Origin of the sequence: Pseudomonas oryzihabitans, from assembly GCF_032027545.1 — a bacterium.
Taxonomy (GTDB): domain Bacteria; phylum Pseudomonadota; class Gammaproteobacteria; order Pseudomonadales; family Pseudomonadaceae; genus Chryseomonas; species Chryseomonas oryzihabitans_F.
In genome coordinates this window covers 459449-517119 of sequence record NZ_JAVSJB010000001.1, presented here as the reverse complement: position 1 = coordinate 517119, position 57671 = coordinate 459449, and the positions used below count along the sequence as shown (strand labels likewise).

Here is a 57671-nt window from a genome sequence, read left to right as displayed (position 1 = left end):
GCGATCCGCTGGATTTCGTGGCCGCGCCCGAGCATGCGCTAGCGAACCAGGAGCAGGTGACCCTGGCTGACGTGGCGCGGCATCCGGCGGTATTTCCCGGCGGCAATACCTTCACTCGGCTGATCGTGCATGGGCTATTCGATGCCCAGGGGCTGACGCCCAACATCGCCATGAGTACCAACTACCTGGAGACCATCAAGATGCTGGTGTCCATCGGACTGGCCTGGAGCGTGCTGCCGCGTACCCTGCTGGATGATCAGGTACGCCGGCTGCCGCTGCCGGGTATCCAGCTGGAGCGGCGACTGGGGTACATCCTGCATACGGAACGCACCCATTCGAATGCGGCGCAGGCGTTCATGGGGTTGTTGGATGAAGTGGAGCGGGAGTAGCGGGTTCGGGGTATGCCTGTTGATTAGGCATGCGTTTCCGGCATTGGTAATCGCGGCCATGGGCCGCTCCTACAGTTTAGCCCGAGCTGTAGGAGCGGCCCATGGCCGCGATACAAGGGTGACCTATGCAGTAGCCTCAGCCCTTCTTGAGCTTCTTCAGGCGCTTTTTCGACTTGTCGATGACTTCCTTGCGCTCGCGGTCCTTCAGCTCCTTCCATCCCTTGATCTCTGAGCGTTTGCGGCCACATCCCTGGCAGACGTCGTCCTTGATCTTGCACTGGCTGATGCAGGGACTTTCGACCTTACCCACGGCAACCTCGGAAATGAAAAAGGCCCTGCAGTATAACGACTGCAGGGCCTTGGCCAGTGCCATCCGGCTGGAGGGCGGGCTATGGGGGCTATTTAAAAGACTGCTTGAACCTTCAGGCCTCCCACCACGGCATTGTCGACCTCACGCACGCCACCCGGGTTCTTGATGTACTGCAGGTTGGGACGCAGGGTCAGCCAGTTGGTGACGTGGACCCCGTAGTAGAGCTCGGCGTCGTACTCGTTGTGCTGCAGCGGGGTGTAGGCAGGATCGTCGTAGTCCGTGGCACCGGCGGCCTGGTTGAGGGCGCGCTGGTTGTCGCGGAAGTCGCTGTTGGTGCTGATGCGAGCGACGCCGAAGCCGATGTCATCCTTGGGCCGGCCGTCGAAGGGACCCTTGTACACCACGCCGGCCTGGACGTAGTTGCTGACCTTGTTGACGTCCTTGGCATGGGCGGTGAAGTTGGCGAACACCGACAGGCCGCGGCTCGGGTCGTCGTTGTGGGCGGTCACCTGCTGGCGTGCCACGACCCAGTAGCCGTGCTTGCTGGAATGCTCCTTGTAATCCAGGCCGGTGAGGGCCGCAGCGTTGCCGTTGACGTCCTCGTAGACGTCGTCGGCCTTGGCGGTGCTGTAGTAGTAGCCGACGCGGTATTCGCCCGGCAGGCCATTGACCTTGGGCGACCAGACCATCTCCACCGGCAGGACCGCACCCTTGGTGCCGCTGCCATTGAGCTTGAAGCCGTTGCCGGTTTCCAGCAGCGAGGGATTCTGCTCGTAGGCACCGACCTGGACGAACAGTTCGGGGGTCAGGGCGTACTTGACGCGCAGGGCCCACTGGCTGACCGGCCAGTTGTACCAGACGCCTTCCCAGTTACCGACCTGGGAGCCGCAGAACGCCAGGTTCTGGAAGTCGCACTCGAAGGAGTTGAAGTCCTCGCCTTCGCCGAAGCGACCGGCCTTGATGTCCAGGCGGCCGTCGAAGAAGCCCTTGGACAGCCACAGCTGGGTCAGACGCCAGGTCTGGCCACGGCCGTAGACTTCCTGCACCGAGGAGTAGCCGCCGACGCGCGGATCGGTGATGCGATCATCGGTCAGGTTGCGGCCGTCACGGGAGGTGATGGCGACCTTGAACACCGAGTTCTCCCAACCGGCGATCTTGTTCATGTCGCCCCAGAGGCCGAACATGTACTGGGAACTCCAGCGGCCGGTGCGGTCGTCGTCATAACCGCCGCGCAGGTTGGTGGCACCCTCGCCCACGTATTCGAGCTTGATGTCCCAGCCCTTGTCACGCAGGTCCTTGCGCACGCCGCCCCAGTCGCCGGTCATGGTGTTGCCCAGCGGCTGGAAGGCGGCCTCGGTGTTATTGACGCCGCTGAAGTTGCCACCCGGATTGGCCTGGGGTGCGGCCTGGACGGTACCGGCTACCGCGAGGGCGAGCGCGGAGACCAGGGGCAGTGCGATACCCCGACGATTCTTGTGGTTCTGACTGTTCATTACTGAGATCCCTTTTTATTGAAGTGATGGCACCCAGGGCCCGAAACCCGCGTCTCTATTACTTAGAAGTTGCTCACGATCTGCCGCGCGTCGGCCAAACTGCGTTGAAAAGGCCTTGTTTGGCTCCAGCTCGCGAGATCGTGGACAGCTTCTTACGGCAGGACGTTGAGGACTTCGTAACAGGCACCCATGGTGTGGTAGTCGACCTTGCCGGCCGGACTCTTGTCGTCGGAGTATTTCTGGTTCCGACGGTCGAGCAGACGCCACCAGGCGCCGTGCTCGTGATCGATGAAATGTTCCCAGCTGTAGCGCCAGAGCGCCTCGTAATGCTCCCAGTAGCGGGGCTCGCCGCTGCGCTCGGCCAGCAGCGCCGCCGCGGCCAGGGCCTCGGCCTGGACCCAGAAGTACTTGTCCGGATCGCAGGGCGAGCCGTCCGGGGCGAAGCCGTAGTAGAGGCCGCCGCGCTCGGCGTCCCAGCTCAGCCGCCAGGAGACGTCGAACAGCGCCTGGGCGCGCGGCAGCAGCCAGGGCTGGGGACGGTGGCGTTCGAGGATCAGCAGCAGCTTGGCCCATTCGACCTGGTGCCCCGGTTGGAAACCCCAGGGGCGGAACAGGTTGGCCGGATCGTCGCGGTTGTAGTCCCAGTCGATGGACCAGTCGCTGTGGTAGTGCTCCCAGATCAGGCCGCCGGGGACCTGGTCGGCCACGCCACGCTGCCCGAGGGTCAACTCAGCCTGGCGTTGGGTCATGTTGCGCGCCAGGATCTCGGCACGATCCAGGTAGCGCACCTCGCCGCTGGCTTCGAAGGCGGCCAGCAGGGCTTCGCAGGCGTGCATGTTGGCGTTCTGGCCGCGATAGGGCGAGACGGTCTGCCAGTCGGCGCTGATCTCGTCGACGTAGAGGCCATCGGCTTCGCGCCAGAAGCGGGTCTCCAGGGATTCCCAGGCTTCACTGAGCCAGCCGCGGGCTTCCTGGATGCCGGCCTGCAGACCATGGGCATAGGCCAGCACCACGAAGGCCAGGCCGTAGCAGTGGTTGGTGCCATCCACCACGGTGTCGCCGTCGAGCAGCCAGGCATAGCCGCCGTTGGCCTGGCGATGCCGCTCGCGCAAATATCTCAGGCCGTGGCGGGTCGCCTCCAGATAGGCCGGGTCACCGAAGTGCCGATAGGCCATGGCGAAATCGAAGACGAAGCGGGTACTGGAAACCAGGTGGCGGGTCTGGCGATCGTAGATCGTCCCGTCGTCCTTGAAGAAATGATAGAAGCCGCCCTGCGGATCGACACAACGCGGGTGGTAGAACGCCAGGGTGTGGCGTACGTGCTCCAGCAGGGTCTCGCGACGACGAAAATCGGGGAAGTCCATCGGGTTTCCTTGGCGACTATTGTTGTTGTAGGGAAAGCGTCTAGCAGGGGCTCAGCTGCAGCAAGGCCTCCACGTCGGCCCGGGTCGGGGCGTAGGCACCGGCATGGCGGCAAGAGACCGAGGCACTGGCCGCGGCGAATCTGAGCCGCTGCTGCATATCGCTCAGGCCCAGCAGGCCGGAGGCCAGCCAGCCGGCCATGCAGGCGTCACCCGCGCCAACGGTATCGGCCACGTCCACGGCGATGGCGGCCTGCTGCCACTCACCCTCGGGAGTGTAGAGCACCAGGCCGTGCTCGCCACGGGTGAAGAGGATGCGCGCCTGGGGATTGAGGGTGCGCAGTTCGTCCAGCGCCGCGCGCTCGTCGAGGCCGGGATAGATCTGGCGGATGTCTTCGTCGGACAGCTTGATGTCGTCGGCCAGGCGCACCAGCTCGGGAAAGGTCTGCTGGCGATAGCGCTCGTCCATCAGGTTGCGCCAGTTGGGATCGTAGCTCAGCCGCTTGCCAGCGGCCTTGGCCTGGCGCGCGAGCTCCAGCAGGGTGTCGGCCAGCGGATAGCGGGCCAGGCTGATGCAGCTGAAATGACAGACCTCGGCGGCCTCCAGCCAGCCATCCGGCAGCAGCGCCGGATCGAATTGCAGATCGGCTTCGCCGGCGAAGAAATAGCGCGGCGGACGGCTCGACGGCACGATGGCCACCAGCGGGTCGGCGGCGACCCGCTGCAGGAAGCGGCAGTCCAGACCTGCGGTTTCCGACTGCCAGGCGATCTCGTCGCCCAGGCCGTCCTGGCTGATGGCACCGCCAAAGGCACTTTCCACCCCGAGACGGGCCAGGCCGCGTGCGACGTTCCAGGGCGCACCGCCGGGATAGCCGCGCCATTCGCCAGGATTACCCTGGACGATGTCGGTAAGAGCTTCGCCAAAGACCACGACGCGGGGTAGTGCCATTGTTGTTCTCCTGTCTGTCACGGCAGCCGGGAGTCGATCCCGAGCCTTGGTAAGGCCGCGACCCGACGTCAGGCGCGGCGGCGGGCGGACCTTACCATTGCTGTAACGTTTCAGCCATGAGCACCCATCAAGAAAGTCGACGACCGCTCGCGGGGTCGAACAGCACCGCCCGTCGCGGATCTATGCGCCAGAGCACCTGGTCGCCGGCCCGCGGTGCCTCGCCCGGTGCTACCCGGCAGCAGACCTTGGTGCCGTTCCACTCGGCATAGAGCAGGGTATCCGGCCCGGTCGGTTCGACCACCTGGACGCGGGTGAGGATGCCCGGCACGGCGTTGTCCGCCGGATGCGCGGACTGAATCTGCTCCGGGCGCACCCCAAGGATAGCCTCTCGCCCGACCAGTGCCGGATCCAGTTCCGGTAGTTCGACCTGGCTGTCGCCGGTATCGCCGGTGACGCGGGCCACCACCCTGCCCTCGCGCGCTTCCAGGCGTACCGGTACGAAGTTCATTGGCGGCGAGCCGATGAAGCTGGCGACGAAGAGATTGGCCGGGTCGTTGTAGATCTCCTCCGGGGTACCGAATTGCTGCACCTCGCCGTCCTTCATCACCGCGACCCGGTCGCCCAGGGTCATGGCCTCGATCTGGTCGTGGGTGACGTAGACGGTAGTGGTCTGCAGCCGCTGGTGCATCAGCTTGATCTCGGTGCGCATCTCCACCCGCAGCTTGGCATCGAGGTTGGAGAGCGGCTCGTCGAACAGGTAGAGCTTGGGCCGCCGCGCCAGGGCACGACCCATGGCCACGCGCTGCTGCTGGCCGCCAGAGAGCTGTGCCGGCTTGCGCTCGAGCAGGTGCTCGATCTGCAGCAGCTTGGCAACCCGCGCCACCTCGGCGTCGATCTGCTCCCTGGGGGTCTTGCGGATCTTCAGGCCGAAGGCGATGTTCTCGCGCACGGTCATGGTCGGGTACAGAGCGTAGGACTGGAACACCATGGCGATGTCCCGATCCTTGGGCTCGACCTGGGTGACGTCCTCGCCATCCAGGCAGATGGCGCCGCTGCTGATGTCTTCCAGGCCGGCGATGGCGTTCATCAGGGTGGACTTGCCGCAGCCGGAGGGCCCGACCAGGATGAGGAACTGGCCGGCGTCGATGCGGATGTCGATGCCCTTGAGGGCTTCCTGGGCGGCGTTGCCATAGGTCTTGCGTACGCTTTTGAGTTCGAGAGCTGCCATGGTGGCCTTCCTTATCCTTTGACCACGCCCGAGGTCAGGCCCCGGACGAAATACTTACCCGCGAAGATGTAGACCAGCAGCGTCGGCAGCGCGGCGATCATGGCGGCGGCCATGTCGACGTTGTATTCCTTGGCGCCGGTGCTGGTGTTGACCAGGTTGTTCAGGGCCACGGTGATGGGCTGCGACGAGCCGCTGGCGAACACCACGCCGAACAGGAAGTCGTTCCATACCTGGGTGAACTGCCAGATCAGGCTGACCATCACGATCGGCGTGGACAGCGGCAGCAGGATCTTGAAGAAGATGGTGAAGAAGCCCGCCCCGTCCAGCCGCGCCGCCTTGATGAGGGCATCGGGGATGCCCACGTAATAGTTGCGGAAGAACAGCGTGGTGAAGGCCAGGCCGTAGATCACGTGCACCAGCACCAGGCCGGTGGTGGTGTTGGCCAGGCCCAGCTGGCCGAGGGTGAAGGACATCGGCAGCAGGATCACCTGGAAGGGAATGAAGCAGCCGAACAGCAGCAGGCTGAACAGCAGATTCGAACCGCGGAACTGCCACTTCGACAGGGCATAGCCGTTGAGCGCACCGATGAAGGTGGAGATGAGCACCGCCGGGACGGTGATCATGAAGGAGTTCCAGAAGTAGCTGTGGACCGCGTCCCAGGCCTTGAGCCAGCCGATCACCGTCCAGTCCAGGGGCAGGCTGAGCAGGTTGCCGGTACGGACGTCGTCCGGGGTCTTGAAGCTGGTCAGCAGCATCACCACCAGCGGCACCAGATAGACCGCACAGGCGACGATCAGGGTGGCGTGGATGGCCACGCGATTGACGTTCAGAGCCTTAGCCATTTCGCTTGCTCCGCAATTCCGAGTAGAGGTAGGGCACCAGCACCGCCAGCACCGCGCCGAGCATCAGCACCGCACTGGCCGAACCCAGGCCCATCTGGCCGCGGGTGAAGGTGTGCTGGTACATGAACACCGCCGGCAGGTCCGAGGCGTAGCCGGGGCCACCGGCGGTCATGGCCATCACCAGGTCGAAGCTCTTGATGGCGATGTGGGCGAGGATCATCACCGCGCTGAAGAACACCGGCCGCAAACTCGGCAGGACGATGCGCAGATAGATGGTCGGCAGCCCTGCCCCGTCCACCTGGGCGGCTCTCAGGATGGAGGAATCCACGCCACGCAGGCCAGCGAGGAACATGGCCATGACGAAACCCGAGGCCTGCCAGAGGGCGGCGATCAGCAGGCAGTAGATGACCCGGTCGGGGTCCACCAGCCAATCGAAGCGAAAGCCTTCCCAGCCCCAGTCGCGCAGCAGCTTGTCCAGCCCCATACCGGGGTTGAGTAGCCACTTCCAGGCGGTGCCGGTGACGATCATCGACAGCGCCATGGGATAGAGATAGACGGTGCGGATGAAGCCTTCGCGGCGGATGCGCTGGTCCAGCAGGATAGCGAAGAAGACACCGATGGCCAGGCTCAGCAGGATGAACAGGCCACCGAAGATCGCCAGGTTCTTGCAGGCCACCAGCCAGCGATCGTTCTCCAGCAGCCGCGCGTACTGGGCGAAGCCGGCGAAGCTGTAGCTGGGCAGGAAGCGCGAGTTGGTGAAGGAGATCACCGCCGTCCACAGCATGTAGCCATAGAGGCAGACGACCATGGCGATGGCCGTGGGCGCCAGTACCAGCTTGGGCAGCAGGCGCTGCAGCCGGTCCGGACGTCGACTGACGGTCGCGACGGGAAGGGTTTCGGTAAGAGCCATGGGGCGCTCCCAAGGGGTGGTATTATCTTGGCGTCAGGTAGCTGGATGATCGCGGCCATGGGCCGCTCCTACAGGTCGCTCAGGCGCCTGCAGGAGCGGCCGCAGCGGCGGACCGCCATGGTCGCGACTGGCCTTACTTGGCGGCCTGGATGGCGGCAACCAGCTGCTCGGTGGCCTTCTTCGGATCGGCGTTGGCGTCGTTGAAGAAGTTGGTCACCACATCGAAGATGGCGCCCTGCACGTAGCTGGTATTGGCCATGCTGTGGGCCATGCTCGGCTCGGCCTTGCCGTCGGCGTTGGCGGCCTGGAAGTCCTTGGCGGACTGCTGGGCGCAGCTGTCGAACTTGGCGAGGTCGATGTCGTTACGCACCGGAATGGAGCCCTTGTTGAGGTTGAACACCTCCTGGAAGGGCTTGTCGATGACGGTGCGTACCAGGTCGTCCTGGGCCTTCTGGTTGTCCTTGTTCTTGATCTTGAACATGGCCAGGGAGTCGATGTTGTAGATGAAGTCGCCCTGGGTGCCCGGCATCACCACGCATTCGTAATCGACGCCTGGCTTCTTGCCCGCGGCGGCGAATTCGGCCTTGGCCCAGTCGCCCATGATCTGCATGCCGGCCTTGCCCTCGATGACCATGGCGGTGGCCAGGTTCCAGTCGCGGCCGGCGGCGTTGGGATCGACGTAGCCCTTGATGCGCTTGAAGGTCTTGAATACCTCGACCATCTTGTCGCTGCGGATGGTGTCGGCATCGGTCTGCACGAAGACCTTGTCGTAGCCTTCCGGGCCCATGATGGCCATGACCAGGGATTCGAAGATGGTGCCGTCCTGCCAGTTCTGCCCGCCATGGGCCAGGGGCACGACACCGGCGGCCTTCAGCTTGTCGGCGGCCTCGAAGAACTCGTCCAGGGTGGTGGGGACCTTGGCGCCGGCCTTCTTGAACACGGCGGGGTTGATCCACAGCCAGTTGATGCGGTGGATACCGGCGGGGACCGCGACGTATTCGCCGTCGTGCTGCATGGTCTGGGCCACGCGCTTGGGCAGGATGCTGTCCCAGTTGCCCTGCTTGGCGATGTCGCTGATGTCGGCCAAAAAGCCCATGCCGGCCCATTCCTGGATGTCGGGGCCTTTCAGCTGGGCGGCGGACGGCGGATTGCCGGAGACGGCGCGGGTCTTGAGCACGGTCATGGCGGCTTCGCCGGCACCACCGGCCACGGCGAAGTCCTTCCAGGTATCGCCCTGCTTCTGCATCAGCTGCTTCAAGACGTCGACAGCGCGAGCCTCGCCGCCGGAGGTCCACCAGTGCAGCACCTCGACCTCACCGGCATGGGCGGTCAGGGGGGCGGCGATAGCGGCGCAGGAAAGAGAAACGGCGAGAGCGAGACGATTCAACGCATTCATGGGGGGTCGTTCCTTGTTGTTTTTTTATTGGAGCTGGGCCGAGTCTAGTCAGACGAATGCGGCCGTGGGTAACGAAGGGAAAGAGATTTGTCACGGACTGGTGACATAGCGCTGGCGCGATACCTAGCTGCGCGGCAGGGTCAGGGTGACCCGCAGCCCGCCTTCGCGACGATTGCGCAGCTCTACCTCGCCGCCATGGGCGTGGGCCAGGTTACGGGCGATGCCCAGGCCCAGGCCGTAGCCCTGGCGGTGGGTGGCCAGGCGTACGTGGGGCTGGAAGACCTGCTCCAGCTCCTGCTCAGGTACGCCAGGCCCTTCGTCGTCCACGTGCAACACCAGGGTGTGGCCGTCGTCGTCCACCTGCAGGTGGGCGCGATGGCCGTACTTGAGGGCGTTGTCCAGCAGGTTGCCGATGCAACGCTTGAGCGCCAGCGGCTTGCCCAGCAGGCTGCCGCGGACCTCGCCGGTTAGGGTCACCCGTGGCGGGTGCTCCTGAGTGAAGGGTTCCACCAGTTGCTCGAGCAGCGCCTGCAGATCGACCGGCTCCAGATTCTCGTGGATGTCAGTGTCCTTGACACACTGCAGGGCGCCCTTGACCAGCAGGTCCAGCTCGTCGAGATCGCGCACCAGCTTGGCCTGCATCACCTCGTCGTCCACCAGCTCGGCGCGCAGGCGCAGCCGGGTGATGGGGGTGCGCAGGTCGTGGGAGATAGCGCTGAACAGCTGGGCACGCTCGTCCAGGTAGCGGGCGATGCGTTCACGCATGGCGTTGAAGGCGCGGGTGACCTCGCGGATCTCCTGGGCGCCCTCCTCGCGCAGCGGCGGCGTATGCACCTCCAGCGACAGCTCGCGCGCGGCGCGCGACAGCCGCTTGAGCGGGCGACTCTGCCAGCGGATCAGCAGACCGATGAACAGCAGCAGGAAGGCGCTGCTGAAGACCATGAACAGCAGCTGCTGCAAGGGCAGCCAGGACTCGTCCAGGCTGTAGTAAGGCGCCGGCATCAGGGTCGCCAGGTACACCCATTCCCCTTCGCCGATGCGGATCTGGGTCACCAGCACCGGCGGCTCCAGCGGTTCCAGACTCAGGGCATAGTGCGCCCAGGAGCGCGGCAGTTCGTCGAGTGCCACGGCGCCGTTGAACAGGCGCAGTTGCTGCGGGCCGATGAATTCCACATACATGGGCATGGTGGCGCCCAGGCGTTCGCGCAGCACCGTCTCGACCTCCTGGAGCACCGCACGGCGGCCGGGGGTGTCTGGCAGTGCCTGCATGGTCAGCGGCTTTTCGTTGAGCGAGACGAAGAAGCGCGTGCCGCCCATGTTGCGCAGCTGTTCCAGCACCAGCGGCCGATAGGCCGGCGGCAGCAGGCTGAAATAGCGCACGCTGGCGGCAATGGAGTAACCCAGGCTGCGGGCCGCCGTCTGCAGACCCTGGTTGCGATCGCTGCGCAGGGACGCGGACCAGAACAGCGCCGAGGCACCCTGGGCCAGCAATACAGCCAGCAGGGTCAGCAGCAGCATCCGCGCCAGCAGGGAACGCGGTACCAGCCGTGCGAGCGGACCGCTACACCGCATCGGCGACCAGTCCGCTGACCTCGGCGGCGAGCAGGTAACCGGAACCGCGCACGGTGCGGATCAGTCGCGGCGACTTGCCGGTGTCCCTCAAGCGCTGGCGCAGCCGGCTGACCGCCATGTCGACGATGCGCTCCAGGGGCAGCACCTCGCGGCCGCGGGTGGCATTGGCGATGGTGTCGCGGTCGAGGATCTGCTGGGGATGGTCGAGAAACAGCTTGAGCAGGGTGAAATCGGCGCCGGAGAGGATGACTTCCTCGCCGTCGCGGTGGAACAGCCGATGACTGACCGGGTCCAGGCGCCAGTCGTCGAAGGTCAGCAGACCGGTGGCGGCCGGACGTGTCTCGCCGAAGCCGGCACGGCGCAGCAGCGCCTTGATGCGGGCCAGCAGTTCGCGGGGACTGAAGGGTTTGCCCAGGTAGTCGTCAGCGCCCAGCTCCAGGCCGATGACCCGGTCGGCCTCGTCGGAGCTGGCGGTGAGCATGATGATGGGTACCTGGCGGCAACTCGACTGCTCGCGCATCCAGCGGCAGAGCGCGAAGCCGTCTTCGCCGGGCAGCATGACGTCGAGGATCAGCAGGTTGGGGACGAAATCGCCCAGGGCTCGGCGCAGTTCGCGGCCATCGCCGACGGCACGCACCCGATAGCCGGCACGGGTGAGATAGGTGTCGAGAAGCTCGCGGATTTCCCCGTCGTCGTCGACGACCAGGAGGGATTTGCCCAGGGTGGACATGGCGATGTTCGCTCTTGTTGTCGTTCTGGCCAGAGGCCAGCTACCGGTAGTGCCGGCAGCATACCGGGGACGGGCGACCTTGAGTAGTCGCCCGGCTCCAGCGGATCAGACCTGGCGCGCTTCGGCGATGGTCTGGTCCAGGGCGACGCCGGCACCGAACAGGCCCGGATACTCGGCGGTGACCAGCCACGCCGGGATGTCCTTGAGGTAGGCGCTGCTGGTCTTGCCCTTGTCGGCGAAGGCATGGGCGAAGGCCCCGCTCTGGAAGCGCTCGACGAAACGCGGCAGGATGCCCCCGGCGATGTAGACTCCTCCCAGGGCGCCCAGGGTCAGGGCGGCGTTGCCCGCCACCCGCGCCAGCCAGATGAAGAACTGCTCCAGCACGGCATCGGCGTAGGGATCACCCTTGAGCGCCAGCTCGCAGATGTCCGCCGCGCTGTGCAGGGCGGCGGTGCGGCCGTCCAGCTCGCAGCTGGCGTGATAGAGGTTCACCAGGCCACTGCCGGACACCACGCGCTCGGCGGAGACGTGATTACCGAACTGGCGCTTGAGGATCTTCCAGATATCGAATTCACGCTGGGTATTGATCGGCAGATCGACGTGACCGCCTTCGCTCGGCAGCACGATCCAGCGATCCTTGCCGCTCGGTACCAGGCTGGCGAGGCCCAGGCCGGTACCGGGACCGATCACCAGGCGGGGACGAGTCGGCAAGGCGATACCGTCGCGCACCTGGACGCAGTCCGCCGGGTCCAGGCGGGCGATGGCCCAGGCCATGGAGGTGAAGTCGTTGATCAGCAGCAGATGGGTCAAGCCCAGCTCGCGGCAGAAGTGCTCGCGCTTGATCACCCAGTGATTGTTGGTGAAGCGGAAGTCGCCCTCGCCCACCGGACCCGCGCAGGCGAGGCAGACGGCGGTGATGTCGTCCAGCGCCACGCCGGTCTGCGCCAGGTACTTGCGTACCGCGTCTTCCGGGCAAGCGTAATCCGCACAGGCAAAGACCTCGATGGCCTCCAACCGACCATCGCGCCAGAGCGCGAACCGCGCGTTGGTGCCCCCGATGTCTCCGACCAAAGCCAAACTCATTTCAGCGCCTCCAGGCTGGAAGTGAATGCACTGGCACCCGATTCGGCCGTGCTCATGGCGCCGCGCATGAAGGCGAACAACTCACGACCACAACCCACCCCGGTGCCCTGGGGCGCTTCGACCGCCCGGCGCGCCGTCCATTCGTCCGCCGGAACCAGAATCTTCAGTTCACCGGTACGCCCATCGACGCGGATGAGATCGCCGTCACAGACCTTGGCCAGCGGACCGCCATCGACGGCCTCCGGGCAGACGTGGATGGCCGCCGGGACCTTGCCCGAGGCGCCGGACATGCGGCCGTCGGTGACCAGCGCCACCTTGAAACCGCGATCCTGCAGCACGCCCAGGTAGGGGGTGAGCTTGTGCAATTCGGGCATGCCCAGGGCCTTGGGTCCCTGGAAGCGTACCACCGCGACGAAATCGCGCTCCAGCTCGCCGGCCTTGAAGGCCTCGGCCAGCTCGCTCTGGTCGTGGAAGACCCGCGCCGGGGCTTCCACCAGCTGGTGCTTGGGCGCCACGGCGGACACCTTCATCACGCCACGCCCGAGGTTGCCCTGCATGACGCGCAGACCGCCCTCTTCGTTGAACGGCCGGCTGGCCGGGCGCAGGATGTCTTCGTCCAGGCTCTGGGCGCTGCCGGTGCGCCACTCCAGCTTGCCGTCCACCAGGAAGGGTTCCTGCAGGTAGCGCGACAGGCCGTGGCCCATGATGGTGTTGACGTCTTCATGGAGCAGCCCGGCTTCGAGCAGGGTGTGGACCATGAAGTTGACGCCGCCTGCGGCGTGGAAGTGGTTCACGTCGGCCTTGCCGTTGGGATAGACCTGGGCCAGTGTCGGGGTGACCGCCGAGATCTCGGCCATGTCGTCCCAGGTCAGCTGGATGCCGGCGGCCTGGGCGATGGCCGGGATGTGCAGGGTGTGGTTGGTGGAGCCGCCGGTGGCGCTCAGGGCCACCACCGAGTTGACGATGGCCTTCTCGTCGACGATCTCGCCCAGCGGCATGAAGTTGCCACCCTGGCGGGTGATACGGGTCACCTGGCGTGCCGCCTCGCGGGTGAGTTCGTCGCGCAACGGGGTGTAGGGATTGACGAAGGAGGAGCCCGGCAGGTGCAGGCCCATGATCTCCATCACCACCTGGTTGGTATTGGCGGTGCCGTAGAAGGTGCAGGTGCCGGGGCTGTGGTAGGACTTCATCTCCGATTCCAGCAGCTCTTCGCGGGTCGCCTTGCCCTCGGCGAAGGCCTGGCGTACCCGTGCCTTCTCCTTGTTGGAGATGCCCGAGGGCATGGGGCCGCCGGGGACGAAGACCATTGGCAGATGGCCGAAGCGCAGCGCGCCGATCATCAGGCCGGGGATGATCTTGTCGCAGATGCCCAGCAGCAGCGCGGCGTCGAACATGTTGTGGGACAGCGCCACCGCGGTGGACATGGCGATGACTTCGCGACTCGCCAGGCTCAGCTCCATGCCGGCCTCGCCCTGGGTCACGCCATCGCACATGGCCGGCACGCCACCGGCGAACTGACCGACGGAGCCGATCTCGCGCAGGGCCTGCTTGATGATCTCCGGATAGTGCTCGTAGGGCTGGTGAGCCGACAGCATGTCGTTGTAGCTGGAAACGATGGCGACGTTCGCCTGGTCCATCAAACGGAGGCGCTGCTTGTCCGTCGACGAGCCGCATCCGGCGACGCCATGGGCGAAGTTGGCGCATTGCAGTTTGCCGCGTTGCGGACCGTCGCTGGCGGCGGCCCGGATCATGGCGAGGTAACGCTCACGGGTCGGACGACTGCGTTCCACCAACCGCTGTGTGACTTCGAGGACGCGAGGATGCATGGTTTTGATTCTCCACCGGGCTAAATTTGTTGTTATTTAAAACATTCACAGCCAAATTGGCGCTATTATTCCGCTTAGCACGCGTCATGTGTAATGTTTTTTACAACAAAACCCAGCTATCGCGAGGTTTCTCTCAATGAGTATTCGTATTGCCATCAATGGTTTTGGACGCATCGGCCGCAACGTGCTGCGGGCGCTGTATACCGAGGGCTATCGCCAGGACCTGGAGGTCGTCGCGATCAACGACCTGGGCGACGCCGCCATCAATGCGCATCTCCTACAGTATGACAGCGTTCATGACCGCTTCCCTGCCGAGGTGTCCGTCGAGGGCGACAAGCTGGTGGTCAATGGCGATCGCATCGCCGTGACGGCCATCCGCAATCCGGCCGAGCTGCCCTGGAAGGAGTTGAAGATCGACGTGGTGTTCGAGTGCACCGGTCTCTTCACCAGCCGCGATAAGGCCGCCGCCCACCTGGAAGCCGGCGCCGCCAAGGTCATCATCTCCGCGCCCGGCAAGGACGTGGACGCCACCATCGTCTATGGCGTCAACGACGACATCCTGCGTCAGTCGCACCAGATCATCTCCAACGCGTCCTGCACCACCAACTGCCTGGCGCCGGTCGCCCAGGTACTGCAACGCGAGCTGGGCATCGAGAACGGTCTGATGACCACCATCCATGCCTACACCAACGACCAGAACCTGTCGGACGTCTATCACTCCGACCCCTTCCGCGCGCGTTCGGCCACCCAGTCGATGATCCCGACCAAGACCGGTGCCGCCGAAGCCGTAGGCCTGGTACTGCCGGAGCTGCAAGGCAAGTTTAGCGGCATGGCGGTGCGCGTACCGACCATCAACGTGTCGCTGGTCGATTTGACCATCCTGACCGCCAAGGAAACCGACGCCAAGACCCTCAACGCCTTCATGAAGGCGGCGGCCGAAGCTTCGCCAGTACTGGGCTACAACGACAAGCCGCTGGTCTCCATCGACTTCAACCACAACCGCCTGTCGTCGATCTTCGACGCCAATCACACCAAGGTGAGCGGCAAGCTGGTGAAGATCATGGCCTGGTACGACAACGAGTGGGGCTTCTCCAACCGCATGCTCGATACCTGCAAGGCGCTGGTCAACGCGCCGGCCTGAGGTCTCTGGGTCGTGCATAAAAAGCGCCTTCGGGCGCTTTTTTCGTTTTCAGTTGCGGCAAAGGTCGGTCCTGGAACCCTGATCGCGGCCATGGGCCGCTCCTACAAAGGCATCACCTCCTGTAGGAGCGGCCCATGGCCGCGATAGTCCAAGTCAGAGCGGTCGCTATGGCGCACCGGCATGGCCGCGGTACGCCTCTGAGACGTCGAAAACCGTAGCGTGGAAAACGGCGCGGCCTTTTCCACTCGGAAATCCGCCGCGAAGGGCGCCCTCACCCCAACCCTCTCCCAAAGGGAGAGGGGGCTATCCGAGCGAGCGGTCTTCTCCCGGAGTCAGGGGATCACCATGGCCACGATGGAACCCTGGGTTGGATTGAGCGCAGCGAAACCCAACGGGGCCAACTCAAACCTCGTCTTCCTCATCCGCCGCCTGGCGCAGATCGTCGAAGTCGGTCTTGAGGCCGGTCTCCATGGCGTCCAGCTCGGTGAGCAGGGTGCGGAAGCTGGTGCGTTCGGGGATCACCAGCGTGCCCTCCTCTTCCTCCGCGCCCCCTACCTCCAGGGCGGCCAGGCTCAGCTCCGGGTCTTCCAGCACCGAGGCCGGCTCGGGTTCCAGCTGGCGGACCTCGGCCAGGGGCGGCAGTTGGTCGAGGCTGCGCAGGTCGAAGTAATCGAGGAAGGCCTTGGTGGTGGCGAACATGGCCGGGCGGCCCGGGACATCTCGATAGCCGACCACGCGAATCCAGTCGCGCTCCAGCAGCGTCTTGACGATCTGGCTGTTGACCGCCACGCCGCGCACCTCCTCGATCTCGCCGCGGGTAATGGGCTGGCGGTAGGCGATCAGCGCCAAGGTTTCCAGCATGGCGCGGGAATAACGCGGCGGGCGTTCTTCCCAGAGGCGCCCGACCCAGGGGGCGTACTTTTCGCGCACCTGCAGGCGGTAGCCGGAAGCCACCTCCTTGAGTTCGAAGCCGCGCGTGCGACAGGAGCCGCCGAGCACGGCGAGGCCGGCGCGCAGGTGGGCGGGCTCGGGACGCTCGTACTCGTCGAAGAGTTCGGCCAGGCGCTCCAGGGTCAACGGACGGCCCGCGGCGAGCAGGATGGCTTCCAGCAGGGGCGCCAGTTGCTTGGGATCGGTGTAGTTCATGGGCGGCGATGATAAGGCCGCGCGCCGATAGCGCCAAATCGGCGCGGATTGGCCGGATTCGTGGGGTCTTTGGCCTTGTCGCCAGCGCGACCGGGCAGGCATGCTCGATGCCTTGCCAAGGAGAGCCGCCATGCCCTTGATCGCCGCCCTGCTCTATCCCGACGTCATGAGCCTGGACGTCACTGGCCCGCTTCAGGTGTTCGCCTCCGCCAACCTGGAGCGTGAGCGCCAGGGATTGCCGGCCCACTATGAGCTGCGGCTGCTGGGCGCCACCGAGGGGCTGGTGCGCACCTCCGCCGGCATCGGCATCCAGGCGGAGCAGAGCTGGTACGAGCTGGACGTGACGCAGGTGGATACCCTGCTGATTCCGGGTGGCGTAGGCATAGGCGCACTGCGCCAGGATGCCGGCTTGCTGGCCTGGTTACGCGATCTGGAACCGCGGGTCCGACGCCTGGGCTCGGTATGCTCCGGCGCCCTGCTGCTGGCCAGCGCTGGCCTGCTCGATGGCCGCCGTGCCACCACCCACTGGGCCTATGTCGACGAGCTGGCCGCCTTCCCCTCCATCGAGGTGCAGGGCGACCGGCTGCACACCTACGATCCCCAGGGCCGCGATGGCGATCCCCACGTGTTCACCTCGGCCGGCGTCACCGCGGGCATCGACCTGGCGCTGGCCCTGGTGGAAGCCGATCTCGGGCGTCCGCTGGCCCTGGCAGTGGCGCGGCGCCTGGTGATGTTCCTGCGCCGCCCTGGCGGCCAGGCACAGTTCAGCGCCTGCCTCGCGCCCGATCCGGGCCGCACGCCGCGGCTGGCTGCCCTGCTGGACTGGATTCCCGGCCACTTGGGCGAAGACCTGGGGCTGGAGCGCCTGGCCGAACGGGCCCACATGGCGCCCCGTACCCTGTCGCGGCTGTTCAGCCGCGAGGTGGGTATGGGCCCGGGCCGCTACGTCGAGCAGGTGCGCCTGGAGACCGCCCGGGTACTGCTGCAGGACGGCCAGGCATCCATCGCCACGGTCTCGCGCCTGTGCGGCTTCGGTCACCCGGAAAATCTGCGGCGTACCTTTCACAAGCACCTGGCGGTCAGCCCCCAGGATTACGCGGCGCGCTTCGGCGCCTGAGCCAAGGAGAGACGACCATGCTGGAAATGCGCACCGCCTGCGAACACTGCAGCTCGCCCCTGCCGGCCGATAGCGCGCAGGCGATGATCTGCTCCTACGAGTGCACCTTCTGCGCGGACTGCGTGGCGGGTCCCTTGCAGGGACGCTGCCCGAATTGCCGCGGCGAACTGGTGCGCCGGCCGCGACGGTTGGCCAAGGGCGGGAATGATGTCGTGGGGCCAGGCGCGGGATAGGTGCTTTTAGTGTCAACCGACCTGAGAGCCTGTTCAAAGGCTGCTGCGCGTCGGCCAAACGGCGTTAAAAAACCTTCGGAATGCTCATTGGCTCTAGCCCGCAAGACTTTGAACAGGTTCTAGGAGCCAGATCGCGGCCATGGGCCGTTCCTACAGTTACGTAGGAGGCAGGCTGTAGGAGCGGCCCATGGCCGCGATAGGACAGTTACTCCTAAGAGATCAGTCAGCCGTAGCGTGGAAAACGGCGCAGCCTTTTCCACCAGGAACGTCGTTGCAAGGGGCGCCCTCATCCCACCCCTCTTCCAAGGGGAGAGGGGGCTATCCGAGCAGGTGTTCATCTCCATCGGTCCCGACAGGCTCGGCAGCAGCCCCTACCTCCATCCGTAGCAGCGGCCACAGCGATGGACCACCGTGGCCGCGATTGGCCACAGCCAAAGGTGATCCGATGCACTCCAGCGCGACACCCATGGTGGCTAGAGCGGCAGCACGGCCAGCAGCCGCTCGCGCCTCAGTTGCTGCAGGCGGGCGATCAGCTCGCGCGAAGGCGTGCCCGCGCCAGCGGTGAAATGCAGCAGCCGCTGACCGGCGACCGAGCCGAGCCATTCCAGCGCCTGGGTGCCTTCCGGTTCGACCACCAGCAGCAGGCAGTCACTGCCCAGCCGGCTCAGCACGCTCGCGGCCCGGCTGTGCGGGCCACGCGCTGCCCAGTCTTCGTGCAGGGCGGCGGCGTCCTCCAGCGGTAGCACCGGGAGTTCGCTGCAGCTGGGCAGGCCGGCGCGCAAGTCAGCCGCGACGGCGGCGTCCAGGCCGCCGTGCAGGATGACCACCGCCACGGCCGGTCGGGGATCGGCTGGACGTGCCCATTCGTGGAGCGCCATGCTGAACCTCCTCGTGACCGGACGTGACCTGGGCTCAGGCGAAGGCGTTGTGGTAGGCGTTGAGGGCCGGGGCGCCACCGAGGTGGACGTAGAGCACGCGGCTGCCCTTGGCGATCTCGCCGTTGCGGGCCATGGCGATCAGACCGGCCATGGATTTCCCCTCGTAGACCGGATCGGTGAGCATGCCTTCCATCTGTGCGGTGTAGCGGATGGCTTCGACGGTGGGGCCGTCCGGCAAGCCGTAGTCGGGGCCGCAGAAGCGCGGCTCGATGATGACGTCCTCGTCGCGGATGTCCCGCTCCAGGCCGATCAGCTCGGCGGTGTTACGGGCGATCTTGGTGACGGCGGCGCGGGTCATCTCGGCATCGGCGGCGGTGTCCATGCCGATCAGCCGGCGTTCACGGTCCTGGGCACGGAAGCCGACGACCATGCCGCCCTGGGTGGAGCCGGTGCAGGTGGCGGTGACCACGGTGTCGAAGAAGATGCCCTGGTCGCGTTCCTGGGCCGCCAGCTCATCGGCGAAATGGGCATAGCCCAGGCCACCCAGCGGATGGTCCGAAGCCCCGGCGGGAATGGCGTAGGGCTTGCCGCCCTCACGGCGCACCTCGTCCAGGGCCCGCTCCCAGGTAGCCTTCACCGCGGTGGAATAGCCCTCGCCTTCGAGCAGCGTCTGGGCCCCCATCAGGCGGGACAGCAGGATGTTGCCAACCTTGTCGTAGACCGGGTCTTCCCACTTGGTCCACTCCTCCTGGACCAGCCGGCATTTGAGGCCGAGCACGGCGGCGACGGCGGCGACCTGCCGCGTGTGGTTGGACTGGATGTTGCCGATGGAGACCAGGGTGTCGCAGCCCTGCGCCAGGGCATCGGCGGCCAGCCATTCGAGCTTGCGCACCTTGTTGCCGCCATAGGCGAGACCGGACGAGACATCGTCGCGCTTGGCCCAGAGTTCGATGCCGAGATCCTTCGACATACGCTCGAGCTTGTGCAGGGGGGACGGGAAATAACCGAGCTTGACGCGGGGAAAGCGCTTTTCGAGATCCAGGGACATGGCGGCGACTCCAGTGATGAAGGAACGCCGTCCATGCTAGGCAAAGTCGCGGAGAAGGTGCTTTCGAATAGTCGGTACGAAATCTGCTTTTCTTTTCTTGGAAATGGCTAGGTCACACGAACATTCGGGAATTATCCGCCTTAGAAGGAGAATCTTTCGATGAGCGAAACCACGGAACTCACCTCGGTCGAACGCAAGATCCTGAGGGCGCTGCAGCAGGATGGGCGCCTGAGCAATGCCGAGCTGGCGCGCCAGGTTTCCCTGAGTCCGAGCGCCTGCTGGAACCACACCCGCAAGCTGTTCGACAGCGGCGTCATCACCGGCGTCAGGGCCCAGGTGGACCCCAAGGCCGTGCAGCGGGAGACCGCGGTATTGGTAGGGGTGGTGCTGGACCGGTCGACCCCGGAATCCTTCCAGGCCTTCGAGGCGGCGGCCCGGGCCCTGCCCCCGGTGCTCGAGTGCTACCTGGTGGCCGGTGACGTCGACTATTTCATCAAGCTCAGGGTCAAGGACATCGCGGCCTTCAATCGCCTGCACAGCGAGCGGCTGATCGCCCTGCCCGGGGTGCGCCAGGTACGCACCTTTTTCGTGCTGAACGAGATCAAGACAGATGGGTTGTTGCCCATCTGATTTCGGCGGGTGGCGCCTAGGGAGGGACGGATGCCGAGCGGCGCCCGTTCAGGAGCGGTGTCGGTTTCCGAAATTATTGCGAAATTTGGAAATAACTAAATCGGAATCAGCCAATGACAGAAATCGACCCACTGCAGCCGTTGGTGAATGGGTGTTATCAAGTAATATCGGCATGAACGAGCGGTCTGGGTTATGCCCTCGGCTAGAAAACGACCTCCTTACTGCGGACGACTTCATGAAGTTCGGCTCCTTACTTGAAAACCGATTTTCCTCCAACAGCTTCACCTACCTACTATGCTGGCTGGCGGTGCTCTGCTGGACCGCCTCATTGTTTCTTCCGGCCCTTGGCTCCAGCCCTGAAAAACTGTTCAGCGGCAAAGACTTATTGGCTATCGGCTGGATGGCCTTACTCACCGGAAACTTGGCCTGGCTTGCAAACCTATGGTTTCTCTGGGCAGTTGTTAGGGTGCTGCGCCAGCGCTCGGCAAGTTTACTAGCGTTATTGGCGCTGGGGTGCGCGCTTGACACATGGCGGCTCACGCGGTACTGGGTGAACGAAGGCGGCACTACGGCTCAAGTGTATGGGTACGGATGGGGAGCGGTATTGTGGCTACTGTCGATGACGCTATTGCTAGCTGCAAGCGGTGGCGTGCCTGGCAGCTCGAACAAAAGTTCACTGACGTTGCATAGAATCCGTTGGTTTAAGCCGACTGGGTTATTGCTAAGTGCGGCGGTAATTATCTCGACAGGTACGTTGTCAACGCTCCAACATAATAGTAGCAGCAAATTCGAGCAAGAGAGGCTTCGAGGTTACGCGTTCAAGCGCAGCCCAGTATGTAGTGTCGAGGTAGCCGCCGTTCCATCTCCTCTGACAGCGTTTACTGGGCCTCTGGAGCTGGACATAGCAAGCACGCAGCTATACAGCCCTTATCCATTTATCCTCCTAGAAGATATGTTGTTGTGGGGTGTTCCCAGTATCAGGAGCGGTGGACGAGACTTTAGATTACTCTCCATGGGCAAGGAAGTGCTGCTGATGTCGACCCCTGCGCAAGGTGACGCCGCTGCGACCTTGACCATCCGGGAAAATAAGACATCGTTGTTGGCTACGCTGAATGCGCTGGGTGGGCGCCAGGTATTTTCACAACAGTGGACCGAGCAGCCCAATGGGGAGCACTGTCCTGAATTCTCGCCCTTCCCTTTGTCCGGCCGGCAGCCTCGCAAACTTTTGACAGATGCCTTAGGCTTGACACCTGTAGCACTGGGGGAAAAAACCTGGACAGCCGAAAGCACGCAGGGAGTTGTTATCGGCCACCTAGAGACTTCCAGTACCTTCGCTGCTGTGCCGAGCGAAGGTTGTCCGGCCAATACGGGCTGGACTTCCCAATCCAACACTGGATCGATCCCAGAAAGGAACTTAGACGCACCTTTCCAGGTTGCAGAGCGACGTTACTATCTGGACCGCTCTGCCGGCCGGCGTGCCTTGTGCGTAGGGCAGGTCGCTTACCTGTACGACATCCATAGCGCGAATAAGGGGCTGACCGTGCAGCTTCAGCGGCGTGATTTAAAAGATTTTCGGATGATATGGGCAACGTACATCCATATTCCCGCCGACGTATTCGGAGACAAGGGGAGTAACGTAAAAATTAATAGTATTAGTGAGCAGGATGGCGGCATCATTCTAAGCATGGCGCACACACCTACAGGGGAGGCAATGCTGATCAAAGCCAAGGTTTTTTTCGCACCGTGAATTGACCTTCAGCGGATCAACCTATCACTACCCACATCGCTAGCAACAAACATATCTTGTGCGGATGCCGACACCGTAGTCACTAGGATTGTATGGCCGCTTAGGGCCGATAGCAGGCCTTCGAGCTGTTCCCACCTATCAAAGGCCATCCCTAAGTTGTTCACGGAAAATTCCGCAGGCAGTCGCAGCTATTACAACCAGACCCTAGGGCCGTCGCGTGAATTGCCACCAATAGTCGCAGCAACTTCGAAAATCTAAAGCCGCCAATCGTGGTCCTCGCCGGCTAGGAGTCGCTCCTGTTTCGGAAACCGACAAGAGGATCAGGCCTTTACGGCCAGCGCCAGGATGGTCGCCACTAGCGCCTGGGTGCGCGGGACCAGGGTGTCGAGCACGAGGAACTCGGCATCGGTATGCACCTTGCCACCCACCGGGCCCAGGCCACAGAGGGTGGGTACGCCAAGGCTCGCGGTGAAACCGGAATCGGCGCAGCCGCCGGTGAATTCGCCGTCCACGGTGAAACCCAGCGCCTGCGCCTCGCGCTGGTAGAGCGCCAGCAGCTCGGTACTCAGGTGCTCTTCCATGGGCAGGAACAGGCTGGTGGGCACGACGCTGGCGTGGGTCCCCGGTAGCTCTTGCTCGGCGACGATGGCCGCGATGCGCGCCTGCAACTCGGGCCAGTCGGCCAGGGCGACGAAGCGTACGTCCAGTCGCGCGGTGGCGCTGGGGGCGACGGTGTTGCTGGAGGTGCCGCCTTCGATGAGGCCGACGTTGGAGGTGATGCCCCGCTCGTAGTCGGTCAGGGCGTGCAGCTTGACGATCTTGAGCGCCAGGGCCTGGATGGCGCTGGCACCTTCGGCGTGGTTGACCCCGGCGTGGGCGGCGCGACCGCTGACGGTGATGGTCAGACTGGCGCCGCCCTTGCGCGCCTTGACCACGTTGCCGCTGATCCGACCCGGTTCGCAATTGAGCACCGCCCGTGCCTGGCGTGCCGCTGCTTCCAAGTGCGGGCGCGCGGTGCCGGAACCGATTTCCTCGTCGCCGGTGTAGAGCACCCGTACCGGGAAAGGCAACTGACCGGCACGCTGCAGGGCGCGTAGCGCGAAACAGCTCGCCACCAGGCCACCCTTCATGTCGGCGACGCCAGGGCCGAAGGCCATTTTCTCGTCGCGGGTAAAGCCGCGACCGGCCACGGTGCCCGGCGGAAAGACGGTATCGCGGTGGCCGAGCAGCAGTACGGCGGCGCCCTCCGCGGGGCCCACCCGCGCGGCGAGGACATCGCCGAAGTCGGCCACCGGCGTCCGGACGACTGCGATGCCGTCCTCGGCCAGGGACGCCGCCAGCACCGCGCCAACGGCGTCCACGCCAGCCTTGTCGTAGCTATTGGAGTCGGTATCCACCAACCGTTGCAGGAGTAGGATCATGGATTCGCGCTGGGTGGCGAGCCACTGCAGGGCGGCGGTCTTGGCGAGGGTCATCAGCTATGGCTCCAGCGATCGCCCAGGTCCCAGAACAGGCCGGCCATCAGTTGCAGCCCCTGCCGGGCCACCGGGGCCAGGAGGTGCTCGTTGGGCGCGTGCTGGGAGCAGGCGGGATAGGAATGGGGTACCCACAGGGTGGGTAGGTCGAGGATGTCGGCAAAGATGTCGTTGGGCAAGCCGCCGCCGAAGTTGGGCAACAAGGCCGGCTTCTCGCCCAGGGTGCGGGTCAGGGAGGTCATGGCCCAGTCCACCCAGGGATTCTCCGGGTCCAGCCGCGAGGCGTGCAGGATTTCGTCCTTGGCGCGGGTGACGCGCACCGCGGCGAAGCCCTGTTCGGCCAGGTGCGCCTCGATCAGCGGGATGAAGGTGCTGCAATCGCAACCGGCGACGAAGCGGATCTGGCAGTGGGCGCGGGCGCTGGGTGGGATGGCGTTGACCGGGGCCTCGGGGTTGCCGGTGGTGAAGGCCAGCAGCTCGAAGGTGTTCCAGCCATAGACGCGCTCGGCCGGGGTGAGACCCGGCTCGCCCCAGCCCGGATCGATGGCCGGATCGCCCGGCGCGCCACCGACCTCGATGTCGGCCAGGGCCCGCCGCACCGGCATGGGCAATTCGGCGGGCTTCAAGCCCGGCACGCGGATCTGGCCGCGGGCATCCACCAGGCTGGCCAGGGCATGGGCGAGGATGATACCGGGGTTGGCCAGCAGGCCGCCCCAGTTGCCGGAGTGATGGCCCCCCTCGCGCAGGTCCAGGTGCAAATCGAAGTTGAAGGTGCCGCGGGCGCCGAGGAACAGCGTCGGGCGCTGCGCCGACACGCGGGGGCCATCGGAGGCGATGAACAGGTCGGCAGCCAGGGCCTGGCGCTGTTCCTGACAGAAGGTGCGCAGCCCGACCGAGCCGATCTCTTCGCCCATCTCCAGCAGCAGCTTGACGTTGTAGCCCAGGCGGCCACCGCGGGCGGCGATGACCTGTTCCAGCGCGGCCAGGTTGATCAGGTGCTGGCCCTTGTTGTCGGCGGTGCCGCGGCCGTACCAGCGCTCGCCCTCCTCCACCAGGGTCCAGGGTGCCAGGCCCGCGCGCCAGCGTCCGCCGTCACCGCGCACCACGTCGCCATGGCCGTAGCTGAGCAGGGTCGGCAGCCCTGGGTCTTCGATGCGCTCGGCGATCAGCAGCGGCCCCTTGCCAGGCACCGGATTGTCCAGCCGCTGGCTGGTGAAACCGAGGCTGGCGACATAGGGCGCGATGAAGTCGTCCAGGTAGCGCCCCAGTTCGGCGTGGCGCTCCGGCTCCTGGCTTTCGGTGGGCTGGGCGACGGCGGCGGCGAGCCGCGCGCGGAAGGCGCCGCTGTCGAAGTGGGCGGCGGCGAGGTCGAGGGCATGGGTACGGCTGGTCATGGCAGACTCCGGTGGGATTCGAGGAGCATCGGGCGCCACCGCCCGATGCCGGATCAGGCGGGTTCCGGCAGGTGGCAGCGCTTGCTGCCGCCGGGGATGGCTTCGCGTTCGGGATAGCGCTCGGCGCAGGGCGCGAAGCAGCGCGGACAGCGCGGATGGAAGGCGCAGCCGCTGGGCGGATTGATGGGGTTGGGAAAGCTGCCGCCCAGGCCCAGTGCCGGTAGCCCCAACGCGGGATCGGGGGTGAGCACCGCATCCAGCAACGCCCGGGTGTAGGGATGCGCCGGCTGGGCGAACAGCGCCGCTCGCTCGCGCTCCTCGACGATCTTGCCCAGGTACATCACCGCCACCCGGTCGGCCAGGTGCTCCACCACCGCCAGGTTGTGGCTGATGAGCAGGTAGGTCAGGCCGAATTCGCGCTTGAGTTCAAGCAGCAGGTTGAGGATCTGCGCCTGCACCGAGACGTCCAGCGCCGAGGTGGGTTCGTCGCAGATCAGCACGTCCGGGCGCATCACCAGGGCGCGGGCGATGGCCACCCGCTGGCGCTGGCCGCCGCTGAGCTGGCCGGGATGGCTGTCGGCGGCGCGGCGCGGCAAGCCCACCACGTCGAGCATCTCGGCGACCCGCCGGTGCTGCTCGGCGGACGTGCCCAGGCCATGCACCTGCAGGGGCAGGCCGACGATCTGGCGCACCGTCTTGCGTGGATTGAGTGATGAATAGGGATCTTGGAAGATCGGCTGGATATGCCGGGCCATGCGCTTGCGATCCACCCCGCGCAGGTGCTCGCCGCCCACCAGGATGTCACCACTGGTGGGCGCCAGCAGACCCAGCAGCAGCTTGGCCAGGGTGCTCTTGCCGCAGCCCGATTCCCCCACCAAGCCAAGAGTCTCGCCGCGATAGAGTCGCAGGGAGATGCCGTCCACCGCCTTCAAGGTGGCCGGCGGCCGGAACAGGCCGCGCCCCAGGGTGAATTCCCGGCGGATGTCGCACAGCTCCAGGGCGATCTCGCGGCTCATCGCACACCTCCGACCAGCCGCAGGGGTTCGCTACGCACGGCGAAGTGGCAGCGCACCAGGTGCGTCTCCTCCTCCACCAGCGGCACGCGGTCGGCGCAGGCGGCCACCGCCTGGGGGCAGCGATTGCGGAAGGCGCAGCCGTGCTGCTCGCCCACCAGGCTGGGCACCAGGCCGGGGATGGCCCCCAGGGGCTCACCGGGCCGGGTCCGACCGGGTACCGGAATGCACGCCAACAGACCGCGGGTGTAGGGATGCCGCGGTTCGGCGAAGAGTTCGGCGGCGGGTGCCTGCTCGACGATCTGGCCGGCGTACATCACCGCTACCCGGTCGGCGATACGCGCCACCAGCCCCAGGTCGTGGGTGATGAAGACGATGGCCGTGCCGAATTCACGTTGCAGGTCGCGCAGCAAATGCAGGATCTGCGCCTGGATGGTGACGTCCAGCGCGGTGGTGGGTTCGTCGGCGATGATGAGGTCCGGCTCGCAGAGCAGCGCCATGGCGATGACCACGCGCTGGCGCAGGCCGCCGCTGAGTTGGTGGGGATACTGCCGCAGGCGCTCGCCGGCGTTGCTGATGCCGACCTTTTCCAGCATGGCCTCGGCCCGCGTCCAGGCGCTCTTGCGATCCAGCTTGCGGTGGCGGCGCAGTACCTCGGCGAGCTGGTCGCCAATGCTGTAGGCGGGATTGAGGGCGGTCATGGGCTCCTGGAAGATCATCGCCAGGCGATTGCCGCGCAGGTCGCGCATGCCCTTCTCGCCCACGGCCAGCAGGTCGTGTTCGCCCAGGGTCAGCCGCGCCGCCTGGCGTATTGCCTGGCGCGGCAGCAGGTCCATCAGCGCCAAGGAGGTGAGCGACTTGCCGCAACCGGATTCGCCCACCAGGCAGAGCATCTCGCCCCGCTCCACCTGCAGGTCCAGGCCGCGGACGGCGTGCAGGGTATCGTCGCCCAGGGGGATGTCGATGCGCAGGTCGCGTACTTCGAGCAGTGCCATGGTCAGACCTCCAGTCAGTTGCGGCCGTCGGGCGCGGCCAGGTCGCGGATGCCGTCGCCGACCAGGTTGATGGCCAGCACCAGCAGCATCAGGGCAACGCCGGGAATGGCGATCACCCAGGGCGAAAAGAACATGTAGGGCTTGCCTTCGGCGATCATCAGCCCCCAGGACGGCAGCGGCGGCTGCACCCCTACGCCGAGGAAGGACAGGGTCGCTTCCAGCAGGATGGCGTGGGCCATCTCCAGGGTGATCACCACGATCAGCGCGCCCAGCACATTGGGCAGGATCTCGCCGACGACGACTCGCCAGGTGGAGCAGCCCAGGGCCTGGGCCGCGGCGACGTATTCGGCATCGCGTATCTGCTGCACCGCGGCGCGCACCACCACGGCGAAACGATCCCACAGCAGGCAACCGAGCAGGATCACCACCACCTGTAGCGAACCGCCCACCAGCGAGGCGGCGGCCAGGGCCACCATCACCACCGGCAGCGCCAGGCGGGTGGTCACCAGGTAGCTCACCAGGGCGTCGACCTTGCCGCCGTAGTAACCGGCCAGTACCCCGAGCAGGGTGCCGATGGCGCCGGAGATGAGCGCCGCGGCCAGGCCGATGAACAGCGAGATACGGGCGCCATAGAGCAAGCGGGACAGGTAGTCGCGGCCGAGCTTGTCGGTACCCAGTGGATGGGTCCAGGTACCCTTGTCCATCCATACCGGCGGCTTCATCCGCTGCATCACGTCCTGGGCGTAGGGATCGTGGGGAGCCAGCAGCGGCGCGGCCAGGGCGGCCAGTACGATGAGCGCGAGCAGCACGGTGCCCAGGGCGAAGCCGCGGTGGCCGAACCAGCGGCGCAGCTGGCGTGCGAAGGTCGGGCGCGGCGGCAGGTAGTCGTCGAGCACGAAGGGATTGGCAACGGTCATGGAGCCTCCTAGCGCACGCGAATGCGCGGATCGAGCAAGGCGTTGAGCAGATCGGCCAGCAGCGTCAGCACGATGTAGATCAACGCGATCAAGAGGACGATGGCCTGGACCACCGGGAAGTCGTTGCGGGCGATGGCATCCCAGGCCAGCTGGCCGATGCCCTGCAGGGAGAACACCGCCTCGATCACCACCGAGCCACCCAGCATGAAGCCGAACTCCACCGCGGCCAGGGCCACCACCGGGATCAGCGCATTGCGCAGGGCATGCTTGAACAGCACCCGCGCTGGGCTCAGGCCCTTGGCCCGGGCGGTGCGGATGTAGTCGGCGCCGAGCACGTCGAGCATGCCGGCGCGGGTCAGGCGCATCAGCGAAGGGGTGGCGTAGTAGCCCAAGGCGACCGCGGGCAGGATGAAGTGCTGCCAGGTGGTGTTGCCGGATACCGGTAGCCACTTCAGGGTCACCGAGAAGATGACGATCAGCACCAGGGCGAACCAGAAGCTGGGCATGGCCTGGCCGAAGGTCGCCAGGGTCAGCGCCAGCCGGTCGATCCAGGTGTCGCGCTTGACCGCGGCCAGCACCCCCAGCGGGATGGCGATGAGCAGGGCCACCGCCAGGGCGATGGCGCCCAGGGTCAGGGTGATGGGCAGCCGGGTGGCGATGAGGTCGCGTACCGATTCCTGGAAGAAGAACGACTGCCCGAGGTCCAGGCGCAGCAACTGCCCGACCCACTCGACGTATTGCGTCGCCAGGGGCTTGTCGAGTCCATGTTGATGGCGCACCACCTCGATCTGTTCGGCGGTGGCTTCCGGTCCGGCGATGGCGGTGGCCAGGTCGCCGGACAGGTGCAGCAGGAAGAAGCTGATCAGGGAAACGGTGAAGGCCACGGCCAGGGCGATACCCAGGCGGCGCAGGAGATAGGCGGACATGTTCGGCTCCTCGACTTAAGACGCCCCTCGCGAGGGGCGCCGGGACGGGTCAGTTCCAGTGCGCCAGGGCGAAGCGGGGCAGCTCGTCCGGATAGGGCTGAAAGGCCAGGTCCGAGGTGAAGGCGTAGTTAATGGAGTAGTTGAACACCGGCGCCCAGTAGGCCTGCTCGGCGATCCGCTGCAGCGCCTTGCGGTAGTTCTCCTTGCGCACCTCCGGGTCCATGGCGGTATCAGCCACCTTGAGCCAGTCGATCACCTGGGGGTCCTTCGCCACGTCGTCGGCATTGCCCTTGAAGTAGACACCGGTGGCCGCCGAGGCATCGGCGATGGAGAAGGAACCCCAGGCGAGGAAGGCCATGGGCACCTTGCCGGCGCGCTGCTGGTCACGCAGGGCGGCATACTTCAGGTAGCGCAGCTTGGCGTCGATGCCCACTGCACGCAGGTCGCCGATGATGGCCTCGACCACGTCCCGATCGCGGTAGGCGAAGATCTCGGTGCTGAAGCCGTCGGGATAGCCGGCGGCCTTGAGCAGCGCCTTGGCCTTGGTCGGGTCGTAGGCATAGCCCGGCACCGCCTTGGCATCGCAACCGAATTGGCCGGGATAGCAGGCCACCTGCAATGGCTGGCTGCCGCCACCCATGAGCTGGCTGGCGATGGCCTGGCGATTGATGGCGTAGTTGACCGCCTGGCGCACCTGCGCCTTGGCGAAGGGCGAGTCCGGCGAGGAAGCGCCCTGGGCGTCCATGCTGAGGAAGCCGATGCGCATGCTGGCGCCGCTCTCCACGGTCAGGTTGGGGGCCGCCTTGAGCTGTTCGGCCTGGTCCGGCGCCACGCGCCAGACCCAATCGACGCCACCGGTCATGAGTTCGGCCAGGCGCGTCTCGGCATCGGGGATGACGCGGAATTCGATGTGGCCGATGCGCGGCTGTCCCTGGGGGCTGTCCTTGAAGTAGTTGGGATTGCGCTCCAGCTTGACCCCCTGCCCGCTGGTGACCGAGACGATGCGATAGGGACCGGTACCCACCGGCTTCTGTGCGAAGCCCGCCAGGCCCACCTGCTGGAAGTACTTGGCGGGATAGATGGGCAAGGGATTGGCGAGGTATTCCAGGGCCGCGGGAAAGGGCTGCTTGAGGTGCAGGCGCACCCTGTAGTCATCCAGTTTCTCGGCGCTCTTGATCCAGTTGACGTTCTGCTGGGTGACCACCTTGCCCTCGGGCGAGGCGACGTAGTTGAAGGTGAAGACTACGTCGTCGGCGGTGAAGGGATCGCCGTTGTGGAAGGTCACGCCCTTGCGCAGGTCGAAGTCAAGGGTCAGGGGATCGACCTGCTGCCAGTGGGTGGCCAGCATCGGCCGGTACTCGCCGGTCTGGGGGTCGCGGTAGATCAGGGTGTCCCAGGCCAGGTGGGCGAGGATGACGCCTTCACGGGCATCGTTGTGATAGGGGCTGACGTTCTCGGGTTCGGTGTCGGAGGCGTAGACCAGGGTGTCGTTGGCCTTGCCGGCGAAGGCCTGGCCCTGGGCCAGGAAGAGGGAAAACGCGATGCCACAAGCGAAACCTTTGAGTCCCATGCCGTCTGTCTCCGGGGCGGTGGTCGGTCAAAGGCAGGTCCGCGAAGCGCGGGAAAAGGATGACTATTGCTACCTGTTATTGGTCTCTTGACCCGACTCTAGGTCTTGCCATCCCATGCCACAAGCAGAATATTTAGATGCAAGCCATGCCTTTTCGGCAAAGGAGACGCCATGCATTTGCACGGAATCCAGTCCACCGCCCTGCGCTATTTCCTCGAAGTGGTGCGCTGCGGCTCCATCAGCGAAGCCTCCCAGCGGCTCAACGTCGCGGCCAGCGCCGTGAGTCGGCAGATCGCCAAGCTGGAGCGCGAACTGGAGACGCCGCTGCTGGAACGCCGGGCCCGCGGCGTGGTGCCCAGCGCCGCCGGCGAACGCCTGGCCGTGCACGCGCGCAAGGCACAACTGGCCAGCGAGCAGGTGGCCGCCGAGCTGCGCGGCCTGGCCGACCTGCATCGTGGCCAGGTGCGCCTGGCGACCACCGAAGGCTTTTCCCTGGACTTCCTGCCCGAGGTCATCGCCGCCTTTCGCCAGGGCTATGCCGGCATCCACTTTTCCCTGGAGGTCTGCTCCCCCGCCGTGGCGACCCGCCGCGTCCAGGAGGGCGAGGCCGACCTGGGCCTGACCTTCAGCCTCAGGCCCGAGCCGGACATTCGTGTCGAAGCCATTTTGAGTGGCGCCATCGAAGCGGTGATGCACCCCGCCCATCCCCTGGCCAGCCGTCGCGGGCTGCGGCTGGCCGATCTCCAAGGCCATCCCCTGGCGGTCTCCATGCCGGATACCACGGTGCGCCAGCTGTTCGACATCTGCTGCGGCGTCCAGGGCCTGTCCTTCGAGCCGGTGCTGACCAGCAACAACATGCAGGCGCTCTATCGCTTCGCGGCGCTGGGCGGCGGCGTCACCCTGTCCAGCGAACTCAGCCTGCGCAGTCGTCTGCACCAGGGCCAACTGGTGGCCCTGCCGCTGCTGGACGAAGGCATGGCAGCGCGCCGCATCGAATTGCAGAGCATGGCCGGTCGCGAATTGCCGCCGGCGGTGGAAGCCTTTCGCGATGCGCTGGTGGTCGCGCTGGCACCGCCCTCGGTCGAGCAGGACTAGGGCTTGTCTGAAAAGTCGCCGAGCGAAGGTCAGGCAAGGCAAAAATCCGTGAGGAAGCGGATCGGACTCGCGCTCGAGTTTACGAGTGGTAAATGAGCATTCCGATCGGACTGGCGACCCAGCGGATTTTTAACGCAGCATGGCCGAGCGCAGGCACTTTTCAGACAAAGCCTAGGGTCCGAACAGCACCCCGACCAGGGCCCCTCCCGCCAGCAACCACAGTGGATGCCAGCGAGTGAACAGCGAGCCCAGCGCCGCGGCGATCAGCACCAGCACCCACAGCGGCGCCGTGGCTACGCTGCTGCCCACCAGCCAGGCGCTGGCGGCCACCAAGCCCACGGTGACCGGCACCAGGCCGGCCTGCAGATGGCGCCGCCAGGGCCGGTCGGCGAAGCGTTGCCAGAGATGCAGCACGCCGAGGGTCAGCAGCGAGGACGGTACGAACTTGGCCAGCGAGGTGACCAGCAGACCGGGCCAACCGGCCACGTGCCAGCCGATCAGCGGCACGATCATCAGGTTGGGACCGGGCGCCGCCTGGGCCAGGGCGAACAGCGCGGCGAAGTCGGCGGCGCTCATCCAGCCGTGCACCGTCACCACCTGGCGCTGCATCTCCGGGAGCACCGAATTGCCACCGCCGAAGGCCAGCAGCGACAGCTGGGTGAAGATCAGCGCCAGCGCCAGCAGGGTCGCGCTCATAGGCCCTGCCGATAGCTGAGCAGCACGCTGAAGGGCGTGAGCGCCAGCATGGTCCAGAGCAGCGGCAGCTTGAGCAGCGCCAGGGCGACGAAGGCCAGCACGGCCACGCCCAGGGCCAGCCAGCGCCCACGCAGGGGTTGCAGCAGCTTGACCGCCATGGCCACCAGCAGGCCGGCCGCCGCGGCGGCGAGACCGGCGAAGGCGCGGCCCACTACCGGATGATCGTGAAAGCGGTCGTACAGTACGCCCAGCCCTACCACCACCAGCGTCGGGCCGATCAGCAGGCCGGCCGCGGCGGCCAGGGCTCCCCGCCAGCCGGCGAATCTCATGCCCACCGCCACCGAGAGGTTGATGATGTTGCCTCCGGGCAGGAACTGGCAGAGGCCGAGCAGCTCGGTGAATTCCGCCGCCGACAGCCAGCGGCGCTTCTCCACCAGGTAGCGGCGCGCCAGTGGCAACACCCCGCCGAAGGCCGTGATGCCCAGGCCGAAGAAGCCCAGGAACAGGTCGCGGCGGCGGGGACGGATAGTGGCGGGGGGAGCGGTATTCATGGGCGCCTCTCAGCTAGAGCCAGAGCGACAACAATAGCGTACCCGCAAGACCGGTGACGGACACCAGCGTCTGCAGCACCGACCAGACCCACAGGGTCTGCTTGAGCTCCAGGCCGAAGTACTCGCGCACCATCCAGAAGCCGGCGTCGTTGACGTGGCAGAAGAACACCGAGCCGGCGCCGATGGCCAGGGCGATCAGCGAGGCCTGGGGGCCGGCGAGCCCAGCCAACACCGGTGCCAGGATGCCCGCCGTGGTAGTGGTCGCTACCGTCGCCGAACCCGTGGCCTGGCGCAGCGCCACGGCGATCAGCCAGGCGAGCAGGAGGGCAGATGGGCAACCTCGGCCACCTTGGCCACGGTCTAGCTGACCCCGGCGTCCAGCAACGTCTGCTTGAGACCGCCACCGGCGCCGATGGTGAGCAGCAGCGCGGCGCTAGGCGCCAGGCTCTTGCGCAGCACCCCGCCGACCCGCTCGCGCGGCATGCCGCTGGCCCAGCCGAGCGGCACCGTGGCCGCCAGCACGGCAAGGCCCAGTGAGAATGGATAGGAAGGGTGGCAGGCGGGTGACACCGATCAGCGCCACGATGGCCAGGATGGCGGCCAGACAACAGAAGATCAGCCGGGTATCGTGAGCGACCCAGGCAAGGACGGCGGGCTCCACCGAGATTCCTTGTACCTTATTGTTTCAAGCCCACCTTAACTGAAAGCTCCGCAGAGGTACGACAAGAATCGAAGTAAAGCCTCGGTAAACCCTGTCGCTTAGTACACTTAGCGTGCGAACCTCGGCCGTTTCGTACGATCCAAACAGCGGTCGGTCGTGGCCGAATCCCCTTCCCTTTTGCTTGCAGGCGGTTGGCATGAACGAAACCTCTACTCTCTGGCAGCAGACCCTCGCCCAATTCCGCGATGGCACTGGCTCCACCCTGCCGACCCCGGGCAGTGGCGCCGCGGCCACCGTGGCGGCATCCCTGGGCGTCGCCCTGGTCCTCAAGGGCCTCAAGCTCAGCCAACAGCGGCAACCGGTGACCCGGCACGCCGAGCTGATCGCCGTAGGCGAGCGCCTGCAGGAAGCCCTGGGCACCTGCGCCGATGCCGACGTCCAGGCCTTCGCCAACTACCTGGAAGCCGATCGCCAGGCCAGCGGCGCTACCGAAGAGGGCGAGCGACGCCAGCAGGCGCTCAATCTGGCCGCCGCCAACGCCGTGCAGATCCCCATCGCCACCGCCCAACTGTGCCTCGAGGCGCTGGACCTCGCCGTCACCGCCACCCCACTGACCGTGGAGCCCCTGCGCAGCGATACCCTGGCCGGCGGCCGCCTGCTGCACGGCGCCCTGGGCGCCGTGCTCACCACCGTCGATGCCGACCGCAACGGCCTGAAATCCGGCGACGCCCGGGAAGCCGCACGGCAGATGCGCGACAAGCTCCAGCAACAGGCCGACCAGCGCCTCGCCCAGCTGCGCGCCACCCCCGTGCCCCAGGCCATGGGCTGACCAACGGTGCTGGCCCGCCTGGGCTGGGTCCTGCGCGGTCTGCAGCGACGCCTGTGGTTTCGCGCCACCCTGTTCTCGGTCGCCGGAGTAGCGACCGCCCTCCTCGCCCTGCTGCTGCGCGACCACATCCCGGCGACCCTGCCGGCCAAGGTCGGCGCCGATGCCGTCGACAAGATCCTCACCATCATCGCCAGCAGCATGCTGGCGGTGACCACCTTCTCCCTGAGCACCATGGTGACGGCCTACAACGCCGCCGCCAGCGGCGTGACGCCGCGGGCCTATCCGCTGCTGCTGGAAGACAGCACCACCCAGAACGCCCTGGCCACCTTCCTCGGCTCCTTTTTGTTCAGCCTGGTCGGCATCATCGCCCTGAGCACCGGCCTCTATGGCGACAATGGCCGGGTGGTGCTCTTCGCCGTCACCCTGGTGGTGATCCTGCTGATCGTCTTCACCCTGTTGCGCTGGATCGACCACCTTTCCCGTCTCGGCCAACTCGATGCCACCAGCGACAGCATCGAAGCCGCTGCCCAACGCAGCCTGGAACGCTGGCTGGACAACCCGCACCTGGGCGGGGTCGCCATCCCCGTCGACGAACCGCCGCCCGGTAGACCGGTGCAGGCCGACCGGACCGGCTATCTGCAAAGAATCGACATGCCGCTGCTGGCCGCTTGCTGCGGCGAACGGGGCCGTCTGCGCCTGGCGGTGCTGCCCGGCGCGTTCGTCGACCCGGCGCAGCCGCTGGTCTGGGTCGAGGGCCTGCCGCCGGAACAGGACGAGCGCCTGCGCGCCGCTTTCACCCTGGACGGCCGCCGCCTGCACGACCAGGACCCGCGCTTCGGGCTCACGGTGCTGGGCGAGATCGCCACCGGCGCCCTGGTGCCCTCGCGCAGCGACGCGGGCACCGCCATCGCCATCCTCGGCCGCGCGCAGCGGTTGCTGACCCTGCTCACCGAAGTACGCGAGGCGGTCGAACCCCGCTATCCGCGGATCGCGGTGCCGGCGCTGGAACTGGACGACCTCTTCGACGACTTCTTCCTGCCGGTGGGCCGCGACGCCGCCCCCCTGGTGGAGGTGGGCATGCGCCTGCAGAAGGTCCTGGCGCGGTTGGCGGTACAAGGCGATGGACGGATCAAGCGCGAGTGCCTGCGCCACTCCCGGCTGGCACTGGCCCGCGCCGAGGCCGCCCTGGGCCAGGCCGAAGACCGCGCCCTGCTCCAGTCGCTCGCGGCGGACGTCGAACGCCTCTGCGCGCCGGGCCGTGCTGACGTCGCGCCAATGAGCTGAGCCGTCGCCCCCGACCACCGTGGTCCCCGTGCCCCTACTGGCCGACCCGGCTATCATGACGCACCAGATGAATTCCCCTACGGCGACTGATCATGATCGAAGTAACCGAACGCTCCATTGCCGAGTTGCGCGCAGCCCTGGAATCCGGCCAGGTCACTGCGGTGCAGCTGGTCGAAGCCTATCTGACGCGCATCGACGCCTATGACGCGCCCGGTACGGCAACGGCGCTCAACGCCGTGGTGGTACGCAACCCCAACGCCCTGGCCGAAGCAGCCGAGTCCGACCGCCGCCGCGCCCGCGGCGACACCCTGGGCCCGCTGGACGGCATCCCCTACACCGCCAAGGACAGCTATCTGGTCAAGGGCCTCACCGCCGCCTCCGGCAGCCCGGCCTTCAAGGACCTGGTGGCCCAGCGCGACGCCTTCACCATCGAGCGCCTGCGCGCCGCCGGTGCCATCTGCCTGGGCAAGACCAACATGCCGCCCATGGCCAACGGCGGCATGCAGCGGGGTGTCTATGGCCGCGCCGAGAGCCCCTACAACGCCGACTACCTCACTGCCCCCTTCGCCTCCGGCTCCTCCAATGGCGCTGGCACCGCGACCGCCGCCAGCTTCGCCGCCTTCGGCCTGGCCGAGGAAACCTGGTCCAGCGGCCGCGGCCCGGCGTCCAACAACGGACTCTGCGCCTACACCCCCTCGCGCGGCGTGATCTCGGTGCGCGGCAACTGGCCGCTGACGCCGACCATGGACGTGGTGGTGCCCTATGCACGCACCATGGCCGACCTGCTGGAAGTGCTCGACGTGGTGGTGGCGGACGATCCCGACACCTCGGGCGACCTCTGGCGGCTGCAGCCCTGGGTGCCGCTGCCCCAGGCCTCGGCGGTGCGCCCCGCACGCTACCAGGCCTTGGCCGCCGGCCCCAATGCACTGGCCGGCAAGCGCCTCGGCGTGCCGCGCATGTTCATCAACCAGGACCCAGACGCGGGGACCAGCGAGAATCCTGGCATCGGTGGCCCCACCGGCCAGCGCATCCAGACCCGCGACTCGATCATCGCGCTCTGGGAGCAGGCCCGCGCTGCCTTGGAAGCCGCCGGCGCCACGGTGATCGAGGTGGACTTCCCGCTGGTCTCCAACTGCGAAGGCGACCGCCCCGGCGCGCCCACGGTATTCAACCGTGGCATCGTCTCCAAGGAATTCCTCCACGACGAACTCTGGGACCTGTCCGCCTGGGGCTTCGATACCTTCCTGCGCGACAACGACGATCCCCGGCTCAATCGCCTGGCCGATGTCGAAGGCGAACTGATCTTCCCCCACGAGCCCGGCACCCTGCCCAATCGCGAAGGCGACCTTGCTGCCGGCATGGCCGAATACGTGCGCATGGCCGAACGCGGCCTCAAGTCCTGGGAGCAGATCGCCACCCTCCCCGACGGCCTGCGCGGCCTGGAGCTCACCCGCAAGCTCGACCTGGAAGACTGGCTGCAGGCCCTGGGCCTGGACGCCGTACTCTTCCCGACCGTGGCCGACGTGGCGCCCGCGGATGCCGACATCAACCCCGCCTCCGCCGACATCGCCTGGAGCAACGGCGTCTGGGTGGCCAACGGCAACCTGGCCATCCGCCACCTGGGCGTACCCACCGTCACCGTGCCCATGGGCCTGATGGCCGACATCGGCATGCCGGTGGGCCTCACCTTCGCGGGGCGGGCCTATGACGATACGAACCTGCTGCGCCTGGCGGCGGCCTTCGAGGCGACCGGATCGAAGCGGATGGTGCCGCCGCGGACGCCTGGGTTGGTGGGCTGACCAGCCCCTAGTGTGGTGTTTCAGACGTTCGCGCAAGAATTGGCGAGTGACTTTTGCCCGGTTCGGCGCTCCGATCGGGCCAGGCGCCGCGACGAGTCATAGCAGGGCTATGGCGAGGAGTGGCAACGCCGCCCGGGAAGGTCCGCCTCTGCGGCAAAAAGCGCCGCCAACATTGCGTAGATAACGTCTGAAACATCACACTAGGTCGAGGCCGGCGCCCCGCGTCTCGATCGCTCCATCCGGCAGGCCCGCGATTCCGCCGGGCTGTCTGCCCCGGATCGACGTCTGCACCGCCATGCCTGTCCCTCCCGAACCAATCCCAGGCGTCGCTCCTGGCTGCCCTTCCATGCACCCTGGACTGGACGCCCGCGGGCTGCGTCGGGGCCAGCAGCGTTCAGCATCCGTCTTGCACCCAGCCGGAAGATCCGGACCTACCCATGGCGATCCCCTCCTACCCTATTGCCTGATTGGTTTTTTTACCTATACTTGTATATACATGCTTTATCATCCAAACGCTCGCAGGACCTGCCATGACCGACGCCACCCGCCATCGCTCCGTGACCATCCGCGCCCCCCGCGGCACCCAGCTCAACACCCGTAGCTGGTTTACCGAAGCGCCGCTGCGCATGCTGATGAACAACCTGGATCCCGAGGTCGCGGAAAATCCCGAGGAGTTGGTCGTCTACGGGGGTATTGGCCGGGCAGCACGCAACTGGGAGTGCTATGACGCCATCGTCGCCAGCCTCAAGACGCTGGGCGATGACGAGACGCTGCTGGTGCAATCGGGTAAGCCGGTCGGGGTGTTCAAGACCCACAGCAACGCGCCGCGCGTGCTGATCGCCAACTCCAACCTGGTGCCGCACTGGGCCAGTTGGGAGCACTTCAACGAGCTGGATGCCAAGGGCCTGGCCATGTACGGCCAGATGACCGCTGGCAGCTGGATCTACATCGGCAGCCAGGGCATCGTCCAGGGCACCTACGAGACCTTCGTCGAGGCTGGGCGCCAGCACTACGCGGGTAACCTCAAGGGTCGTTGGGTGCTGACCGCCGGCCTGGGCGGCATGGGCGGGGCCCAGCCCCTGGCCGCGACCCTGGCCGGTGCCTGTTCGCTGAACATAGAATGCCAGCAGAGCCGGATCGATTTCCGCCTCAAGACCCGCTACGTCGACGAGCAGGCCAAGGATCTGGACGATGCCCTGGCCCGCCTCGACCGCTACACCCGCGAAGGCCGCGCCATCTCCATCGCGCTGCAGGGCAACGCCGCGGAAATCCTTCCCGAGCTGGTCCGGCGCGGCGTCCGCCCGGACATGGTCACCGACCAGACCAGCGCCCACGACCCGCTCAATGGCTATCTACCGGCCGGCTGGACCTGGGACGCCTATCGCGCACGCGCCCTCACCGAGCCGGCCGCGGTGGTCAAGGCGGCCAAGGCCTCCATGGCGCAGCACGTGCGCGCCATGCTCGACTTCCAGCGCCAGGGTGTGCCCACCTTCGACTACGGCAACAACATCCGCCAGATGGCCAAGGAGGAAGGCGTAAGCGATGCCTTCGCCTTCCCCGGCTTCGTCCCGGCCTATATCCGCCCGCTGTTCTGCCGGGGCATCGGGCCGTTCCGCTGGGCGGCGCTATCCGGTGAGGCCGAGGACATCTATCGCACCGATGCCAAGGTCAAGGAGCTCATCCCCGATGACGCCCACCTGCACAATTGGCTGGACATGGCTCGCGAGCGTATCGCCTTCCAGGGTCTGCCGGCGCGCATCTGCTGGGTCGGTCTGGGCCAGCGTGCCAAACTGGGACTGGCCTTCAACGAGATGGTGCGTAGCGGTGAACTCAAGGCGCCCATCGTCATCGGCCGCGACCACCTGGACTCCGGCTCGGTGGCCAGCCCCAACCGCGAGACCGAGGCGATGCGCGATGGCTCCGACGCTGTCTCCGACTGGCCGCTGCTCAACGCCCTGCTGAACACCGCCAGCGGCGCCACCTGGGTGTCCCTGCATCATGGTGGTGGCGTGGGCATGGGCTTCTCGCAGCACTCGGGCATGGTCATCGTCTGCGATGGCTCCGATGAGGCGGCCGAACGCATTGCCCGGGTGCTGACCAATGACCCGGCCACCGGAGTGATGCGTCACGCCGACGCCGGCTACGAGATCGCCATCGAGTGCGCGCACGAGCAGGGCTTGAACCTGCCGATGATCACCAAGCATCAGGCGTAATGAGTCGCGCGGTGGCGGCCGTGCTGCCGCCACCGGCGCGTTTCCGCGTTCCTGCCTCCCCGGCTGTCCGCGATGGGCGCTGGCAGAGGCCCGTCACCGCGCAGGTCCAGCATGTCAGAGTCCGCTTCCTCGCCGTCGCTGATCGAACGGCGCTCCATCGACTACATTCCGCCCCATGAACGCCATGGCCGACTCTACAGCCAGTTCACCCTCTGGCTAGGGGCCAATCTACAGATCACCGCCATCGTCACCGGCGCCCTCGCCGTGGTGCTGGGCGGCGATGTCTTCTGGTCGCTCTGGGGGCTGTTGCTCGGCCAGTTGCTCGGCGGCGCGGTGATGGCCCTGCACGCCGCCCAGGGTCCGCGGCTGGGCTTGCCGCAGATGATCTCCAGTCGCGTGCAGTTCGGCGTCCAGGGCGCGGCCGTGCCCCTGGTGCTGGTCTGCCTGATGTACCTGGGCTTCACCGCGACCGGCACGGTGCTCTCGGGCCAGGCACTCGGCCAGTTGTTCAAGGTCAGCGACAGCCTGGGCATCCTGATCTTCGCCGCGGTCATCGTGTTGGTCACGGTGCTTGGCTATCGCGCCATCCACCTGCTGGGCCGGCTGGCCAGCGTGCTGGGGGTGATCGCCTTCTGCTACCTCTTCAGCCGGGTGCTCAGCGTCGGTGACGTACCGGCGCTGCTGCAGAATCGGCATTTCAGCTGGAGCGGTTTCCTGCTCGCCGTCTCGCTGGCCGCCTCCTGGCAGATCGCCTATGGACCCTATGTGGCCGACTACTCGCGCTACCTGCCGGCCCGGACCTCCCCTATCAAGACCTTTCTCGCCGTGGGTGCCGGCTCGGTGCTGGGTGCCCAGACGGCCATGGTACTGGGAGTCTTCGCCGCGGCCATGGCCAATGGCAAGTTCGTCGGTCACGAGGTCGCCTTCATCGTCGGCCTGGGCGGCAGCGGCGCCATGGCGGCGTTGCTCTACTTCAGCATCGCCTTCGGCAAGGTGACCATCTCCACCCTGAACTCCTATGGCAGCTTCATGTGCATCGCTACCCTGATCAGCGGCTTCCGTGGCGAACTCAGGGTCAGCCCGCGGCAGCGGCTGCTCTTCGTCCTGGTCATTGTCGGGACGGCCACGCTGATCGCGCTGCTCGGCCAGGGCGCGTTCCTGCTGGCGTTCAAGTCCTTCATCCTGTTCCTGCTGACGTTCTTCACGCCCTGGAGCGCGATCAACCTGGTCGACTACTACTGCATCACCCGTGATCGCTACGACCTGGCAGCGCTCGCCGACCCGGATGGCCGCTACGGCCGCTGGAACCGTACCGGCCTGGCCGTCTATGTCATAGGCGTGCTGATCCAGCTGCCCTTCCTGTCGACCAAGCTCTATACCGGTCCGCTGGTCGCCCACCTGAGTGGGGTCGATATCTCCTGGGTCATCGGCCTGCTGGTGCCGGCCCTGCTCTACTGGCTGCTGGCCCGCCGTCACGCGGTCGCACCGGCCTCTCCCATGCGCGAGGACACCCCATGAAGCTCTGGTACAACTGCCATGCCGCCACCCTGGTCGATGGGGTCTATGGCGCCCTGGAAAACGCGGCCCTGCTGGTCGATGGCGAGCACTTGCACTGGGTCGGTCCGCTGGCCGAGCTGCCGGCCATCACTATCACCGAACGTCACGACCTGGCGGGCGCCTGGGTCACGCCCGGCTTGATCGATTGCCATACCCACCTGGTCTTCGGCGGTGATCGCAGTGGCGAATTCGAGCAGCGCCTGCAGGGGGTCAGCTATGCCGAGATCGCCGCCGCCGGTGGCGGCATCGCCAGCAGCGTCCGCGCCACCCGCGCCGCCAGCGAGGACGAATTGCTGGCCAGCGCCCTGCGCCGGGCTCGCCCCTTGCTGGCCGAAGGCGTCACCGTCTTGGAAGTGAAATCCGGCTACGGCCTGGACCTGGCGAGCGAACGCAAGATGCTGCGGGTGGCACGCCGGCTGGGCGAGGAATTGCCGGTCACGGTGCGCACCACCTGCCTGGCGGCCCATGCCCTGCCCCCGGAGTTCGCCGGCCGGGCCGATGACTACATCACTGCCATCTGCGACGACTGGCTCCCGCAACTGGCTGCCGAGGGCCTGGTGGATGCGGTGGACGCCTTCTGCGAACACCTGGCCTTTTCCCCGGCACAGGTCGAGCGCGTCTTCCAGACCGCCACCCGGCTCGGCCTGCCGGTCAAGCTGCACGCCGAGCAGTTGTCGGTACAGCACGGCGCGGCGCTCGCGGCCCGCTACGGCGCCCTGTCGGCCGACCACCTCGAGTACCTAGTCGAAGAAGACGTGATGGCCATGGCCGCCGCCGGTACCGTCGCGGTCCTGCTACCGGGCGCCTTCCTCACCCTGCGCGAGACGCAGTTGCCACCGGTGGCCGCCCTGCGCGCCCATGGCGTGCCCATCGCCCTGGCCAGCGACGCCAATCCGGGTACCTCGCCGGTGCTGTCGTTGCGGCTGATGCTCAACCTGGGCTGCACCCTGTTCGGTCTCACCCCGGAAGAAGCCCTGGCCGGCGTCACCCTCAACGCCGCCCGGGCGCTTGGCCTCGCGGAACGCTACGGCAGCCTGGAGGCCGGCAAGTACGCCGATTTCATCGCCTGGGACGTCACCCGCCCCGCCGAGCTGGCCTACTGGCTCGGCGGCCAACTCGACACCCGCATCATCCGCCACGGCAAGGAGCTCACCCGTGTCTGACACCCTGACGTTCACCCGCGGCCAGGTGCCGCTGCTGATCAGCATGCCGCATCCCGGCACCCGCCTCACCCGCGCCGTCGAGCAGGGCCTGGTGCCCGCTGGCCACGCCCTCGCCGACACCGACTGGCACATTCCCCGGCTCTATGCCATGGCCGAGGAACTGGGCGCCAGCCGCCTGGAAGCGCTCTACTCGCGCTACGTCGTCGACCTCAACCGACCCGACGATGACGTCCCCCTCTACAGCAGCGCCACCACCGGGCTCTTTCCCAACGTGCTCTTCGACGGCAGCCCCCTGTTCCTCGACGGCCAGGCGCCGGACGCCACGGCGCGCCAGCAGGCGCTGGAGACTATCTGGCGGCCCTATCACCAGACCCTGGTGGCGGAGCTGCAGCGCCTGCGCGAGACCTTTGGCTATGCGCTGCTGTGGGATGCCCATTCCATCTGTTCGCGCGTACCGCGATTGTTCGACGGCCAGCTGCCGGATCTCAACTTCGGTACCTTCGACGGTGCCAGCTGCGCTCCAGAACTGACCAGCCGCCTGCAGGCGGTCGCCAGTGGCCAACAGCGCCTGACCCACGTCTTCAACGGACGCTTCAAGGGCGGCTTCATCACGCGCCACTATGGCGCCCCCGACCAGCACATCCATGCGGTACAGCTTGAGCTGGCGCAATGCACCTACATGGACGAGGCGCCGCCCTATGGCTATCGCGAAGACCGCGCCGCGCCTACCCAGGACGTCCTACGCCGGCTGCTCGAGGCGGCGCTGGAGTGGGGGCGTGAGCGCTACGGCCGCTGATCCAAAGGGTCCTTGACTCGGTCAGGGACCTCCTCCCCTCAAGCGAGCAGGGTTCGCAGTACCTGGGCGAACTCCTGGGAACTGGCCGCCTCGTCAGGGTGCCGCCCCTCCTGCACGACCCAACGTCCTCCTACCATCACGTCCCGTACCTGGCGATCGCCGCCGGCGAACAGCCAGCGATTGAGCACGGCCTCCGCAGGTGCGCTGGCCAGGTAAGGATCGGCCCCCTCCAGCACCACCCAGTCGGCACGCCGACCGGCCTCCAGCGCGCCGATCTCCTGGCCCAATGCCGCGGCGCCGCCCTGCAAAGCCTGCTCGAACAGATGGTGGCCCACATTGGGCTGGCGCGCACCGACCAGGCGGTTGCGCTGCTGATCGCGCAGGCGCTGGCCGTACTCCAGCCAACGCAGTTCCTCGACCGGACTGACACTCACATGGCTGTCCGAACCAATGCCGAAACGCCCACCCGCGGCGAGAAAGTCCGTCGCGGGAAAGATGCCATCGCCCAGATTGGCCTCGGTGGTCGGACACAGGCCGGCGATGGCCCGGCTCTGCGCCATCAGGGCGACTTCGTTGGGCCGGGCATGGGTGGCGTGGACCAGGCACCAGCGCTCATCCACCGCCACCTGGTCGTACAGCCACTCGATGGGCCGGCGCCCGCTCCAGGCCAGGCAATCGTCCACTTCCTTCTGCTGCTCGGCGATATGGATGTGCACCGGCCAGCGGGCATCCGTCGCCGCCAGTACCGTGGCGAGTTGCTCGCCGCTGACGGCGCGTAACGAGTGAAAGCACAGGCCCAGGCGCTGACGGTCATCCAGCACCGCCGCCAGGCGGGGCAGGAGCTCCAGGTAGCTGTCGGTGGTATGGAGGAAGCGCCGCTGACCCGGGGTCGGTGCCAGGGCACCAAAGCCGCTATAACTGTAAAGCACCGGTAGCAGGGTCAGGCCTATGCCCGCGCTGCGTGCCGCCTGGGCAATGCGTCCCCCCAGTTCGGCGGGATTGGCGTAGGGAGTGCCTTGAGCGTCGTGGTGCACGTAGTGGAATTCGGCAACGGCGGTGTAGCCGGCCTTGAGCATCTCGATATACAGCTGCCGCGCCACCACCTGCACCTGCTCCGGCTCGAGCCGGCCCACCAGGCGATACATCAGGTCGCGCCAGGTCCAGAAGCTGTCCTGGGTGGCACCCGCCACCTCCGCCAAGCCGGCCATGGCGCGTTGGAAGGCATGGGAATGCAGATTGGGCATACCCGGCAGCAGCGGGCCCTGCAGTCGCTCGGCGCCCTCTGCGGTGGCTCGCGGCTGGACGCTTCGCAGATAGCCTTGCGCATCCACCTCCAGGCGCACATCCGTCGCCCAACCCCCGGGTAACAGCGCCCTTTCCGCAAAAAAAGCCGGCATAATCGACCTCACACTAGCTATGTCTGACATGTATATACATATACAGACATAAACCGCTACGGTAAACTGCCGGATGTCTTTTCCAAGGGGTCTTTCATGCCTTCATCGCCGAACCCTGCACCTTTGCCCAAAACCGCTCCCGCACCTTTCTACGAGCAGGTCAAACAACTCATCCTGAGGCAAATCCATTCGGGCGCCTGGCCACCGCACCAGAAGATCCCGTCCGAAGCGGAATTGGTCGCACAACTGGGCTTCAGCCGCATGACCGTGCACCGGGCCCTGCGTGAACTCACCAGCGACGGTTTGTTGGTCAGGATGCAGGGGGTGGGCACCTTCGTCGCCGAACCCAAGGGCCAGGCCGCCCTCTTCGAGGTGCACAACATCGCCGACGAGATAGCCTCCCGCGGCCACCGGCACCGTCTCGAAGTCATCCGGATGCAGAGTGAAACGGCGAACGGCGAACGTTCCGTGGCGCTGGGCGTGCGCGAGGGCCAGCCGGTCTTCCATTCGCTGATCGTGCACTACGAAAACGACGTGCCGGTGCAAATAGAAGATCGCTACGTCAATCCGGCGGTAGCGCCCGAGTATCTCGACCAGGATTTCGGCAGCGAAACACCCTACGTCTACCTGAATCGCCTCGCGCCCTTGACCGAAGGCGAACATGTGGTCGAAGCCGTGCTCCCCTCCGCCGAAGAGCAGAAGTTACTGCATATTCCTGCCACGGAGCCGTGCCTGCTGATTCGGCGACGCACCTGGTCGGGACGCCGCGCCGTCACCAGCGCCAGGCTGCTGTATCCCGGCAGTCGCTATCGGCTGGAAGGGCATTTCGGCTCATGAGCCGGCTCGCTTTCCTCCCCGCGGCAGGGCACCGGCGCATGCCCTGGCGCAACGGCCTGGGCAGTACCCTCGAGATCGCGCGCGATACCGCCACCACGGCTACCGACTTCGGCTGGCGCGTGTCGCTGGCCGACGTGACGCAATCCGGAGCCTTTTCCCCTTTCGCCGGCATGAGGCGGATCATCAGTGTGATCGAGGGTACGGGGATGCGGCTTCACGTCGACGGTGAGATCACCGCGCCCCTGGGCTGCTGGCAGGCATTCGTTTTCTCCGGTGATGCCCAGGTCAGCTGCGAGCTGCTCGATGGCCCCATCCGTGACTTCAACCTGATCTATCGCGCTGATCGCTATGCAGCCGAACTCGACTGGGTAGCGATCGATGGCGCCTGGGAGCTGGATGATTCGCGAGCGCTGCTGCTGTTTTGCGCCGGGGGATCGCTGGAAGTCCGTCATGAGGGTACCCGCCTGGGACTCGAGCCACTGGATGCCCTACATGTCTCGCCAGGGCCATCGCCCACCAGGTTGACTATACAAGGCAAGGCCCAGCTTGGCGTGATCCGCCTGAACGCCCTGGCACTGCAACCTTGAAGCCCTGGGTCGTCCGCCGTGCGTTACCGAGCTGTTACCGAAAGTAGCCAGGAGAAGATCGGAGCCAGCGCCAGAGCGCCCTGGAATGGTGCGGGAAAAGAGAGGGCGCACCTTGATTGCGCTCGAGATGCTCTTCTATCGACCTCATCCCCCTTTCGAACCTGGACCAAAGCTGCAGCGAACCAACTGGCCCTACATTTGCTTATGCTTGTACATACATGTGTCGGTAACCGAAGATCCAGAGCTTCATCCAGACAGCGCCAAGGAGCAGAGATGGGAAAGATGCGAGGTTTGAATATGCTGGCGGCAGGCATGGCCCTGTTGCTGACCGGGGGACTGGTACAGGCCAAGGAATGGACCAGCGTGAAGATCGCCACCGAGGGCGCCTATGAGCCCTGGAACCTCACGCTGCCAGGCGGCAAGCTCGGCGGCTTCGAGATCGATCTGATGGACAAGCTCTGCCCGCAGATGCAGCTCAAGTGCACCTACGTCGTGCAGAACTGGGACGGCATGATCGCCAGTCTCAACGCCGGTAAGGTCGATGTGCTCATGGACGCCATCGTGGTGACCGACGAACGCAAGCAGGCCGTGGCCTTCTCTATCCCCTACGCCCGCACGCCGGCCAGCTTCGCCGCACTCAAGGCCGATCTGTTGCCCGGTGACACGGGTGCCAAGGGCGTACGGACCCTGAGCACCGTGCCGGCAGACATCGCGGCCGGGGTCGCCGACCTGCAGAAGGCCCTGGCCGGCAAGACCATCGGCATCGCCTCGGGCACCGTCTACACCGATTTCATCGACACCTATTTCGGCAAGATCGCCACGATCCGCGAATACACCACCTCCGCCGACGCGATACTGGACTTGACGGCCGGACGCATCGATGCGGTTTTCGATGACGTGACCTTCCTCAACTCCATCATGGCGCAGCCGGGCAACCAGCAGGTGGTGTTCACCGGGCCTGAGCTGGCCGGCCCCATCTGGGGCGAGGGTGAAGCCCTGGCGTTCCGTCACGGCGATCCCGAGCTCAAGGCCAAATTCGATGCCGCGCTCAAGGGGGCGATCGCCGATGGCACCGTCAAGCAGCTCAGCGAGAAATGGTTCAAGGTCGACCTGACGCCTTGATTTCGAGGCGAGGCGGCCCGTGCCGCCTCGCCATCCGTCACGTCACTGCAGGATTCCCGGATGAATGTCCTAGCACTTCTAGGGTTCGGTGAGCGGGGCTGGGGCGCCTCCCTGCTCGCAGCCATGGGCACCACGCTGCTGGTCACCCTGACCGCCTTGTTGATCGGCGCCCTGTTCGGGGCGCTGGTCGCCAGCGCCAAACTCTCCCGGCATCGCTCATTGCGGCTGCTGGGCGAGGCCTATTCGCTGCTGTTCCGTGGCGTACCGGAACTGTTGATCATCTACCTGTTCTTCTTCGGCGGCGCGACCCTGGTGACCGCCATTGGCTACTGGTTCGGTGGCGAGGGCTACATAGACCTGCCGCCCTTCTGGGTCGGCGCCCTCACCGTGGGCCTGATCTCCGGCTCCTACCAGGCCGAGGTCTATCGTGGCGCCTACCTGGCCATCGCGCCCGGTGAGATCGAGGCGGGTCAGGCGATCGGCATGTCGCGATCATTGCTGCTACGCCGCATCGTCATTCCCCTGGTGTGGCGCTTCGCCCTGCCTGGCCTTGGCAACGTCTGGCAGATGAGCCTCAAGGATTCCGCCCTGGTCTCGGTCATCGGCCTGGTAGAGCTGATGCGTGCCAGCCAGGTAGCCGCTGGCTCGACCCGCCAGTACTTCACCTTCTACATCATTGCCGGGATCGGCTACCTCCTGCTGACCGGCCTGTCGAGCCGCCTGTTTCATATCGCCGAAGCCCGGGTACGTCGTACCCAGCGCCCCCTGCATAGCGGAGCCTAGCGCATGCCTGATTTCGCCTTTCTCGCCTATGTCATGGGCCGACTGCTGACCGCGCTGCCCACCACCCTGGCGCTGTTCAGCCTCTCGCTGATCTGCGGCGTCGCCCTGGCGGTGCTGATCGTAGCGCTCAGGGTCAATCGCCGCCCCTGGGTGAGCCTGCCCGCGCGCGCCTACATAGCGCTGTTCCGGGGCACGCCGCTCCTGGTGCAGATGTTCCTCATCTACTACGGCCTGGGCCAGCTGAGCGTGATCCGGGACAGTTTCGCCTGGCCGCTGCTGCGCTCCCCCTTCGGCTGCGCGGTGCTGTCGCTGGCGCTGTGCACCGCGGCCTACACCGCCGAGATCATCCGTGGCGGCCTGCTGGCGGTCCCGCGCGGCCAGATCGAAGCCGCAATGGCGGTGGGCATGACCCGCTGGCAGGTACTGCGCACGGTCATAGCGCCCATCACCCTGCGCCAGGCACTGCCGGCCTACTCCACCGAAGCCATCCTGCTGGTCAAGTCCACGGCGCTGGCCAGCCTGGTGACGGTCTGGGACGTGACCGGCGTGGCCCAGCAGATCATCCAGCGTACCTATCGCACCATGGAAGTCTTCGTCTGCGCCGCGGCCATCTACCTGGTGCTCAACTTCCTGCTGGTACGCATCCTGGCCTGGCTGGAACGACTGCTGACGCCGCCCCGCCGGGTGCCGTCCGCCCAGGCCGCCGCCACCCTTGCCCAACCTTCCGCCGACCTATGATTCGCCCCTGGAGCCCGCTATGAGTCAACAAGCCGCGGCGACGCTCGTCGTCCAAGACATCCGCAAGGCCTTCGGCAGTCTGGAGGTGCTCAAGGGCATCTCGCTGGAGGCGCACCCGGGTGACGTGATCTCCATCCTGGGTGCCAGTGGATCGGGCAAGAGTACCTTCCTGCGCTGCATCAACCTGCTGGAAACGCCGGACCAGGGCAGCATCAGCCTGGAAGGCCAGACCATCGCCCTGCAGCGCGGCCGCGACGGCACGCTCAAGGCGAGCAACCAGCGCCAGGTCGAGTGGTTGCGTACCCGTCTGGGCATGGTGTTCCAGAGCTTCAACCTTTGGTCGCACCGCAGCGTGCTGCAAAACGTCATGGAAGGGCCGCTGCGGGTGCTCAAGCGCTCGCCAGCCGAATGCCGCGAGCAGGCCGAACGCCTCTTGCAGCGGGTCGGCCTCTACGAACGCAAGGACTACTACCCGGCCCATCTCTCCGGCGGTCAGCAACAGCGGGTCGCCATCGCCCGGGCCCTGGCCATGGAGCCCGGCGCGCTGCTGTTCGACGAGCCGACGTCGGCGCTGGACCCGGAGCTGGTGGGCGAAGTGCTCAAGGTGATGCGTTCGCTCGCCGACGAGGGCATGACGATGCTGGTGGTCACCCACGAGATGGGCTTTGCCCGCCACGTATCCAATCGGGTGGTGTTCATGCACCAGGGGCAGATCGATGCCCAGGGCACCCCGGAAGAGCTGTTCGAGCATTTGCCGAGCGAACGTTTCCGGCAGTTCGTGTCCAGCCATCAACTGCGGAGCGGTGAGTGATGCCCATGACCCAAGCCTCACCCCCCACCCTGGCTGCCGCTACCGTCATTCGCGGCAGCACCTCGCTGAGCTGGCAGGAAATCGTCGCGGTGGCGCGGGATGGCGCCCTGCTGGAGTTGACCGCAGACACCTGGCATCGCATCGATGAAGCGCGCGCTATCGTCCTGGGGATCGTGGCTCGAGGCGAACGCGCCTATGGCATCAGCACCGGCCTCGGCGCCCTGTGCAATGTGTTGCTCGAAGGACCGCAACTGGCCGAGTTGTCCCGCAATACGCTGCTCAGCCACGCCTGCGGGATCGGCGAGCCGCTCAGCGACGAGCAGACCCGCGCCATCATCTGCGTGGCCATCAACAACTACGCCCATGGCTATTCGGGCATCAGCCGCGAGGTCGTCGAGGCTCTCCTGGCGCTGCTCAATCTAGGTATCACGCCCCTGGTCCCTCGCGATGGTTCGGTGGGCTATCTCACGCATATGGCCCATGTGGGCGTGGCCTTGCTGGGTTACGGCGAAGTCCGCTGGGGCGGACGCATCCTCAGCGCCAGCGACGCCCTGCAGACGGCCCAGCTGCCGCCGCTGGCGCTGGGCGCCAAGGATGGCCTGAGCCTGGTCAATGGCACCCCCTGCATGACCGGCCTGAGCTGCCTGGCGTTGGCGGACGCCCACAACCTGGTGGAATGGGCCGACTGCATCGCGGCCATGAGCTTCGAGGCCCTCGGCGGCCAACTCGATGCCTTCGACGAACAGGTACTGGCGCTCAAACCTCATCCGGGCATGCAGCAGGTCGGTGCCAACCTGCGCGCCCAGCTGGCGAACAGCGAGGTGCTGGCCAGCTTCCAAGGCGTGCGCACCCAGGATGCCTTGAGTATCCGCTCGATTCCCCAGGTGCATGGTGCCTGTCGCGATCAACTCCGGCATGCCGCGCAGCAGATCGATCTCGAATTGGCCGGTGCCACCGACAATCCGCTGGTGCTGGGCACGCCGGAGGACTACCGGGTGGTCTCCCAGGCCAATCCGCATGGCGAGTCCGTGGCCATGGCGGCCGACCTGCTGGCCATCGCCCTGGTCGAGTTGGGCGGTATCGCCGAACGGCGCCTCGATCGCCTGGTCAACCCCTTGGTGAGCGGTCTGCCGCCGTTCCTGGTCGCTCATCCCGGGGTCAATTCGGGGATGATGATCGCCCAGTACGTGGCAGCCTCCCACGCCGGGGAAAATCGCCAGTTGGCGCAGCCCGCCGTCGTGGACAACTTCGTCACCTCGGCGCTACAGGAAGACCACCTGAGCATGGGCACTGGCGCCGCGCTCAAACTTCTACGGGTGATCGAGAACAGCACGCGCATCCTGGCCATCGAGTATCTGCTGGCCGCGCAAGCATTCGAGTTTCTCAAGGCACGGCGTTTCGGAGAAGGCACCGCGGTCACCTGGCAGCGGCTACGCGCCGTGGTACCGCCCTACGAACAGGATCGTTGGTTGGCGCCCGATATCGCCAAGGCTGTCGAGGTTTTGCGCGGGAAAGCATGAGCAAACCTCAGGCGCGGCCGACATCTCGGCGACTGCCTACAACCTGCTCACATATGCCGCCAAGTAATCGCATGCCAATCCGCATGCCACCGGCGCAACCGCCGGTATCTCTTTGGCACGGCACCTCCGGCCCTGTCATTCATGCGCAACCACGGGCTGGTCATGGACATCTACATCGAGCTCGACAGCCAATCGCACAGGTAAGAAGCTCTCGGTACGAAAGGTGAAGGCCCCAGGCTTCGGTCCCAAAGGCATCCGCCTTTACGTCCTGCCCTTCACAGTGTTCCTCAAGCTTAAGGACATCGGCGGCAATGTGCTGCCAACGTACGCGGAGGAGTTCGTCAACCTCCCAATAGAGGCACATCAGGACGCCACCTATCGGCAGCTGGCCAGCAAACTGACTACGGAGCTCTGCAAGGCCCTGGCACGGCGAGACACTACCCTACTTGGGGTTGTACTCAACGTGCTGATGGTCTGGCCGGACCGCTGTTTCCGGCCGGAGGTGGTGAAGCACCCTCGGATCCGGGGCACCTTGGTCAGGGTCGAGGCCATTTTCGACGCAGGCCAGGTCAGCCCCAGGGAGGCGCTGATCGAGCAGTGCCGTCAGGAGAGGGCGTTGGGCCGCAAGGTGCTGGCCTACACCGTCTACAGCGGCACCCGAGACACGACCAGTCGACTCAAGCGCTTGCTCAAGCAGACGGGCCTCAAGGTGGCGGTACTGCGTGCTTCGGTAGATACGGCCCGGCGCGAGGATTGGATCCTCGACCAGGTCGACCGCGATGTCGACGTACTGATCACCAACCCTGAGCTGGTGAAGACCAGGCTGGATCTGCTGGACCTCCCGTCAATCGTCTTCCTACAGACGAACTACAAGGTTTACACCCTGCTGCAGGCCGCGCGACGGTCGTTGGTGGATCGTACAAAAGCAGGCGGTACAGGTGCTGTTCTTCGGCTATGCCTTAAAGCGACGGACCAAACCGTCAAGCTCACCGGAGAGTTGCGCTAGACGTAAGGAGTCTCGAGTCGTTGACTTGGCCAATCCTTCTACCTGCTGCGCGTCGTCGTGCACCTGGGCGATATGGCGATTGATGTCCTCAGCCACTTGGTGTTGCTCCTCTGCCGCGGCAGCGATCTGCAGGGCTTGGTCGCGGATTTCGTCCACCGACTGGCGAATGCCTTCGAAACTGCCACGAGCTTCGCTGATGGACGCCACGCTAGTCTGGGACAATTCCAGGCTAGTCGCGATCTGACGAGTGACCTCCTGTGTCTTGCGCGCGAGGTTGCCAAGCAGGCTGTCGATCTCACCGGTAGAGTCGGCAGTGCGCTTAGCCAACGCACGGACTTCGTCAGCTACCACCGCGAAGCCACGACCTTGTTCCCCGGCCCGCGCAGCTTCAATGGCTGCGTTAAGCGCTAGCAGGTTGGTTTGATCGGCGATGCCGCGGATGGTGTGGAGAATGGTGTTGATATTCTGGCTGTCCTGCTCCAGCACTGCCATGGCCTGAGCAGACTGCGCCAGACTGCCGCTGAGATTGTTGACGTTACCAGTAGCGCGTTCAATTTGGCCGTAACCTTCCTGTACCCGATGATGGCTTGCGTCAGCAGAGGCAGCTGCCCGGCTACAGGAATGCGCCACTTCGTTAGATGTAGCGACCATCTCGTTGAAAGCAGTGGAGACCATCTCCACTGCTTCGCGCTGGCGACCGGCCACCTCATTCATGCTCGCCGCCGCTTCGGTAGTGGTCTGCGAGGCCTGTTGCAGGTCTGTGGAGGCTTGGCCGATGCGCTGCACCAGTTGGCGGATGCTGGCAAGGAACTGGTTGAAGTAGCCTGCCAAGGTGGCGGTTTCGTCGCGACCCTGCACGTTCAGGCTCTTGGTCAGGTCCCCTTCGCCCTTGGCGATGGATTCGAGACCCTCAGAGACACCACGGATCGGCCGCACGATCATGCCGGCAAAGGCCGCGCCGAGCACGGCGAAGAGAAGCGCTAGCACGGCGGTGATGCCCGCAATCTGCCAGGTCAGGGCCGTGGCCTTGGCCATAACCTCGCTGCGCTCGATCAGGCCGATGAATTTCCAGCCCAGGTCCTTGGCCTGATAGACATTGACCATATAGTCGATGCCATTGAGATTGACCTCACCCAGGCCGCTCTGGATGCCGCTTAGGGACTGGTAGGCATCGCCCAGCTCCTTGAGCTGCTTGAAGTTGTGCTTGGGATCGTGGGGGTCGACCAGCACGTTGCCATTGTCTTCCACCAACATGAGGTAGCCACTCTTACCCAAGGTAATGCTCTTGACCAGGTCGGTGAGCTGCTTCAGCGAGATGTCCAGGCTGACCACGCCACGGACCTTGCCGCTGGCGTCTTCAATAGTACGTACGACGCCCATCAGGGCAACGTCGTCTTGGGCCCAGTAGTAAGCCGGGGTGCGGACCACCTTGCCCGGATTGGCCATGGCAGTCTGGTACCAGGGGCGTACGCGCGGATCGTAGTTGAACAGGTTGGCGTCGTCCGGCCAGCTAATGTAGCCACCATCGGCCAGGCCAACCGAAAGGTAGGCGGTGGTGGGATGGGACTTGGCAAAACGGTTGAAATAGCTGAGCGCCTGGCGACCGGCTTCCGGCTGCGGCAACTTAGCAGCATCGGCGCCGCTGTAATTCTTCAGGCCTTCGAGGGAGAAGATAGTCGGCTCCTTGGCAAGGAAATCGACGTTCTGCTGGACGCCAGCAAAGAACTGCTGAATATTGCGATCAATCTGAAGGATTTCACGGCCACTGTTCTCTACAAACTCGCTGGTGGCTTGGCTGCGTACATTCGTGATAACTACGGCCGCTGCTAACAGAATCGGTAAGCAGGCAGTCAGAGCAAAAAGAGATGTCAACTTTTGTTTGATGTTCATGAGCCGCTCACTAGTTAAGTGCGAAAAATCACGGAGGCAATACGAATCACTGAGTCAATACGCCTAGTCCATGCATCGGCGGGAAAATCCAAGGCTTGAGCACTTCGGCAAAATAATTCCATTTACTCTGAATGCAAACTATTTTTCTAGATTAGTCACGAATGGACCTGGGCACCTAGTTGCATATGTTAACGAATAATTTTCAATCCTAAGCCACCAGACTGCTGAATGGCGCAGATCGTTGGAAAAATGTCGTTTTCAGGATACGCATAAATCTAATCTAGAGAGCATGTCCGAATTGAGGAATTTAAAATTCAACGGCTGAGAGTTTTTTCGTCGTTTCTTGCTCCACTTAGCCGACATGGGGCTGCTCGCTCTGCTAAATGCACACTCTTCGCTAGCGGCCATAAGAGCTCGTCCAAAATAGCTCCGTGATCCGAGGTGACTGCAAACCTTCTTGCTCATTCAGCTGCACCAGGACGGACATGTCGTGAATAGCCTCATGTCGATTAGCGAAAAACAAAGCCGGCCTGAAATGGAGAGTACTTTAGTAGTGATGGCTGGAGCACTTCAGCGAAACAGCACCTCAAGTCCAGCCCACAGCGCACTCAAACAGCCGCAGCAATGCTCACTAATTATTCTAGACAAAAAATCAGTCAATCTCGCAGCGAGCCTGACACGGTTCGCCTTGAAAGTAGCGAAATTTGTAGCCCGGCAGCGCTGCTTGGTTCGGCCAATAGTCAATAAAAATTAATCATAATTAGTTAACGCTTCAGTTAGCGCCTAAAATTGATTTGATAGCGAAACTAGAGTCTAACACTGGCGTAGCTAGACTCGCCTTCTGCTAGCTCCAACGCTAGAGAGACAGGCGTTAGTGAAAACTGCTGCGCCAATGACTTGGGGGTGACGGGTGATTGAAAATTCGTTCCGAGACGTTCGTCGCGTGGCGGCATTCCGTAGTATTCCCGGTAGCACTTAGAGAAATGCGGGGTGGAAACGAAGCCGCACACTGAGGCCACCTCGATGATCGATAGGGTGGTCTGCTTGAGTAGCTGCCGGGCGCGGATTAGGCGTAATTTGAGATAGTAGCGCGAAGGCGAGCATTGCAGGTATTTCTGGAATAGACGCTCTAGCTGGCGCTGAGAGACTTTCACATAGAACGCCAGTTCTTTTAGGTCGATGGGCTCTTCGAGATTGGCCTCCATAAGCGTCACGATTTCCTGCAGCTTGGGCTGATTGGTACCCAGCATGTGCTTGAGGGGGATGCGTTGGTGATCCTGCTCGTTGCGGATGCGTTCGTAGATGAACATCTCCGAGATCGCCGCGGACAGTTCGCGGCCATGCTCGCGACCGATCAGGTGCAGCATCATATCCATCGGCGCCGTGCCACCCGAGGCTGTACAGCGATTGCGATCGATGGTGAACAAGCGGTTACTGAGCACGACGCGCGGACAGGCTTCTTGCAACGCTGCCAAGGTTTCCCAATGCACGCTGCATTCGTAACCGTCGAGCAGACCCGCGCGGGCCAGAGCCCAGCTGCCAGTACAGACCGCGCCCAGCTTACGCTCCTGACGCGCCTGGCTCTGCAGCCAGGTGCAGTGATCGCGCGACACGCTGTGCTGGATGCCCACGCCGCCACAAACGATCACCATATCCATCACCGGGGCGGCGCTCATGGCGCTGTCCGAGGTGATCTGCAGGCCATCGCTCGCCCGCACTGGTCGACCGTCCAGGCTGAGGGTGCACCAGCGATACAGTTCCCGCCCCGAAAGCTGGTTGGCCATTCGTAGCGGTTCCACGATGGAAGCCAAAGAGATCAGTGTGAAATTGTCCAGCAGCAGAAAGCCGATGGATTGGCAAAGGTGGGGATGAACTGACGATTTACCAAACGACACGACAATGTACCCCTTCACGCAGGCTATGGGCCCTCTAGCGAGGCCCTAACAACAGTCCGCAGATGTGCGATAGGTAAACACATATACCGGAGTGAAAAATCGCATCGCAATTTTCGTACCCGCAAGGGCGGGCATGACTAGAACTGAGCGGCCTATATTGGGAATCGCAGATCGTATTTGAAGACAGAGCTGGCCGGATTTGTTTTTAGCTATTAAGGAATGACACCAACAATTTAGATCGGAGGCCGCTTCTAAAAATTTTAACCTATAACAATAAATAATGCCCACCGCATCGCCGAGTGAGGTATTCGAAAAAAGGCCAAAATGACTTTTATTGTTACGCCATGCCTCTGAGTTTAAATTGGCTCACAGGATCGAAAGAAAAATTTTTAGGGTATCCGATACACGCAACAGACCTAACAGTTACTGAGGTGCCATCTCATACGGGCTGGTTACGATTGAGAGCACCAAGATCTAAGTTTATGCATCACCTATTATATTGAGTTTATCCGGCGCGACATCGTAAATGCTAGCTCTAGGGTCTCAGTTAGAAGCAGTTGGTAGACTTCCAGTAGTGGTCTCGCATCTGCATCTACATCTGCGGTAATAGCGTCTTCGACCTCCCGCAAATTGTCTTTCAAAACCTGACAAAGCATCATCAAATTCTCTTGGGATGCGTACACTAACTGTTTCTGTAGAGTCTCTAGACCGCCCACTTTCAGGCCTCCGTTACTGTGCGCAGCCTTCATTAATTGCCTGCCAATCATTCTCGAGACTCGTCATCTAATTAGTCATAAATCGTTTACTTCTGCAATCAGCTCACAAGAAATCAAAACTGTTTCGCAAATCAATAGCAGCCAAATCTTCAAATGGCTTTTGTAAAACTACAGGGTGGTAATATTACATATCTCATTTGAGTGACCCCAGCGTCAACTGCAATGCTTTCGAACGTCTTATACGGCACGCCGAGCCCAGAAACTATATTTTCTCGCATACAGATTTCAGCAAATATATCCTCTCGTACGGCACACACAGCTAAATAGTAAAAAACTTTTAACCTATTGTGACGCCAGTAGTTTATCTGAAATCTAGGCATGTCATTCAGGCGCTCATCGACAGTTATATTGTTATTGTTTATTTTTATTGAAAGTACTTCGAATGCGTTATGCGGCATGGTCTACAATCGACGCCTACCATCTGGTATGCGCCATTTCTTGCAAAAGCGACCCTTTACGATTCTAAAACGACGCTACGCAAATTATGCTTGCTATTAAATTGATTGACTGATGTCCGACCTGTGGTTGTGTCGTTCGCAATCTACTCCGTACCCACTCATCATTCTCTGGCTTGCCTAACCAAACGAATTTTGTCTGACTATATCGCAGCGAAGGCACCGTTTTAGATAGGCGGATTACAACTTCCTGAGCGGCCGCTCGCCCACCAGTACCGCGGCGATCCCGGCCAGCAGTTGCAATGGCGGCCTGGACGCGGGTGATCCGCTCGCCCGTGCTCGCCACCACATCTTTCGCCTAGAGGCGGTGAACTCCGTGTTGCATGCTGACCTCGTGGCACTGCGGGCCTAACGCGACGCGGCGTAACGCTGGCAGGCATCCCGGAACGCGTTCAACAGCGTCAGGGATTCGGGCGTGTCGCGGAAATTCCACTCGGGATGCCACTGCACGCCGACGACGAAACCCGCCGCATCCGGTACGGATACCGCCTCCACCAGGCCATCCGGCGCCACCGCCTCGATGCGCAGCGAGCTGGCCAGGCGGTCGATCCCCTGGCTGTGCAGCGAATTCACCTGGAAGCTCGAAGGCAGGCCGAGGCGCTCGAAGACCCCGCCCGGCGTCACCTGGACGGGATGCTGCGGCGCATATTGCTCGGCCAGCAGCTCGCTCTGGATTTCCCGGTGGTCGGCGTAGCCGGGCAGCTCCTGCACGCGCTGGTGCAAGCTGCCACCGAGGGCCACGTTGAGTTCCTGGAAGCCGCGGCAGATGCAGAACACCGGCACGCCCCGGTCGATCGCCAGGCGCAGCAGCGGCAGGGTGTAGGCATCGCGCGCGGCATCGTGATGGGTGCCGGCCAGGCTGGCCGGTCCCTGGTAGTGACGGGGCTCGAC

Annotated in this window: 49 protein-coding genes and 3 pseudogenes (2 of these 52 running past the window's edge); 22 read left to right on the top strand and 30 right to left on the bottom strand. The window is 64.9% G+C overall.

All coding sequences use genetic code 11. The annotated features are described in order from the left end of the window. Positions 1-389, top strand: the 3' portion of a protein-coding gene (locus RND78_RS02240; RefSeq protein ID WP_312725676.1) for a LysR family transcriptional regulator. 487 nt of this gene lie to the left of the window's left edge; 389 of the gene's 876 nt are visible here — the last part of the coding sequence; its start codon lies beyond the left edge, outside the window; the stop codon is at positions 387-389. A 136-nt stretch (positions 390-525) separates the two neighbouring features. On the opposite strand, the gene RND78_RS02235 is transcribed toward RND78_RS02240, so the two are convergent. The 12 genes from RND78_RS02235 to edd all read right to left on the bottom strand — a co-directional run bounded on the left by RND78_RS02235 (position 526) and on the right by edd (position 14089). Continuing rightward, positions 526-699 (bottom strand): DUF1289 domain-containing protein, encoded by a 174-nt coding sequence (locus tag RND78_RS02235; protein ID WP_082900493.1) that lies wholly within the window; start codon positions 697-699, stop codon positions 526-528. 92 nt (positions 700-791) lie between these two features. Next, positions 792-2192 (bottom strand): carbohydrate porin, encoded by a 1401-nt coding sequence (locus RND78_RS02230; RefSeq protein ID WP_312725673.1) that lies wholly within the window; start codon positions 2190-2192, stop codon positions 792-794. Between the two features lie 152 nt (positions 2193-2344). Continuing rightward, on the bottom strand, positions 2345-3556 hold the full coding sequence (locus RND78_RS02225; RefSeq protein ID WP_312725672.1) for an AGE family epimerase/isomerase: 1212 nt from the start codon (positions 3554-3556) through the stop codon (positions 2345-2347). Positions 3557-3596: 40 nt separating this feature from the next. After that, positions 3597-4502, bottom strand: a complete 906-nt coding sequence (locus RND78_RS02220) for a carbohydrate kinase (RefSeq protein ID WP_312725671.1) — start codon at positions 4500-4502, stop codon at positions 3597-3599. 127 nt (positions 4503-4629) lie between these two features. Continuing rightward, entirely contained in the window at positions 4630-5730 is a 1101-nt protein-coding gene (locus tag RND78_RS02215) for a sn-glycerol-3-phosphate ABC transporter ATP-binding protein UgpC (protein ID WP_312725669.1), read from the bottom strand. An 11-nt stretch (positions 5731-5741) separates the two neighbouring features. Then, positions 5742-6572, bottom strand: a complete 831-nt coding sequence (locus tag RND78_RS02210) for a carbohydrate ABC transporter permease (RefSeq protein ID WP_312725667.1) — start codon at positions 6570-6572, stop codon at positions 5742-5744. Next, on the bottom strand, positions 6565-7482 hold the full coding sequence (locus tag RND78_RS02205; RefSeq protein WP_312725665.1) for a sugar ABC transporter permease: 918 nt from the start codon (positions 7480-7482) through the stop codon (positions 6565-6567). The genes RND78_RS02210 and RND78_RS02205 overlap by 8 nt, the downstream gene beginning before the upstream one ends. A gap of 133 nt (positions 7483-7615) precedes the next feature. Then, positions 7616-8878, bottom strand: a complete 1263-nt coding sequence (locus tag RND78_RS02200) for an ABC transporter substrate-binding protein (RefSeq protein WP_312725662.1) — start codon at positions 8876-8878, stop codon at positions 7616-7618. Positions 8879-9001: 123 nt separating this feature from the next. Beyond that, positions 9002-10450: an ATP-binding protein gene (locus RND78_RS02195; RefSeq protein WP_312725660.1), complete on the bottom strand. Its 1449-nt coding sequence runs from the start codon at positions 10448-10450 to the stop codon at positions 9002-9004. Beyond that, a complete protein-coding gene (locus RND78_RS02190) occupies positions 10440-11180 on the bottom strand; it encodes a response regulator (RefSeq protein ID WP_312725658.1) in 741 nt (246 codons plus the stop codon). The genes RND78_RS02195 and RND78_RS02190 overlap by 11 nt, the downstream gene beginning before the upstream one ends. Before the next feature lie 105 nt (positions 11181-11285). Beyond that, positions 11286-12263, bottom strand: coding sequence for a glucokinase (locus tag RND78_RS02185; RefSeq protein ID WP_312725657.1), 978 nt, complete (start codon positions 12261-12263; stop codon positions 11286-11288). Next, positions 12260-14089 carry a phosphogluconate dehydratase gene (gene edd / locus RND78_RS02180; RefSeq protein WP_312725655.1) on the bottom strand — a complete coding sequence of 610 codons (1830 nt, stop codon included), beginning with the start codon at positions 14087-14089 and terminating at the stop codon, positions 12260-12262. Before edd ends, RND78_RS02185 begins: the two co-directional genes overlap by 4 nt. A 136-nt stretch (positions 14090-14225) precedes the next feature. Here edd and gap point away from each other — a divergent pair, with 136 nt between their 5' ends. Continuing rightward, a complete protein-coding gene (gene gap, locus RND78_RS02175; RefSeq protein WP_312725654.1) occupies positions 14226-15230 on the top strand; it encodes a type I glyceraldehyde-3-phosphate dehydrogenase in 1005 nt (334 codons plus the stop codon). Between the two features lie 402 nt (positions 15231-15632). Here the strand turns inward: gap and scpB are convergent, their stop codons facing one another. Further along, a complete protein-coding gene (scpB, locus tag RND78_RS02170) occupies positions 15633-16376 on the bottom strand; it encodes an SMC-Scp complex subunit ScpB (protein ID WP_312725652.1) in 744 nt (247 codons plus the stop codon). Between the two features lie 130 nt (positions 16377-16506). Here scpB and RND78_RS02165 point away from each other — a divergent pair, with 130 nt between their 5' ends. After that, positions 16507-17493: a DJ-1/PfpI family protein gene (locus tag RND78_RS02165; RefSeq protein ID WP_312725650.1), complete on the top strand. Its 987-nt coding sequence runs from the start codon at positions 16507-16509 to the stop codon at positions 17491-17493. 17 nt (positions 17494-17510) lie between these two features. After that, positions 17511-17726, top strand: a complete 216-nt coding sequence (locus RND78_RS02160) for a DUF1272 domain-containing protein (RefSeq protein WP_312725647.1) — start codon at positions 17511-17513, stop codon at positions 17724-17726. Positions 17727-18199: 473 nt separating this feature from the next. Here the strand turns inward: RND78_RS02160 and RND78_RS02155 are convergent, their stop codons facing one another. Further along, complete coding sequence (locus RND78_RS02155; protein WP_312725645.1) at positions 18200-18604, bottom strand: hypothetical protein; 405 nt, start codon at positions 18602-18604, stop codon at positions 18200-18202. Positions 18605-18638: 34 nt separating this feature from the next. After that, entirely contained in the window at positions 18639-19652 is a 1014-nt protein-coding gene (locus RND78_RS02150; protein WP_312725642.1) for a 1-aminocyclopropane-1-carboxylate deaminase, read from the bottom strand. Positions 19653-19811: 159 nt separating this feature from the next. Here RND78_RS02150 and RND78_RS02145 point away from each other — a divergent pair, with 159 nt between their 5' ends. Together RND78_RS02145 and RND78_RS02140 are read left to right on the top strand one after the other, a co-directional pair. Next, positions 19812-20282: an Lrp/AsnC family transcriptional regulator gene (locus RND78_RS02145; protein WP_312725639.1), complete on the top strand. Its 471-nt coding sequence runs from the start codon at positions 19812-19814 to the stop codon at positions 20280-20282. Positions 20283-20517: 235 nt separating this feature from the next. Then, positions 20518-22029, top strand: a complete 1512-nt coding sequence (locus RND78_RS02140) for a hypothetical protein (RefSeq protein WP_312725638.1) — start codon at positions 20518-20520, stop codon at positions 22027-22029. Positions 22030-22349: 320 nt separating this feature from the next. Here RND78_RS02140 and RND78_RS02135 read toward each other — a convergent pair whose 3' ends face one another. The 7 genes from RND78_RS02135 to RND78_RS02105 are packed head-to-tail and all read right to left on the bottom strand — an operon-like array spanning position 22350 to position 30319. Then, positions 22350-23504, bottom strand: coding sequence for a M20 family metallopeptidase (locus RND78_RS02135; RefSeq protein WP_312725636.1), 1155 nt, complete (start codon positions 23502-23504; stop codon positions 22350-22352). Further along, positions 23504-24898 carry a M20 family metallopeptidase gene (locus RND78_RS02130; protein ID WP_312725633.1) on the bottom strand — a complete coding sequence of 465 codons (1395 nt, stop codon included), beginning with the start codon at positions 24896-24898 and terminating at the stop codon, positions 23504-23506. The genes RND78_RS02135 and RND78_RS02130 overlap by 1 nt, the downstream gene beginning before the upstream one ends. 53 nt (positions 24899-24951) lie before the next feature. Further along, complete coding sequence (locus tag RND78_RS02125) at positions 24952-25914, bottom strand: oligopeptide/dipeptide ABC transporter ATP-binding protein (RefSeq protein ID WP_312725631.1); 963 nt, start codon at positions 25912-25914, stop codon at positions 24952-24954. Continuing rightward, positions 25911-26906 carry an ABC transporter ATP-binding protein gene (locus RND78_RS02120; RefSeq protein WP_312725629.1) on the bottom strand — a complete coding sequence of 332 codons (996 nt, stop codon included), beginning with the start codon at positions 26904-26906 and terminating at the stop codon, positions 25911-25913. The genes RND78_RS02125 and RND78_RS02120 overlap by 4 nt, the downstream gene beginning before the upstream one ends. A 14-nt stretch (positions 26907-26920) precedes the next feature. Continuing rightward, positions 26921-27823 carry an ABC transporter permease gene (locus tag RND78_RS02115; RefSeq protein WP_312725628.1) on the bottom strand — a complete coding sequence of 301 codons (903 nt, stop codon included), beginning with the start codon at positions 27821-27823 and terminating at the stop codon, positions 26921-26923. 8 nt (positions 27824-27831) lie between these two features. Further along, positions 27832-28749 carry an ABC transporter permease gene (locus tag RND78_RS02110; RefSeq protein ID WP_059227813.1) on the bottom strand — a complete coding sequence of 306 codons (918 nt, stop codon included), beginning with the start codon at positions 28747-28749 and terminating at the stop codon, positions 27832-27834. A 49-nt stretch (positions 28750-28798) separates the two neighbouring features. After that, a complete protein-coding gene (locus RND78_RS02105; RefSeq protein ID WP_312725626.1) occupies positions 28799-30319 on the bottom strand; it encodes an ABC transporter substrate-binding protein in 1521 nt (506 codons plus the stop codon). 171 nt (positions 30320-30490) lie between these two features. Here RND78_RS02105 and RND78_RS02100 point away from each other — a divergent pair, with 171 nt between their 5' ends. Next, positions 30491-31414 carry a LysR family transcriptional regulator gene (locus tag RND78_RS02100; RefSeq protein ID WP_312725624.1) on the top strand — a complete coding sequence of 308 codons (924 nt, stop codon included), beginning with the start codon at positions 30491-30493 and terminating at the stop codon, positions 31412-31414. 171 nt (positions 31415-31585) lie between these two features. Here the strand turns inward: RND78_RS02100 and RND78_RS02095 are convergent, their stop codons facing one another. The 3 genes and pseudogenes from RND78_RS02095 to RND78_RS02085 form a co-directional block, all read right to left on the bottom strand. Next, complete coding sequence (locus RND78_RS02095; RefSeq protein WP_312725622.1) at positions 31586-32110, bottom strand: chromate transporter; 525 nt, start codon at positions 32108-32110, stop codon at positions 31586-31588. Beyond that, entirely contained in the window at positions 32107-32661 is a 555-nt protein-coding gene (locus RND78_RS02090; RefSeq protein WP_312725620.1) for a chromate transporter, read from the bottom strand. The genes RND78_RS02095 and RND78_RS02090 overlap by 4 nt, the downstream gene beginning before the upstream one ends. A gap of 13 nt (positions 32662-32674) precedes the next feature. Next, positions 32675-33198, bottom strand: a pseudogene (locus RND78_RS02085) (gluconate transporter); the annotation flags it as partial. A gap of 320 nt (positions 33199-33518) precedes the next feature. On the opposite strand from RND78_RS02085, the gene RND78_RS02080 reads away from it, so the two are divergent. The 7 genes from RND78_RS02080 to hutG all read left to right on the top strand — a co-directional run bounded on the left by RND78_RS02080 (position 33519) and on the right by hutG (position 42963). After that, positions 33519-34151, top strand: a complete 633-nt coding sequence (locus RND78_RS02080) for a cyclodeaminase/cyclohydrolase family protein (RefSeq protein ID WP_312725619.1) — start codon at positions 33519-33521, stop codon at positions 34149-34151. A 6-nt stretch (positions 34152-34157) separates the two neighbouring features. After that, a complete protein-coding gene (locus RND78_RS02075) occupies positions 34158-35435 on the top strand; it encodes a DUF2254 domain-containing protein (protein WP_312725618.1) in 1278 nt (425 codons plus the stop codon). Positions 35436-35527: 92 nt separating this feature from the next. Further along, complete coding sequence (locus RND78_RS02070) at positions 35528-37234, top strand: amidase (protein ID WP_312725616.1); 1707 nt, start codon at positions 35528-35530, stop codon at positions 37232-37234. Positions 37235-37764: 530 nt separating this feature from the next. Continuing rightward, entirely contained in the window at positions 37765-39447 is a 1683-nt protein-coding gene (gene hutU / locus RND78_RS02065; protein WP_312725614.1) for a urocanate hydratase, read from the top strand. Positions 39448-39558: 111 nt separating this feature from the next. Next, entirely contained in the window at positions 39559-40965 is a 1407-nt protein-coding gene (locus RND78_RS02060) for a cytosine permease (RefSeq protein WP_312725613.1), read from the top strand. Next, a complete protein-coding gene (gene hutI / locus RND78_RS02055) occupies positions 40962-42167 on the top strand; it encodes an imidazolonepropionase (protein ID WP_312725612.1) in 1206 nt (401 codons plus the stop codon). Before RND78_RS02060 ends, hutI begins: the two co-directional genes overlap by 4 nt. Further along, a complete protein-coding gene (gene hutG, locus RND78_RS02050; protein WP_312725611.1) occupies positions 42160-42963 on the top strand; it encodes an N-formylglutamate deformylase in 804 nt (267 codons plus the stop codon). Before hutI ends, hutG begins: the two co-directional genes overlap by 8 nt. Positions 42964-43001: 38 nt before the next feature. On the opposite strand, the gene RND78_RS02045 is transcribed toward hutG, so the two are convergent. Then, complete coding sequence (locus RND78_RS02045; RefSeq protein WP_312725610.1) at positions 43002-44360, bottom strand: formimidoylglutamate deiminase; 1359 nt, start codon at positions 44358-44360, stop codon at positions 43002-43004. A gap of 96 nt (positions 44361-44456) precedes the next feature. Between RND78_RS02045 and hutC the strand changes: the two genes are divergently transcribed. The 8 genes and pseudogenes from hutC to RND78_RS02005 all read left to right on the top strand — a co-directional run. Continuing rightward, positions 44457-45197, top strand: a complete 741-nt coding sequence (hutC, locus tag RND78_RS02040; RefSeq protein ID WP_312725609.1) for a histidine utilization repressor — start codon at positions 44457-44459, stop codon at positions 45195-45197. Then, on the top strand, positions 45194-45784 hold the full coding sequence (locus tag RND78_RS02035; protein WP_312725607.1) for a HutD family protein: 591 nt from the start codon (positions 45194-45196) through the stop codon (positions 45782-45784). The genes hutC and RND78_RS02035 overlap by 4 nt, the downstream gene beginning before the upstream one ends. A 282-nt stretch (positions 45785-46066) precedes the next feature. Further along, positions 46067-46906: a transporter substrate-binding domain-containing protein gene (locus tag RND78_RS02030; protein ID WP_312725606.1), complete on the top strand. Its 840-nt coding sequence runs from the start codon at positions 46067-46069 to the stop codon at positions 46904-46906. Positions 46907-46966: 60 nt separating this feature from the next. Then, the gene (locus RND78_RS02025; RefSeq protein WP_312725605.1) at positions 46967-47689 is read left to right on the top strand and encodes an ABC transporter permease subunit; all 723 of its coding nucleotides are present in this window, start codon (positions 46967-46969) and stop codon (positions 47687-47689) included. Positions 47690-47692: 3 nt separating this feature from the next. Next, positions 47693-48427, top strand: coding sequence for an ABC transporter permease subunit (locus RND78_RS02020; protein ID WP_312725604.1), 735 nt, complete (start codon positions 47693-47695; stop codon positions 48425-48427). A gap of 19 nt (positions 48428-48446) precedes the next feature. After that, entirely contained in the window at positions 48447-49238 is a 792-nt protein-coding gene (locus RND78_RS02015) for an ATP-binding cassette domain-containing protein (protein WP_312725603.1), read from the top strand. 5 nt (positions 49239-49243) lie between these two features. Continuing rightward, complete coding sequence (hutH, locus tag RND78_RS02010; RefSeq protein WP_312725789.1) at positions 49244-50758, top strand: histidine ammonia-lyase; 1515 nt, start codon at positions 49244-49246, stop codon at positions 50756-50758. Positions 50759-50878: 120 nt separating this feature from the next. After that, positions 50879-51714 (top strand): annotated as a pseudogene (locus tag RND78_RS02005) (DEAD/DEAH box helicase); the annotation flags it as partial. Here the strand turns inward: RND78_RS02005 and RND78_RS28120 are convergent. The 4 genes and pseudogenes from RND78_RS28120 to RND78_RS01990 all read right to left on the bottom strand — a co-directional run. Continuing rightward, entirely contained in the window at positions 51711-52439 is a 729-nt protein-coding gene (locus RND78_RS28120; protein ID WP_409457009.1) for a methyl-accepting chemotaxis protein, read from the bottom strand. The pseudogene RND78_RS02005 and the gene RND78_RS28120 overlap by 4 nt on opposite strands. A gap of 126 nt (positions 52440-52565) precedes the next feature. Then, positions 52566-53654: pseudogene (locus tag RND78_RS28115) on the bottom strand (cache domain-containing protein); the annotation flags it as partial. An 806-nt stretch (positions 53655-54460) separates the two neighbouring features. Continuing rightward, positions 54461-55549, bottom strand: coding sequence for a GlxA family transcriptional regulator (locus tag RND78_RS01995; RefSeq protein ID WP_312725601.1), 1089 nt, complete (start codon positions 55547-55549; stop codon positions 54461-54463). Between the two features lie 1579 nt (positions 55550-57128). Then, a protein-coding gene (locus tag RND78_RS01990) for a gamma-glutamyl-gamma-aminobutyrate hydrolase family protein (RefSeq protein WP_312725600.1) crosses the window boundary here: on the bottom strand, positions 57129-57671 show its 3' portion. Its footprint extends 204 nt past the window's final position; the window shows 543 of its 747 coding nt (coding positions 205-747); the start codon falls outside the window, past its right edge — the gene reads right to left on this strand; its stop codon occupies positions 57129-57131.

Coding starts and splice junctions, on each gene's coding strand:
- RND78_RS02215 (WP_312725669.1), bottom strand. CDS start 5,730: ATGGCAGCTCTCGAACTCAAAAGCGTACGCAAGACCTATGGCAACGCC.
- RND78_RS28120 (WP_409457009.1), bottom strand. CDS start 52,439: ATGGTCTCCACTGCTTTCAACGAGATGGTCGCTACATCTAACGAAGTG.
- RND78_RS02125 (WP_312725631.1), bottom strand. CDS start 25,914: ATGAGCCGCGAGATCGCCCTGGAGCTGTGCGACATCCGCCGGGAATTC.
- RND78_RS02220 (WP_312725671.1), bottom strand. CDS start 4,502: ATGGCACTACCCCGCGTCGTGGTCTTTGGCGAAGCTCTTACCGACATC.
- hutU (WP_312725614.1), top strand. CDS start 37,765: ATGACCGACGCCACCCGCCATCGCTCCGTGACCATCCGCGCCCCCCGC.
- RND78_RS02205 (WP_312725665.1), bottom strand. CDS start 7,482: ATGGCTCTTACCGAAACCCTTCCCGTCGCGACCGTCAGTCGACGTCCG.
- RND78_RS02095 (WP_312725622.1), bottom strand. CDS start 32,110: ATGAGCGCGACCCTGCTGGCGCTGGCGCTGATCTTCACCCAGCTGTCG.
- RND78_RS02165 (WP_312725650.1), top strand. CDS start 16,507: ATGCCCTTGATCGCCGCCCTGCTCTATCCCGACGTCATGAGCCTGGAC.
- RND78_RS02195 (WP_312725660.1), bottom strand. CDS start 10,450: ATGCGGTGTAGCGGTCCGCTCGCACGGCTGGTACCGCGTTCCCTGCTG.
- RND78_RS02135 (WP_312725636.1), bottom strand. CDS start 23,504: ATGACCCTCGCCAAGACCGCCGCCCTGCAGTGGCTCGCCACCCAGCGC.
- hutI (WP_312725612.1), top strand. CDS start 40,962: ATGAAGCTCTGGTACAACTGCCATGCCGCCACCCTGGTCGATGGGGTC.
- RND78_RS02070 (WP_312725616.1), top strand. CDS start 35,528: ATGATCGAAGTAACCGAACGCTCCATTGCCGAGTTGCGCGCAGCCCTG.
- RND78_RS02090 (WP_312725620.1), bottom strand. CDS start 32,661: ATGAATACCGCTCCCCCCGCCACTATCCGTCCCCGCCGCCGCGACCTG.
- RND78_RS02060 (WP_312725613.1), top strand. CDS start 39,559: ATGTCAGAGTCCGCTTCCTCGCCGTCGCTGATCGAACGGCGCTCCATC.
- RND78_RS02200 (WP_312725662.1), bottom strand. CDS start 8,878: ATGAATGCGTTGAATCGTCTCGCTCTCGCCGTTTCTCTTTCCTGCGCC.
- RND78_RS02030 (WP_312725606.1), top strand. CDS start 46,067: ATGCGAGGTTTGAATATGCTGGCGGCAGGCATGGCCCTGTTGCTGACC.
- RND78_RS02155 (WP_312725645.1), bottom strand. CDS start 18,604: ATGGCGCTCCACGAATGGGCACGTCCAGCCGATCCCCGACCGGCCGTG.
- RND78_RS02130 (WP_312725633.1), bottom strand. CDS start 24,898: ATGACCAGCCGTACCCATGCCCTCGACCTCGCCGCCGCCCACTTCGAC.
- RND78_RS02120 (WP_312725629.1), bottom strand. CDS start 26,906: ATGGCACTGCTCGAAGTACGCGACCTGCGCATCGACATCCCCCTGGGC.
- RND78_RS02115 (WP_312725628.1), bottom strand. CDS start 27,823: ATGACCGTTGCCAATCCCTTCGTGCTCGACGACTACCTGCCGCCGCGC.
- RND78_RS02080 (WP_312725619.1), top strand. CDS start 33,519: ATGAACGAAACCTCTACTCTCTGGCAGCAGACCCTCGCCCAATTCCGC.
- RND78_RS02020 (WP_312725604.1), top strand. CDS start 47,693: ATGCCTGATTTCGCCTTTCTCGCCTATGTCATGGGCCGACTGCTGACC.
- edd (WP_312725655.1), bottom strand. CDS start 14,089: ATGCATCCTCGCGTCCTCGAAGTCACACAGCGGTTGGTGGAACGCAGT.
- RND78_RS02110 (WP_059227813.1), bottom strand. CDS start 28,749: ATGTCCGCCTATCTCCTGCGCCGCCTGGGTATCGCCCTGGCCGTGGCC.
- RND78_RS02160 (WP_312725647.1), top strand. CDS start 17,511: ATGCTGGAAATGCGCACCGCCTGCGAACACTGCAGCTCGCCCCTGCCG.
- RND78_RS02100 (WP_312725624.1), top strand. CDS start 30,491: ATGCATTTGCACGGAATCCAGTCCACCGCCCTGCGCTATTTCCTCGAA.
- RND78_RS02230 (WP_312725673.1), bottom strand. CDS start 2,192: ATGAACAGTCAGAACCACAAGAATCGTCGGGGTATCGCACTGCCCCTG.
- hutC (WP_312725609.1), top strand. CDS start 44,457: ATGCCTTCATCGCCGAACCCTGCACCTTTGCCCAAAACCGCTCCCGCA.
- scpB (WP_312725652.1), bottom strand. CDS start 16,376: ATGAACTACACCGATCCCAAGCAACTGGCGCCCCTGCTGGAAGCCATC.
- RND78_RS02145 (WP_312725639.1), top strand. CDS start 19,812: ATGAGCGAAACCACGGAACTCACCTCGGTCGAACGCAAGATCCTGAGG.
- RND78_RS02190 (WP_312725658.1), bottom strand. CDS start 11,180: ATGTCCACCCTGGGCAAATCCCTCCTGGTCGTCGACGACGACGGGGAA.
- RND78_RS02025 (WP_312725605.1), top strand. CDS start 46,967: ATGAATGTCCTAGCACTTCTAGGGTTCGGTGAGCGGGGCTGGGGCGCC.
- RND78_RS02140 (WP_312725638.1), top strand. CDS start 20,518: ATGAAGTTCGGCTCCTTACTTGAAAACCGATTTTCCTCCAACAGCTTC.
- RND78_RS02225 (WP_312725672.1), bottom strand. CDS start 3,556: ATGGACTTCCCCGATTTTCGTCGTCGCGAGACCCTGCTGGAGCACGTA.
- RND78_RS02105 (WP_312725626.1), bottom strand. CDS start 30,319: ATGGGACTCAAAGGTTTCGCTTGTGGCATCGCGTTTTCCCTCTTCCTG.
- hutH (WP_312725789.1), top strand. CDS start 49,244: ATGACCCAAGCCTCACCCCCCACCCTGGCTGCCGCTACCGTCATTCGC.
- RND78_RS02045 (WP_312725610.1), bottom strand. CDS start 44,360: ATGCCGGCTTTTTTTGCGGAAAGGGCGCTGTTACCCGGGGGTTGGGCG.
- RND78_RS02150 (WP_312725642.1), bottom strand. CDS start 19,652: ATGTCCCTGGATCTCGAAAAGCGCTTTCCCCGCGTCAAGCTCGGTTAT.
- RND78_RS02015 (WP_312725603.1), top strand. CDS start 48,447: ATGAGTCAACAAGCCGCGGCGACGCTCGTCGTCCAAGACATCCGCAAG.
- RND78_RS02210 (WP_312725667.1), bottom strand. CDS start 6,572: ATGGCTAAGGCTCTGAACGTCAATCGCGTGGCCATCCACGCCACCCTG.
- gap (WP_312725654.1), top strand. CDS start 14,226: ATGAGTATTCGTATTGCCATCAATGGTTTTGGACGCATCGGCCGCAAC.
- RND78_RS02035 (WP_312725607.1), top strand. CDS start 45,194: ATGAGCCGGCTCGCTTTCCTCCCCGCGGCAGGGCACCGGCGCATGCCC.
- RND78_RS02185 (WP_312725657.1), bottom strand. CDS start 12,263: ATGAGTTTGGCTTTGGTCGGAGACATCGGGGGCACCAACGCGCGGTTC.